The sequence below is a fragment of the Acidobacteriota bacterium genome (assembly GCA_003225175.1).
GTDB lineage: Bacteria > Acidobacteriota > Terriglobia > Terriglobales > Acidobacteriaceae > Gp1-AA112.
The window spans coordinates 174776-232446 of the sequence record QIBA01000030.1 but is presented as its reverse complement, the minus strand read 5'-3'; the positions used below and the strand labels follow the sequence as shown (position 1 = coordinate 232446).

Here is a 57671-nt window from a genome sequence, read left to right as displayed (position 1 = left end):
ATTTGAAGGCAGGAATCGGAGTGCAGCGAATAGGAACACTGCCTACACTCACATGGCACTCGACAAGAGCGTTCATTCGCAGGAGGATATATGAGCAACGCGTCTGTGATCCCGATCGATTCATTGAGTGAAAGAAGTGCAAGGATTCCGTCCCTCGATTGGGTACGAATCTCTCGGGAACTGGATGCTTACGGCAATGCTGTACTCGGCCGTCTGCTCTCTCCTGAAGAGTGCCTAGAGATTGCGGCTCTGTATTCGAAGGACGATCTATTTCGCAGCAAAGTCGTGATGTCGCGCCATGGCTTTGGGCAAGGTGAATACAAGTACTTCAAGTATCCTCTGCCCGAATTGCTTGCGGAGGTACGCACAACGATGTATCCGCATCTGGCTCCAATCGCGAATCGATGGAATCAGGCGTTGGGCATCCACGTAAATTTCCCGGAAAGGCACGCCGACTTCATCAGGCGCTGTCACGGGGCGGGACAAGAGAAACCAACTCCGCTGCTGCTGCAATACGGACCCGAGGACTACAACTGCCTGCATCAGGATCTCTATGGGGAGCATGTCTTTCCGCTTCAGCTCGCCATTCTTCTGTCCAAACCAGGACGAGACTTCGAAGGCGGCGAGTTCGTCATGACTGAGCAGCGTCCTCGCATGCAGTCTAGAGCGCAAGTAGTGCCTCTGCATCAGGGAGACGGGGTGCTGTTCGCGGTACATAATCGTCCAGTGCAGGGCACGCGGGGAGTCTATCGCGTCAACCTTCGACACGGAGTGAGCCGCGTCCGCTCCGGTCAGCGGCACACATTGGGAATCATCTTTCACGATGCCAAGTAAGCGCCAGCGCAGCAGCGGAAATCTCTTCGAGGATGCTATCGAGGAACCACGAACTGAGCCGCTGGCGACCGGCGCAACGGTTCTCCGTGGCTTTGCATTACAGCACGAAATGGCAGTCCTCTCAGCAATTCGTGAGGTGGTTGCGAAGGCTCCATTTCGGCAAATGATTACGCCCGGTGGTTATCGCATGTCGGTAGCCATGTCGAACTGCGGATCACTGGGCTGGGTCACAGACCGAAGCGGCTATCGCTATGACAGTCAGGATCCGATGAGCGGCTTGCCTTGGCCGCCGATACCGATGCCACTCTTCAGACTCGCAAGTAATGCCGCGACTGAAGCCGGATTCCCAAATTTCGTACCTGACGCCTGTCTGATCAATCGCTATGAAACCGGCGCACGCCTCTCGCTCCATCAGGACAAAGACGAGAAGGATTTCAGTCAGCCCATTGTCTCAGTGTCGCTCGGAGTTCCGGCGGTGTTTCTGTTTGGCGGCCTGAAGCGCAACGACAAAACCGTTCGAGTGAGACTCACGCATGGTGACGTTGTGGTCTGGGGTGGTCCGGCACGGCTTCGCTATCACGGAGTTCAGCCTCTGAAGGAAGATCACCATCCACTCGTCGGCGATCTCCGTGTCAATCTGACCTTCCGCAAGGCTGGATGATCAGGTGCAACAACAAGGCGCAAATAACAGGCATTTTGAAATGCAAACTAAATGTTGTTGAATTTGTCCCAAATCCTGAAAATTCCTCGGACCTCAGGGAATTCTTTGCACCTTCAGCCGAGCACTTCGGGCGCGAAGATGTAGACTTCGAGAAACTTTGCAAATTGCAGCGTTGGCCTCTCACGTGGAAAATCCAACCCAAGCGATTCGGTCATCGTATTCACGTCGAACTCTGCCTCAGCCGACTGCAGAGGCCAGGGAAGATGATGAATCTGGATGCGCTGAACCTTCCGTTTTCGCGTGGTGTAAAGGCAATAGCGCTCGGTAACGAATCGCTCTAGATCGCTTTTCTCAGCTGATACATCCCCAGTAGCCCCATAGTGGCCGACCAACTTCGCCTTTGTCGTTTGTCGTCTTGTGCTCCGGTATTGCACCTGGTCAACAGCGAAAACTTTGACATTCATGTCTGCCCAAAAATAAGGAAGTCCCGCTCCTGCTCTTGCTCCTAGTACTGCAAGTAGACTTCCAGCATCGAGGCTGAAGAAGTAGACACCAGGCTTGTCAGGCTCCTGCGGAGCTCGCACGTAGGTTCGCACATTGAGTTCAGGAAATGTGGTCGCCGTCGGAACGTAAGGCAGTGCGCGAAATCGCACATGGCTCATCCAGAAGGGAATTACGCCTATCCAAGCCTTGCCGTCGAAGGTGTCCAGATCCAACTCACGAGGAACCAGCGGGCGAACTTGTTCGGCTGGAAGGGCCCAGTGCGCAAAGAGCAAGTCATGCCAGCGCTGATACATGACCCAAGGAGCCTCAGGCAGCGGCCATGGCCGATGGGCAGTTTCCCTCAGAATTTCGTGATTTGGTGATTTCGTCATTTCCTGGTCTGCGCGCATGCGGATCAGCAATCACGAAATCACAAAATCGCTAAATCACAAAATCGCGAATCCTCGAAATGCATAGGCGCAGTTTGGCTTCTGTGCGCTATGCTGACTGCCTGATGTCTCATCCCAACGGAACTAAACCGGCCTGTAATCCGGAAGGGTCAACACAGCAGCTTTCTATTCCGTCGACGGAAGTGTTTGCCGTTCACGGTGTCGAACCCGAAGTGCAGGCTTACGCAATGGCCAAGTACTCACGCTCTGCACTCTCGATGAAGGAGTCACTGAGGGAGATCAGCGAGCAGAAGGCCGAGCAGTTCCTCAACACCTTCTACTTTCAGTACGGACATCGCTCGATCGCCGATTTGGCACACATCCCGATGGCCATCGAAAGGCTCTCGATTCTAGCTGCGATCACACTTGTGGATGAGCAGCGTTGGGACGGCCAAGAACGCTCGACGCGATACCAGAACTTCAAGAAGAGCGGCTTTTACATTCCGGAATTCACCAGCTCCGCGGATCGTGACCAATACCTTAAGACCGTAAAGTTTCTATTCGCCGAATACGAAGCGATCTCCGATGAAATGGCGCGTTATCTCGCTACACAGATTGCAAAACCTGCCGAGATGACGCAGGAAGCTTACCAGCGCATCTTGCGCGCGCGTGCCTTCGACATCTCTCGCTATCTGCTGCCGTTAGCGACGAATACCTCGCTTGGCCAAATTGTGAATGCACGGACACTGGAAACCCAGATCTCGCGCTTGCTCAGTCACACACATGCCGAGGTTCGGCAACTAGGAGAGGCGCTCAGGCAAGCAGCGCGTTCAGCTTCCTACAATGTCAACGAAGCCGTATACCGCAAGCTGGTGGATGAGATTGCGGCTGAGAATCCGGCTCTCGCCGAGCGCGCTCGGGAAGTGCTGCTCAAGGATGTGAAGGTTGCGGCCACACTCGTGAAGTATGCCGAGGCAAGTCGTTACGAGCAGGAGACTCGTCGTGAGCTCCGCCAGGCTCTTCGCGAACTCATTCCCATCGATACGGTGATCCAGGACGGTCAACTGGAGCAGTCTTTTGTTGTCGATTTGCTCGAACATGAGCCGCTCGAGATTGAGCTGGCCAGCACGCTGCTATACGGAGCCGATCACTACAGCTATCGTCAGATTCGGGAGGCGGTCTCATCGATTTCCTCGGCGCGTCGAGAAGAAATTATCGCTCTCGGTATGCGCCATCGAGGCAAGCACGACGAGCTGCTGCGTTTCTTCGCCGCCGGCCAAGCATTTCGCTTCGACATTCTCATGGACATCGGCGGATTTCGCGACATGCATCGTCACCGCCGCTGCATTCAGATCGAACAGGAGTTCACGAACCTCCACGGCTTCGCTACTCCTGAGGAACTCCGTTCTTCAGGCCTCCAGGATCGTTACGGTGAAACGATGTTGCGCGCCTCCGACACGCATGACCAGTTCTGCGGGAGTCACGATCCGAATGGAGAGCAGAACGCGCAATATGTACTGCCTTTGGCCTTCAAGAAACGCACGCTCTTCAAAATGGACTTCGCAGAAGCCGTCTATATTTCCGAGCTGCGAACTACGCCGGCGGGACATCGCTCATATCGGGAAGTGGCTTATGCGATGTATGAAGCGGTGGCTCGGCGGCATCCATCACTTGCGAAGTATTTCCGGGTGCATGACGTGCGGGAGCCTGTGGATTTGTTAAAGCGATAAAAACCGGAGTGAAGCACGAAGGGCACGAAGGAGACTCATAAGGTCACCCAGAAAATCCACCGTGACCTTAATCTCTTGAGCTCGACCTTCGTGTTTACTCGGGGCGCTTCGTTTTTTCTTCGCTAATGGGGGAATGTTCCGCTATAATGCCCTCTCGTAATTGAATCCAACTCAGCAGGAGGCATCATGGCGGACGAGAAATCACGCGCAATCGATCTCGCTCTATCGCAAATTGAAAAGCAGTTTGGCAAGGGATCGATCATGCGGCTCGGCTCGAAGGAAGCGATCGTGCCGATCTCGGTTATTTCTACTGGCGCGATTTCCTTTGATGCTGCTCTTGGTGTTGGCGGCTTTCCTCGCGGACGCGTGATTGAAGTCTTCGGTCCTGAGTCCTCCGGCAAAACCACGATTACTCTCCAGGTGATCGCCGAAGCGCAGAAGGCCGGGGGGATGGCGGCTTTTGTGGACGCAGAGCACGCGCTCGATCCGACATATGCGAAGAGACTAGGGGTCGATGTGGATAACCTGCTGGTCTCGCAGCCGGACTACGGCGAGCAGGCGCTTGAGATTACCGAAGCGTTGGTTCGATCGAATGCCATTGACGTCCTTGTCGTGGACTCAGTCGCCGCGCTCGTTCCCAAAGCGGAACTCGATGGCGAGATGGGCGACAGTCATGTTGGACTGCAGGCCCGTCTCATGTCCCAGGCTCTTCGCAAGCTCACCGGCACGGTCTCCAAGTCGCGCACTTGCCTGATCTTTATCAATCAAATCCGCGAGAAGATCGGCGTCATGTTCGGAAATCCCGAAACGACTACGGGCGGCCGCGCGTTGAAGTTCTACTCTTCCGTGCGGGTCGACATCCGGCGCATAGCTGCCATCAAAGAAGGTGATCTGGTGGTCGGCTCGCGCACCAAAGTCAAAGTCGTGAAGAACAAAGTAGCGGCTCCGTTCCGCGAAGCTGAATTCGACATCATGTACGGCGAAGGGATCTCGCGCGAAGGCGACCTGCTCGATCTGGCGGCCAATCACAACATCGTCGAGAAGTCCGGTTCATGGTTCAGCTACAAGGGCGAGCGCATCGGCCAAGGCCGCGAGAATGCAAAGGTCTTCCTGAAAGAGAACAAAGACCTCGCCGGAAAGATCGAGGTCGAAGTTCGCAAAGCGCTGGGGCTAACGGCGGCAGGCGAGAAGGCCGCTGCGGCAGCGGGGCCGAATGGAGCCGGAGCAGCAACTGCAAATCATCCGCCTGCTCCTCCACGCCCAATTCCAATGCAGCGTAAATGAACACCTGAAAGAGCGAATACCAAGGTCACGAAGACAAAGGACGAGATCACTAGAGGGAGCTTCGTGACCTTATCCTTTGCTCCTTCGTGTACTTCATGTTCGCTTCTCCCCGGAAAATGGAAAACGCCAGAACTGGTTGGTTCTGGCGTTCATCTTTTGGCCCCTCTATACGGGCCCAAAATTTCCATCGAGGCCGTTGAGCACTCCCCCAAATGCCTTCACAACCTCTCGATTTCTAGCTGTTGCAATTGCCGAGCCAAAATCTTTGAGCCCGTAAATAGCTGATTCTTCAATCTCGACGTTAAGCGGGCAAAATACTAACGCAAAAGGCAAAGTGAAAAGGTTTGCACACTGTTCTATTGGATTAGCCATTGCGAGGCTGGCACAGAGTCCATAGAATCGGGTCGAAGCTGCCTTCCAGGGCTGTAAATGAAACAAATCAGGGCTATATACCCCGGATCCTTTGATCCGCTAACGAACGGCCATCTGGACCTTATTGACCGTGGAAGCAAAATCTTCCACGAGCTGATCGTGGCCATTCTTCGAAATTCGGAGAAAGAACCCCTTTTCGACGTCGCCGAACGCAAGGAAATGCTCATAGAAGCGACGTCGCGCTGGCCCAATGTACGCATCGATACCTTCTCCGGACTGCTGGTGGATTACGTTGTTCAGCAGAGGGCGCACGCTGTCTTGCGCGGCATCCGCGCAATTAGCGATTATGAGTATGAGCTGCAGATGGCCCTCATGAACCGCAAGTTGAACGCGCAAGTGGAAACCGTGTTCATGATGCCCGCCGAGACTTATTCTTATCTGAGCTCGCGCCTGGTGAAGGAAGTGTTCCGGCTGGGCGGTTCGGTTCGTCAATTGGTTCCCCCTGAGGTAGAGAAGCGGTTGTATAACAAAGTTCACCCTGAAGTTTCGCTGGCCAGGCAGGGGAAGCACTAGATTCGGAGGCAACGATGGCAACTACTGCGATCAGCAGTCCATTTTCGGCACGGGTAAATCGGATTGAAGTCTCGGCCACAATCGCCATGACGGCCGAAGCTGCCAAGCTGCGCGCTAAAGGAATCGATCTGTGCGACATGGGTATGGGCGAGCCGCACTTCAACACGCCACGCCACATCAAGGACGCCGGCATTGCCGCCATCGAACAGAACTTTACGAAGTATACTGCCGTTGGAGGGGTCCCCGAACTCCGCAAAGCCATCGTGGAGCGACACGCTACTGATTTCGGTTCCAACTACATGCCCGACGAGGCTGTCGCCTCAACCGGAGGCAAGCAGGCGTTGTTTAATGCCCTCCAAGTGCTCGTGGATCACGGCGACGAGGTCATCATTCCAGTTCCATATTGGGTCTCCTTCAAGGACATCGTCGAGTACGCCGGCGGAAAGTGCGTGTACGTCGAAGCCGACGAAGAGCAGGATTTTCGCATTACGGCCGAGATCATCAAGCGCGCGATTACTTCTCGGACACGCGCCATCATTTTGAACAGTCCGTGCAATCCTTCCGGCGCGGTCATGTATCCCGAAGACATGCGCGAAGTGCTTCTGATGGCGCACCGACGCGGCATCTACGTTATCGCGGACGAATGCTACGTTTACCTCAATTTCACCGGCGACATTCAGTCAGCCGGATCTGTCAGCGAAGCGCGGGAACACCTGGTAATCATCGGCTCGTTGTCGAAGACCTATGCCATGACCGGGTGGCGATCGGGATACGCGCTTGGGCCGGCTCCGGTTATTGCGCAGATTAGCAAGCTGCAGAGCCAATCCACGTCGAATCCGGCATCCATGGTACAGAAGGCTGCTATCGCTGCATTGGAAGGTCCGCAGGATTGCGTCGCCGAGTTCCGCGCAGATTACATTCGCCTGCGCGACCAGGTACTCGCCGATCTGGCTCAGATCCCTGGAGTTCGTTGTGCGCGACCAGTGGGTGCCTTCTACGTTTATCCCAACATCTCGGCATATCTTGGCCGTGGGGGTCTGCAGTCGAGCATCGATGTTGCCAACCGTCTGCTGCATGAGGCGCACGTGGTTACCGTTCCTGGCGAAGGCTTCGGGACGCACGAGCATATACGTCTCTCATACGCCACGAGCGGCGCGGTCCTTAAGGAAGCGTTGCAACGCATGAAGAATTTCTTCGCATCGGTGTAGCAGATGAGGATTCGTCCTCGATCATCATGCTGGGCAACGGCGGTGCTGTTATTCACTGGCTTCACCGCTGGAAATGCTTACGATTACAAGCCGCCTGAGATTCCACCGGCGGGCCATGCGGCAAAGTTTGCGCAGCATGACACGCACAAAGGCGAAGGTGTAACGGTCGCCGTTGATCCATACGGGCCAGAGAAGGATTCCGTCTTTCACGTGAAATTTGCGGACCATCGCATCCTTCCCGTGCGCCTCATTATCAGCAATGACAGCGATGATCCGCTCTCGCTGGCAGACGCGAAGATCCAGTTCACGACGTCGCACAAAGCCAAAGGCGAGCCGCTCACCAAAGAGGATATCGAACGCGCAGTCGGGCGTTCCGTGGAGCCCCAGGACACCACATCATCGACGCGGATCCCATTACCTGTTCCCATTCCTCGCGGTAAACCCAAGCGCCTGCCCAAGGGGACGGAAGAAGAGATTGACTACTTGATGTTCAAGGCTGAAGCTGTAGAACCGCATAATACGCAAGCGGGATTTTTATTCTTCGATGTAAGCGGCGTGCAACAACCTCTCATCGGATCGCGGATTCTGTTCACTGGCATTCGGAACGGCAAAGGCCAAGAACTGTTTTACTTCGACATTCCGCTACAGTGATTGACCACTCACGCCGTACGGTAGAGACGCGGCATTCTGCGTGCACATTCCTCGCAGCATGTGGAAACCATCAACTCCGGATTACACGATCAATCCTGCTCACGCCGCATCTTTCCACCATAGCGACGCGCTTTCCACCCACTCTCCTGTGGACGCAATGTTGGAGGTTCGGACAACTTGTTCCTGTTCAGATGAAGCTGCTCGACAATCCATCACGGACCTGCTTCTCCGCCCTCAATTTCTAAATCGCGAACCGCTCTCCCTTCGCTCGGAATGCGATTTGGAGATAAATGTCCACTTTTCCAGAGCATTTACTACTGCTGCTAGAGTAGTTGTTCTTTTCTCTGATTGAAGTAAAAGCAGTAGCTGATATAAGTTTTACGCATACATTGCAGGGGGTCTCGTCATCATGTCTTCATCCGGAGTGAGCGTGGAGAACGTCGAAAAAATCAGCACTGCACCTGGTGCAGCTATGGAGCTCGTCCTGAGCCAGGCCGAATTGCTCAGGGAGCTCACGGCCACGCAAGGCGTAGTCGAGCGCAAGACGACGATCCCGATTCTTTCAAACTTTCTGTTTGAAGCCGCGGGTGATCGACTCACGATTACTGCTACGGACCTCGATCTGAGCCTTCGGACCTCCTGCGGTGCTACGGTGAAGAAAGAAGGATCCTGCACAATCCCAGCGCGAAAACTCTACGACTACGTGAAGCTGCTTCCCGAAGGATCAATCACCATCAAGCAGATGGAGAATCACTGGGTGCAGATTCGCGCTGGTCGATCGAATACGAAGATGGTTGGTATGGCGCGAGCAAATTTCCCAGCGCTGCCAACCTTTCCATCGGGCTCAACGACGAAGCTTCCGGTGCCGGCGCTGCACAATTTGATTGCGAAGACGATCTTTGCGATCTCGAACGAAGAATCGCGTTACACGTTAAACGGGGCTCTGATGGTAATCAAAGCCGAATCGATCGCGATGGTAGCAACGGATGGACATCGACTCGCGCACATCGAGACGAAGTCTTCTTTCCCGGGCGTGAATGGAGAGATGAAGACCCTGGTGCCGCGCAAGGCGATGAATGAATTGAAATCGCTGCTCGATCAGACAGATCAGGATTTCGTTGAATTTGCGAAAGATGATTCGACTCTGTTCTTCCGCATCGGAGGCAGGCTGCTTACTTCGCGCCAACTTACCGGACAATTTCCGAACTACGAAGCCGTGCTGCCGCGCGACAACAACAAAGCTGTCGTTGTGGGATGCGCAGACCTCATGGGCGCCATTCAGCGCGTTGCTCAATTCGCCGATGAACGATCAGGCGCGATTCGTATGAAGCTCGAGAAGGATGAGATTCGCATTTCGTCTTCGTCCACTGAAGCCGGCGAATCAGAGGAGTTCATTGAGACCAGCTATAAATCCGATCCACTGATCATCGGCTTCAACTCGCAGTACATGCTCGACTTCCTCAAGGTGACGAACTCCGGTGAAGTGCGGCTGGAGTTCAAAGACGCGCAATCGGCAGGGCAGATAAGGCCAGAGGGTGGAGCGGACGAGTACAAATATCGCTACATCATCATGCCCATGAGAATCTGAAGTGAGTTTTCGACGCGTCTTAAGGCTCGACGCTGACCAGCGCGATTTCTGAACCGTTGCCGTGCGGCAGGACTACGACGATCTTTTGTTCGTCGCCTGAAATCAATTTCAGCAGTGTTCCGCTCGCGGCAAAGTCTCTTGCATGGCATGCCGATGGAGCGGTGAACGCTGCGTCATTAAGCTGCACGTCCACATCGTTGTTCTTGCCTCCGGAACATTCCACGACTTGTCCTTTGGCTTTGAGGCGATCTCGATAAAACTGAAGAACCTTGTCAGGCTTGTCTTGAGAGAGGTATGCACTTGCAGCGACGCTGTGTGCGCGGGTGCCATCAGTCAGGGAGACAGTTCCTCGACCATCCGCGTGCTCGCTCAAGACGGCCTTCGGGTACACGGGCAGCCCAGGGCCATTGCCAGCATCGAATTTGTTCCCTGAGGTTTGAGCGAAGGCGAATCCGGAGGTGAGCGCTAATATGAGGTATGCCGCGGCTGTACGCATCGAGACTCCTCCATTAGAGTTGGGACCAAACGAAGCTGTTGGATGCCGCCCGCAGGTACAGGTCTGCCAGGCTGGTCACTTTGCTCCGGTCCTTGCGCCAAGAATTCGCAACTTTGCCGTACGCAGAGCGTCTAAAATATCGTAATGCGCAGGCTTTTCCAAGTCGCTGTTCTTGGTGCCGTCCTTTGCGCCGCTCCTGCAGGCTTTGCTCAACACAGCAGCATTGAATTTCATGGCATTCCCGCTTCAGTAACCTCGCCCAGGACTGATGGCACTTTCCGCGGGATTCCCGCGAGCGTCACCGATCCCAGTTTCAGACAGTCACCAGGTTTCCGCACGCACGGGCCTTGCTGCCAACGTGGGCGCCATCAATCTAGTGCTACTCCGGTGTATGCGGTTCCGTACTACGGCTACTACGGTTATCCCTACTATCACGACGCATCTCTCTATGATCAGACACAGCAGCCCGTGCAGCAGCAGGCTCCTACGCCTCAAGTGATCATCATCAAAGACGAACGTTCGTCAGCGGATGACGAGTCGCGGTATGGTGAGCACGAGTTCGACGAAGGCCAATCCAGCGCACGGCCATCTAGGCAGGACGTGGCACAAGTGCAGATTCCCCCAGGCGCACCCGCGCTGGCAGAGGAGCTCCCGCTCACCACGCTTGTGTACCGTGATGGGCACAAAGCTGAAGTGCGCAATTACGCAATCGTGGGCAGCAATCTGATCGATCTCACCAAGAGTTCACTTCTGAAGAAGATTCCTCTAGCGTCACTCGACCTGGAAGCGACTCGTCGTGAGAACGAAGAGAACGGCGTTGAGTTCCATCTGCCCTGAGAAGGCTTCGAAGCTGCTGAGCGCTCTTCCTTCGATAAGCTTCTTTCCCAAAAAGGTACGGAACGCCTAAGCTTTTCACGCCACTCATCGCAGCTGAATTCATGCTATAATCAGACCAGCGCGCCGGGCAACTAACATCCTGATAAAACAATAGCTTACGGGCGATTCGATGGGCTTCTATCGTGAAAGCTTCGAAGCCGTTGCTCCACCCACTTCTGTCTTAAAGCCCGAGTAGCTATATAAGCTCAGCGCAAAAAAGGAGCCAGCAGTTAGCCCAATAGTTAGCTGCTTTTGCCACGAATGGCTGACGAACAGAACCCCCAACTTCCCCTAACACCTCCTGGCGGTGAGCCGCCGCAAGGACCAGGCGCAGCCAACATTATTCCTATCAACGTGGAAGAGGAGATGCGCCGGTCGTATCTCGATTACTCCATGTCGGTGATCATCGGGCGCGCATTGCCCGACGTCCGCGATGGACTCAAGCCTGTGCATCGTCGTGTGCTCTATGCCATGAACGAGATGGGCCTTCAGCACAACAAGAAGTACACGAAGTGCGCCAAGGTCGTTGGACAGGCGATGGGCCAATACCATCCGCACGGCGATACCGCCATCTATGACACCCTGGTTCGTCTTGCCCAGGACTTCTCGTTGCGTTATCCACTGATAGATGGCCAGGGAAACTTTGGATCAGTCGATGGCGATCCTCCGGCGGCGATGCGTTACACCGAGTGCCGCTTGCGAAAGATCGCCGGCGAAATACTCTCCGACATCGACAAGGAGACGGTCGATTTCGTTCCTAACTACGACGAATCCACCATTGAGCCCACGGTTCTTCCTACACGCATTCCTAACCTGCTGATCAACGGTTCGAACGGAATTGCGGTGGGAATGGCGACAAACATCCCGCCGCACAATCTCACCGAGATCGTCAATGCAACGATCACTCTGGTTCAGACTCCGCAAACCACGCTGAAAGAAATTCTGAAGATCGTAAAAGGGCCAGACTTTCCCACCGGCGGTTTTATCTATGGCCGCAGCGGAATCGAGCAGGCGTACACGAATGGGCGTGGTCGCTTCACAGTTCGCGCAAAGGCAGCCATCGAGAACCTGGCCCAGGGACGTCAGGCAATCATCGTTACAGAGATTCCATACCAGGTAAATAAGGCATCGCTCATTAAGCGCATCGCCGAGCTCGTAAACAACAAAGCAATTGACGACATCTCTGACGTGCGCGACGAATCCGATCGCGACGGCATGCGCATTGTAATCGAACTCAAGCGCGGCGCAGAATCTCAAATCGTCCTCAACCAGCTCTACAAGCACACCTCGATGCAAGAGAGCTTCAGCATGATCTTCCTGGCGGTGGTCAACAACCAGCCACGCGAAATGGGCCTGGTGCAGGCGATCCAGCACTTCATCGATCACCGCGTCGATGTTGTGCGCCGCAGAACCGCGTACTTGGTGGCCCGCGCACGGGAACGCGAGCACATCCTCGAAGGCTACAAGATCGCGCTCGACGATCTCGACCAAGTCATAAAACTCATTCGCGGATCGGCATCGCGCTCCGATGCTCGCGAAGCCCTGCTTGCCGCAAACTTTAAGGTCACCGACAAGCAGATTCACTCAACTGGCAAGCTGAGCGGACGTCAGGCGGACGCCATTCTCGATCTGCAACTCTACCGGCTGACGCGGCTCTCGACGGACGAAATCTTCAACGAGCTCGCCGAAATTCGCGAGCGCATCGCTGAGTACGAGAGCATTCTGGCGTCGGAAAAGAAGCTGCGTAACGTGATCGTGAAGGAACTCGAAGAGATCAAGAAGGAATACGGCGACGAGCGCCGCACGACGATTACCGACGAGGGTGTCGAGATCACGCTTGAAGACTTGGTGGCCGATGAACAGGTGGCGGTCACCGTCTCTCACTCCGGTTATCTCAAGCGGACTGCGCTTTCAACCTATCGGCAGCAGCGCCGTGGCGGCATGGGTCGCAAAGGCATGAGCACACGGGAAGAGGACTTCGTCGAGCAATTGCTCATCGCGTCCACGCACGCTTACTTGCTTATCTTCACGAGCGCCGGCCGCGTGTACTGGCTCAAAGTATACGAGATTCCCGATGTGGGACCCGCCGGCAAGGGCAAAGCCATTGCCAGCCTGATCTCGCTGCAACCCGGCGAGAAGGTCCGCGCGATCCTTAACGTGCGCGATCTCGAAGAAGAGAACAAGTATGTGTTCTTCGCGACGGCCAAAGCCACCGTAAAGAAGACTCCTCTCAAGGACTTCTCCAATGTCATGTCACGCGGCATCATTGCCATCGGTATCGAGAAGGATGACGAGCTGGTCGCCGCCCGGATTACTGATGGCAACAGGATCGTGTTTCTCGCCTCCCATGATGGTATGGCGATTCGCTTCGAAGAGGCCGATGTGCGTTCGATGGGCCGTCCCGCGTATGGAGTTCGCGGCATGGATCTGCATAACAAGGATTACATCGTCGGCATGGCCGTTACCGATCCTGCCGAAGCCAAGAAGCCCGCGGAAAAGAAAGAAAGCGGCGCTGAGGGCGAGCATAAGCCGGCGCCATCGCTGATTTTGTCAGTGACAGAAAACGGATACGGCAAACGCACCGACGCCGAAGAGTACCGGCTGATATCGCGAGGCGGCAAAGGCGTCATCAACGTCAAGACCACGGAACGCAACGGTAAGGTGACGGCGATCATGCAGGTGGAAGAGGATTCCGAATGCATGCTCATTAGCCAATACGGCAAGATCATCCGGCTCCCGAATAGCCAGATCCGCGAAACCGGACGTAACGCGCAAGGCGTACGCCTGCTGCACCTCGATCCCGGCGATCGCGTGGCTGCTGCAGTGGTAATTCCTCCAGAAGAGAAGAACGAAAACGGGACATTGCTGCAGTAAAAGCTGGGGAGCTCTTAAGCTGCCAAGCGAAACAAAAAGGCCTCGAATTTCGAGGCTGTCACGAACCTCGAATTTCTTCTTTCGAAACCGCAACAGGTTGTGCTCCGACAACGGCGAAAAACACAACCTGTGACTTGAATTTTGAGTCTCGTAATAGCGTTATTTCGCAAGGCCTTTTGTTTTTGGCTTAAAAGCCTCCTTCAGAAATTCAACTTCAATCCTAACTGCAGCACGCGCATTGGCTCACCCACAGGATTAACCGTTTGTGCGCTTGCAACGGCTGCGGTGGCGCAGCAGGTTTGACCGAAGACCGAGCTGGTCACCGTCGGCGATCCGCTGGTCGCATTGCGAGGATTCTCGAAGTTCGGATGGTTCAGAACATTGAACGCCTCTGCGCGGAACTGCAAGTTGAAGCGCTCTGTGATTTTGAAGTCCTTCAGCAAACCCGAATCCAGATTCCAGTAGTTGGGACCTTGCACAGAATTACGTCCGCTGCCGTTCTGCCCCGCTGGTGGAATGCAGAAATAAGTTTGCGTTCCAGTGACCTGCTGGCAGTTGAGGTGTGGATCCTTGAGCGGTGCGGTAATGAATCCACCCGTCTGATACATCACCGGTCCAATCGCTCCCGGCACGTTGTACTGCAGCTCTCCGCCGACAATCTTAGGACCGACGATGAGCGCGGTGCTGTTGTGTGTTGCGTTGGAAGTACGGGCTCCACTGCTTACCGTGTAGGGCTCTCCGCTCTGGTAGAGAAAGATTCCTGTGGTGGTCCATCCACCTATGACCATATTCAGCCAGCCCGGCATTCCCGACGCAAATCGCCTGCCTCTGCCGATTGGGAGTTCGTACAACATGTTCGAGAGGAACACGTGCTTGTTGTTGAAGTCGGAAAGGGAGCGATCGAGAAGGAAATTGTGAATGTCTGTTGGCGTGCGGCTGAAGCTGGTGCTGCTCAGGCCGCCTCCAGTAGATGCTGCCGTGGGGTCCACAGACATATCGTCGATCGATTTGCTGTAGGTATAAGAGAAACCGAAATCCAGGCCCTGCTCGAATCTGCGTCGGGCAGTGATAAATAGTCCGTTGTAGTACGAGTCCCCGCCCGAGTCCTGAAAGAAGATTTGGTTGAACTGCGCGTTCGGGCGGAAATAGTTGAGCGGCAGCGCCTTCCGTGAGGTACTGGTCACGGCGAGGCTATCCATGCGTGCTGCAAGATTACCAATGTTACCGCGTGTAAAGTCAGTCTTTGACGTGCTGCTGGTGAGGAAACTATTCGAAACGAGTTGCAGCAGCAGCGTCGGAGCTTGACCACATCCTCCCGACCCATCAGCCGAGCAACCGGCCAATACATTGGCACGTGCGATGTTGAAGGAAGCCAGGAACCCAGGCTGACTGATCGAACCCTGATTCAAATCGTAAGCGCGATATAGGTGGGTTCCGCGCTTGCCGATGTAGCCGATTTCGCTAACGAAATGCATTGGGAGTTCCCGCTGCATTGTCAAACTCCACTCGTGTACTGCTGGGCTCTTCATGTTGGGATCGAATGCGCCCACATTGGGAGCCGTAGACAGGGGTTGTGCAGCAGATGTTAGTGCTACTGAGGGAGTAGCAATAGGAAGCGGGACGCCGACCGGGAAGCCTTGCGAGATTCTGTTCGAAGTTCCCGCCGGGGTGGAGCAGCCAGGAGTCGTAGCGGTCGTCGCACCATCATTTGTCGTCGTACAACCAAGCAGAAATCCAGGCACCTTACCGGCCATGGCCGTTACCTGGAAGGTCGAGAGAACGTCGAACAATAATGCATAGCCTGCGCGCACCGCGGTTTTCTGATCAGGCGACCATGCGATACCAACCCGCGGACCCAGAGCCGTCGTATTGTTGTTCTTAAACCACCGATCTCCCTTGGTGAAAGTTACAGGTCCTTGCGATCCATCGGGGAATACGTTGGGAACCAGAGTAGAAATGGCATCATATGGCGCTGGATTGAACTCCCAGCGCAGGCCGGCATTCAGAGTGAAGTCGGGCCGAAACTTCCACTCGTCCTGAATATAGGAATCGTATTGGTGGGCGCGCGTGTAAACCGTCGCGTAGCGTGGATTTCCGTACGTGTTGGTATTGAAGTTTGCGTAGTAGCTCTGCGTAATCGAGTAAGGGATACCTGCGAGCTCCATGATCGCCTGTTGAAGCCGTGTGATATCCGATGAATTTGGCGCGGTCTGCGGATCGTTCACAGGCAGTCCGGTGTTCGGATCAATCACCGTTAATGTGCCCGGAATGTTCGCGAAGCCACTTGAGCGTTGGTTAGCGTCAAAGAAGACCGCGGGCACCAGAGCATTGCTGCCGAAGAATCCGCGGCTGTCGTTGTGGATATAGAAGCGGAAATTCATTCCAGCACGGAAGGTATGCGCCCCGCGGCTCCACGTCACATTGTCGATGAACTGCGGCGCGGTAACCGCGCGCTGGGTATGCGGCGAGATGCAGTTTGGGAAGTTGATGTTGAGTGAAGTGGCGAACAGGCAAGTGTCGGACCACGGTGGAACCTTGCTCGGGTCTCCAAAGTTCTTGTTCGACTCGCCAAAAGTAAAGTTGAAGGCGAACCGATTGAATCCCATCGTGAATTCGTTTACTAGAGTGGGAGAGAATGTGTGACGATAACTGATCGCCAGGTTCTTGCCTTGACGGTTAACTTCGCCGAGCGGCGGAAATCCCGGATACACGCGGGGCCGCGCGTTCACGAAATCCCCTTCCTGCGTATTGAAATGATTTTGTAGGTAGCGCACGAAGATGTTGTTGCTCTCGTTAAACGTGTGGTCGATCCGCACCATGTAATGAGGCCCGGTGAATTTAGTAGGCGGGTTCCAGCTGAAACCTGCGAGGTTTAAGCCGTCGGCCGAGTTGCAGTTGGTACATCCTGCAGTACCTAAGCCACCAAAGGTGTTCGGCAGCGGGAGACTGTTGATAACCCCGGTTACTGCTGGATCAGCCCCTATTCCCTTTGGATCATTGCCGGCGCCGAAGATATTAAAGCTGTCGACACAGTTCCTAAAGCTGTTGGCTGAGCTGCAAGTCGGGACTCCGGGAAGCAGGTTGCCGTTGCCGTCCACTAACGCTTGATCATTTCTGCTGAAGCTTTTGCCATTAGCGGTGACGGTGCCGCGCACGAACCGGTAAGTGCCATTTCTCATCAATTGCGTGTATACGAGCGGAACTCCTACAAAAACTGAGGTAATAGGGGCACTCTGCTTGATCTCATTTCCCTGGAAGCTGCCGAAGAAGAAGGTTTTGTTCTTGATGACCGGGCCACCCACGTCAAATCCGTACTGATTGAGTTTCAAATCGGGTCTAGGCAGCTTGTTAAAGTTATTGAACCACTCGTTCGCATTGAAAGCCGCATTGCGGTTGAAGTAGTACACGGCGCCGTGCACTTCGTTGGTGCCGCCTTTGGTTGCGACCATGACATTGGCCCCGCTATTGCGTCCATTTTCGGCAGTGGCGCCGAGCGTGATGGTTCGGAACTCCTGGACGTTGTCAGGATTGAGACGTTGGATGTTGCTTTGCGGGTTCGGCACCGTGGATTCGTTTGCGTCAATTCCATCCACAGTCACATTGTGGGAACGATCGCGAGAACCGAAGACGTGCGTGCCGGAACCTGCTCCGTTGAACGTCCGCTGCACAACTCCGGGCTCCAAAGTGAGCAACGCAAGCGGATTGCGGCCATTGAGTGGCAGGTTCTTCACCTGATTTTCGGTGACCACATCGCTAATCGCGGCGCTCGCCGTTTCAATTCGCTGATAAGAGGATTCGACCTGTACGACTTGTGTCGCGCCACCAACTTCGAGAGTCGCGTTCAAGGTGAGCGGCTGTCCTACCGAGAGCACATTGTGCTGACTGCTAAAGGTGCCGAAGCCTTCATGCGCTACAGTGACTGTGTATTGCCCAGGAGTCAGATACGGAACAGCATAGTTTCCCGAACTGCTGGTCTTTACTTCATGGCTGATCCCAGTGTCTTCATTCGTGACTTTTATGGAAGCATCGGGAACCACGGCACCGGTCTTGTCCGTAATTGTTCCTTCAATGCGGGATGTGCTGACCTGTGCCCAGGAGGCGCTCAGCAGCAATACAACCAACATGCCTGATATGCGCGATCTCATTGTCTTAGCCTCGGGAATTTGCGGGACTCAACTTGTGCTATCAATACTTCCTGAGCTTCTCCGCGAAATTTGTTTTTCGGGCTGGAATTGTTTATTTACGGGATCATCGTTGTCAATGCGTTATAGCCGTGGTGGGACATTCTGCTGCTTCTCAGGGAACAATCGAGATCAACAATCGTCCAAGAGCGTGCTTCTGGTACCATCCGCACGAACGGAAGCGTCGCCGGTTTATGACAGAAGATTTCTTGCGCGTTCTCATCAGCTTGGGTGTCTTGTTCTTCGGCTCCGGGATGATGCTGACTGATGTGCCGGCCAGACCTGCGTCTCAGAACGTCGATCTACTCATCAGACATGGCAAACTGATCGACGGTTCGGGCGGTCCGCCGCGAGTCGGCGATCTTGGCATCCGTGGCGATCGAATCGTCTTCATCGGCGACGCTGCGAAGGATGGAATAACCGCCGCACGTTTCATCGATGCGTCTGGACTCGACGTCGCGCCGGGCTTCATCCATCCGCACACGCATACCTTGGACGACCTCACGAGCGCTCAACGCCACGTCAACATTGCTTATCTCATGCAGGGTGTGACCACCGTCATTACCGGCAACGACGGATCCAGTCCGCTGCCGATTGGGAGCGCTCTGCAGAGGTGGGATCAGCAAGGGATTGGAACCAACGCTGCACTTCTCGTCGGGATGTGTTCCGTTCGGCGACAGGTGATGGGCATGGCTGACGCAGTTCCAACTGCAGCGCAGCTCGAGGAGATGAAACAGCGTGTGGCGCAAGGCATGAATGGTGGAGGCTTTGGCATGTCGGCCGGGCTCTTTTATGCGCCATGCAGCTTTGCCGCTACTGAAGAGGTGATTGAACTTGCGAAGGTCGCGGCAGAGAAGCACGGATATTACGACACTCACATGCGCGACGAGAGCTCGTACTCGATCGGGCTCCTTGGTTCAATTCGGGAAACGATTCGGATCGGCCGTGAGGCGAAGCTTCCAGTTCATATATCGCATATCAAGGCTCTAGGAACCGATGTCTGGGGACAGAGCGCGGAAGCCATTCGCATCATTCGTGCAGCGAAAGCGGAAGGGATCGATGTGACCGCAGATCAGTACCCCTATAGCGCCTCGGGCACGAGCCTGGTTCCGGCGCTGGTTCCGCGCTGGGCCGAAGCTGGCGGCCGCGAGCAGATGCTCAGGCGCTTTGACGATCCCGGCACCCGCCCCCGCTTGCTCACGGAGATGGAGCAGAATCTCAAGCGCCGGGGCGGCGCCCAGTCACTCTTGATCACCGCATCGGCAGATTCGCGAGCCACAGGCAAGAACCTGCAGCAGATCGCCGATGAGCGGCATGAAGCTCCGCTTAGCGCAGCCATAGAGCTGATCGAGGCGGGCTCTAATGATGTCGCTTCATTCAACATGAGCGAGGCCGACATTGAGAACTTCATGAAGCAGGAGTTTGTGACGACCGGCTCCGATGGGTCGCCGGGACATCCACGCAAATTCGGCACATTCCCAAGAAAGATTCGCGAGTACGTACTGAAGAGAAAAGTTGTGAGTCTCCCATTTGCGATTCGCTCTAGCAGCACGCTTACTGCGGAGTCCCTCGGTATCGAAGAGCGCGGAGCTCTGCGCGTCGGCTACTTCGCGGACGTAATTGTCTTCGACGAACGCACAATCGCCGATCAGGCTACTTACGACAAGCCCGAGCTGCTCGCAACGGGCATGCGGTATGTACTCGTCAACGGAAAACTTGCAGTTGAAGATGGCAAGTACAACGGTTCTTTGGCGGGCAAGGCCCTGCGGAAAGCAAACCTAAGCTCCGAAACCCAAGAGGGGTTGGCTTCGAAACCCAGGAGCAGAGCAGCTTAGAAGCTAAAACACTTTGAAGTGAATCGTTAGATACCTCTTGGGATTCTCGCGAATCGCCTTCACCAGGTGCCGACTCTCGACGAGCATTTGGTCGGCATTGTTGTAGAGTGCAGGATCTTTGAACATCAGGCCGACGCTGCCTTCGCCGGCTTCCAGACGGGTTGAGAGTCGTTCCACGTTGGTAGTAATGCGATCGATCTTTTGGGCGTACTCGTGATCTTTAGCGAGCTTACCCAGAGTGCCTCGACCCGCGTCGATGTCGACCATTAGATCTTTCAACTTTGCCGCCGTCTCATTCAGGTTGTTATATAGCTGCTCGTCCTTGAGGATCTTGCCCAAGTTCCCCTTTCCGGAATTTACGTCGTCCACCATCTTATTCAATTTGGTCACCGAATCGTTGATCTTGTCGTAAAGCTCTTCGGAATACAGGAGCTTGCCTATGCTGCCCTTGCCTTGGCTTATCTGATTCGTCAGCCGCTGCAGCTCGGCGATTGTGGCATTGGCGCGGTTGTAGAGCTCGGGATCGTTAATGATCTTACCCACGGAGCCCCTCCCATTTTGGATCGCGGCCACAATGTCATCCACGCGGTTAAGGATTACATTCAATTTCTCGATCGTGCCTTGGCTGGCCTTGAGAACATCCTGCAGGGCGGGGGTTTCGGTGGTTCGCAGCTCATCGTTGTCCTTTACAGGTGCCCCTGTGGCGTGGGAACTGTCGATATCGACAAACGTGGCGCCGAGGACGCCTTGCGTCGCGAGCGTGCCGCGAGAGTCTTTGCGCACGTCTTCCGCCCTGTCAGCGCTCACCTTCATGATGACTTCTACAGGAGTTAACTTCCGATCCTTGGCAGTCGTGATATGGATCTCGGCCACGTTGCCGATATCAACGCCCGCCACCCTTACAGGAGCTCCCTTTACCAGGCCGGCAGCGTTCTCAAAGTAGGAGCGCAGATGCACCTTTCGACTGAAAGGGCTAACGGTACCGCTCATGAAGAAGATCAGAACGAAGAGGGTGACCGTAGCAACCAGGACCGTAACTCCGACACGTAGCTGCGACCACTTCACCTGCTGCTGGCTGGGCACCGATCCTCCCGCGGAGAGCTGGATAACTCCCTGCTGCTGTTGGGAATAGACCCTCGAATATAGCAAACCAAGCTGAGGCAGTCAGCAACTACACAGCGAGCGGCGAGGGGAGTACCTCGATGTGCTGAAGCAGAACACTGAGAAGTACGGCGGAAACCACGCTACAATGACTCTCAGCGCGCCCTTAGCTCAGTTGGATAGAGCGGCTGGCTTCGAACCAGTAGGTCGGGAGTTCGAATCTCTCAGGGCGCGCCAGTGCTTCCCCGTTCCTGCATCAAGCCACTTACGGCAGAACCTTCTCCTACTTCAGAACTCCTGCACTAGCATGCGTACCGAGCTTGATATGTTTCTGCTGACCCTGCTCTGGAACCCAAATCTTATGACTCCGGCGGTTGATAAACTGAAGACATGAACCGCGTGCCTCTGGACTCGTCGTGTATTGCGTCGATCGGCTATGATCCGAAAAGGCGTGAACTCGAGATTGAATTTCTGGAACACCGAGACGTGTATCGCTACATCGATGTGCCGCCGGAGGAATACGCCGCCTTCATGGCTTCTGAGTCCAAAGGAGCTTATCTGAATGAAGTATTCAAGCCAAGAAATTATCACTATGATGTCGTCCGCCAAGAGAAGGAAGTTATGACAAGCACAGAACGTATTACAGAACGTATTGAGGTCAATCCCGAAATCATGCTTGGCAAACCAGTGATTCGCGGGACGCGAGTCCCAGTTGAACTCATTCTCCGGAAGTTGAGCGAAGGTGCCACAGAGGCTGATCTGCTCGACGCCCATCCGAACCTTTCTCGCGCTGATATTCAAGCCGCTATTCGATATGCGGCTGACACCCTCGCACACCAAGAAGTCGTATTTCTCTCTGGATCTCGCTCAACTCGGGAATAGTGCGTGCGCTTCCTGGCTGACGAGAGCTGCGACTTCGCGGTGGTTAGAGCATTGCGTGGTGCTGGCCATGATGTAAGCGCCGTTACGGAACTTAGTCCTGCGGCAAAAGATGATGCCCTCTCAGGATTTACCACAGTATGGCGGCACGCCAGTATGGAGGCCGCCGGGAACAACGTCGTAAGCGTGAGCTCGAAGAATGAGGTCACGGGAGCTACACAGATTACGCCGTGACCCACGATCCTACGGGTAAGCTGGTGCCTGCCGCCAAAGCGAAGAACCTGAACTCGCTTTGCTGGTGTTCCCGGCTTGCATTCAGGTGATCTACATCTGGATGGTGTACAGGCCGATCACGGCATATCTGGCAGAGGCTTCCCGGCAAAAATTCATTACACATCGCTTTCCGTTCCGTATCATATCGGGAATGGGGTATCCGGAGGCTTGTTGCCACTCATCGGTCTGTGGAGCTGTGCTGCCGCCCAGAATATTTATGCCCGCCGATGCTATTCGATGACGGTGGCGGGGTACTGTTGTAGTGGGATCGTTGCTGCTGAACGAGACTAAGCATGTGCTGATTTGGGACGAGGTTGCTCTGTAGCAAGTGGCGGTAACACTCCATAGAACGTGCGAAGAGTCAAGTTGACCCAATAATTCGGAAGTTCGTCCTCTGAGGAAGGCCAGCTTTCCGAATCTTCAAAAAAGGGCTCCTCATCCAGGAAGAGCCCTGACTGGTTTCGGTTTTTAGTCTAGAAGTTCAACTTCAGTCCAAGCTGCATGATTCGGGGATCACGAGCACTCGTAACCTGTCCGAATATCGCACTGCCGAACTGAGTATTCACGGCATTAAAGTTGGTGTGGTTAAAGGCATTAAACGTTTCCCAACGGAACTGAAGATTGCCGGTTTCCCAAAGCTTGAAGTTCTTGAACAAACTCAGGTCCCAACGTTGGTAACCTGGAGCAATAATCGAACCTTTCCGAGTGTTGCCCGGTGCGCCGGGAGTCGTATTCGGCACGAACGCACTGGTGTTAAACCATTGCAGCAGTTTGTGTGGAGCACCCGCATTTGGGTCGCCGACCTGGTTAGGCACGACGATGCATGGCGAACTACCGAGACAACCCTGACCTGCGAAGTCGACACTCGCGCTGCCACCGGTTGGAATGTTATTGCGTGGTGTGATCGGAATGCCAGAGTTAGCCGAAACGATTCCCGATAGTTCCCATCCACCGAGCACGCGACCAAACAATCCTTGTTGTGTGCGCCAGAAGGGCAGGTTGTATACGAAGTCGGCAGTAAACACCTGGCGCCGATCGAGCGCAGTAGGCCCGTACTCCGCTCGTATGTTGTAGGTGTTTTGCGGAGCTGTATGTGCGACTCCCGAATTGGAACTCGTGCTGTATCCTCCCGGCGTGGTCGGATCTATGTCTCCTAAGCCATGCGACCAGGTGTAGTTTGCTCGAATGAGAGATCCTTCTTTCCAAGTTTTGGAAATGCTGGTCTGCAAGGAGTTGTAGTTCGAGTTGAAAATGTCGACAAAGTAGCTGATTGGACCATAGCCCGGAAAGGGACGAATCGCGTTCAAACGATTTGTCGCGGTTCCAGAGGTAACCGGCGGGGTTATTCCTAACTGAGCAATGTAAGCGCCCGGTTGCGGCTGATTGAGGTCGAGGAATCCGGGAAGGTGAGTGCCTTTGGAGGCGTAGTAACCAATATCCAGAAGAATATCGCCCGGATACTGATGTTGCATATCAAGGCTCCACTGGCTTACGTACGGAGTCTTGAAAGGCAGGCCGATACCTCGGAGAGTCTTAGGAACTGCGCTGATCGAGGGCGCTCCCGAAGCGGGATTGTCGAACGAAGTCGATGGAATGGTGATGCTTTGTACAAATGGCGGATTCGAGAAGATGTTCAACTCGTAATTTCCAAACGCGATGAAATCGTGGGAGATGCCGAATCCGCTACGAATCGAGGTCTTGCCATCACCCCAAGGATCCCAAGCGAAGCCAATCCGCGGCTCAAACGCGGTGTTATCGTCCCCGGCAACCTTGTCGCCAAACTGAGAATTCTTCCCTCCGATGATGATGCCGTTGAGTGGATCCCCTTTAGTGGGGTTTCCGCTTGAATCCACTAGGATGAAACCCGTGGTGGGATCAATCAGAGGCGCTTTAGTAGGATCCCAGTGGCTCGGATCGAAATTGTCCAGTTCGCCTTTAGCATCAATCGGCTGCCGGTACTGTACATAGCGTACTCCGAGGTTCACCGTAAGATTCGAGCGCAACCGATATTCATCCTGCGCGTATGCCTCAATTTGATTCGCGCGGATGTCGGGAGTGAGGTCGGCCGAGGCTTGGGTGAAATTGGAAGCTCGCCCCATCAGGAAGTTGGCCCACTGCTGCGCAGCCCGCCGATTTGCAGCCTCAGCACTAGAAGTGCCCGCTGGAATGATCGCCCCGCTGGTGTCGAAGGTGAATGTTGAGGCATTGTTGCCGCCGTTGTTCTCAGTTTTTTGATAGTGATGGTAGGTCACGCCCAACTTCAGCGTGTGGCCCCCCAGGACCTTGGTTATATTCCCGAACGCCGTGTGATTGCGGTTGTAATCGCGGTAAGGACCGAAACCGCCAACTCCAGAGAACGGCCCGGAAGTGGCGAAGGCGATCGTTGGAAGCCGCTGCAGCGTCGGCGTGAAAGGCAGCGTTGGCTTAATGTCAGGCGAGTTTGCTGGGTTGATAGTCCCAAGAATGTCGCTCTCAATTGCGCCGTAGGAGAAGCTGTAGCCAGCTTCCAGCAGCAGCGTGGGAGAGAAGGATACGTTGCCCCGACCTGCCCATGTTGTCCCTGGAGAAAGGGTTTTACTGTTCGCCACGCCCGGAATGAAACTGTTAGGGCCGAAGAGACCAAACGGCTCTTCCGTGGGAATGCTGTCGTGCATATAACGACCGAAGAGGTTTACGCGGGGACCGAACACCTGGTCAATGCGTGCGAAGTCCTGCCGATTGTTAAAAACATTGCGAAAGCCGGTTAACTGCGCTGAATGGGTCACCAAGTTCTGCGGATCGGGCGCCTTGCTCCAGATGTCCTTCACATACTCTGCTGCCAGCGGACTGATGCTCGTAACCTGGGTGCTCTGTGTTCCGGTACAGGTCCCACTGGAACTCACTGTGCCGGTGCAGACAGGGAATTGCATTTGGCCCAGTTTCTCAGCCGAAGTCGGCAGAAAAGCCTGCTGCGTCACATAAGTGATAACCCGGCGAAATTCCTCAGATACGAAGAAGAAGGTCTTGTTGTGCTCGGTGTTGTACACCTTAGGGAGGAACACTGGGCCGCCGATGGTAAAGCCAAAATCGTTGTAGCGCAGCACTGGCGGAATATTCGGGCGCCCGGAACTTACTTGTGCCATTTTGCTGAAAAAGGTATTTGCATTCAGTGCATCGTTCCGAACGAACTCATAGGCACTTGCGTGAAAGCGGCTTCCCCCTGACCGGGTGGCCACATTGACTTGTCCTCCACCAGCCCGGCCGAATTCTGCGTTATATTCGCCGCGGAGTATTTTGAATTCGGCGATTGCGTCAACGCTCGGATAGTTGAGCAAAGTCAGATTCGCCCCGCGATCTACGTTATCCGCACCATCGACCGTCCAGTTGTTCATCGTTGTGCGCGCGCCGTTGATAGAGAAGTCCGCGCGGTTCACAGTCCCAAATGGGTTCGTGGTGCCAATGTAGAGCTGATCGCCCGCTCCGTTGCTTACCCCCGGCTGAAGTACGACGAGTTGCTCAAATACTCTGTTATTGAGCGATAGTTCGCGAACCTCCGTTCCCGAAATCAGACCAGCTGCGGCCTGATTTTGCAGTTCAACCTGCTGGCCCGAAGCTTCAACCGTGACTTGTTGGGTCGTCTGGCCCACCTGCAGGGTTGGATTAAGCGTGTACCGATCATGAAGATGAAGTTCAATATCCTTTTGCGTGAAGCGTTGGAATCCAGCGGCTTCGACAGTGACGCTGTAGCGACCGATAGGGAGGTAAGTAGCCGAGAAGTCGCCGTTTGAACTTGTAGTCACCGTCTTCATGACGGCGTTTTTGTCAGTGTTGGTGACTGTAACCGTGGCGTTGGGAACAACCGCGCCGCTTTGGTCCTTCACGATACCAGAGATGTTCCCAGTGACTTCTTGCGCCATGCTGATGTCGGCCAGCAAAGTACACAGCGCAAGTAAGATTACCAAACGACATAGCATTCTCATTAGTGCCTCCCAATCGAAATAGAGCCCTCGCGCTCAACCGTCTTGCGAGATTCAAGCGTCGAATGCTATTTGCAAGCGATTGCAGTTGTCAAACCGCAATGAACTCTAAGCCTTGTGTTCTCAACGGGTAAAGCGACATCCGCGTGGAATCCACGTCTCTTGACGGCTAGACTGGCTTCCGCCGGGGTTGCATATTGCTTTGTTAGGTGACGCCACGGATGACTCGACTTGCGCGGTCGCATTACACTACTTGTAGTGAGTTGCCGGGCCAAACTGCTATTGCTGAGCGTAGTCCTTGTGGCGATTTTGTACGTCTTAATCTCCCCTCTTCCGGAACTGGCCGCCACAAAACTGCTCAAGTTTACTGTCTTCCCATTCATTCTGGTTGTCGTGATTCTCTTATCCCCAACCGATAGTTCTCGACTACTCGGATTGTTGGGTGACGCCAGTACCTCCGATTGCCACATTCTGGTGGCGCAAAGTTGCGTGATGCTCTGCTAAGCTGTCACGCATCCCAGTTCCTAACCGGTTGATTTTTCATTATATTGTTCTGCTTTGGAAGCGGACCAGAAGTTTGGGCTGAAGGTGGTTGGGAGGTCCTGATGGGGCACTGGAAAGAGATCATGCTGAGGGGAGCAGTGATTCCTCTGCAGCAGATGGCGATGTTCCGCGAGCAGGTGGCTGTCCTCCGCGGCTCGCTGAGCAGTGAAGACCGCGCGCGGCACGAGCTGGTTCGCTTCGGCGCTCTGCTGCACGAGAACAGATTCGTCGCTGCCACCGATGGCAATCTTTCGGTTCGGCTGGAGCAGGGCCGCGTCATGATCACCCCGTCCGGCTTCAGCAAGGGGATGATGCAGCCGGAGGACATGGTCGTCGTCGATCTCGCCGGAGGAAAGCTGCAGGGCACTCACAATGCCTCGAGCGAAGTTGAGATGCATTTGGCCATCTATCAGGAACGGCGCGACGTGGATGCGGTTGTTCACGCTCATCCGTGCACTGCAACCGCCTTCGCCTGCAACGGAATTTCGCTAGAAGAACCCATTTGTGCTGAGGTCGTAATGACGCTCGGCAAAGTTCCTCTCGCTCCGTATGCCACGACCGGCACGCCGGAGCTGACCCGCAGCATTCGTCCATTTATCCGCGATCATCAAGCCATTCTGCTGGCCAATCATGGGGTCGTCACGTACGGTGAAGACCTACTTACGGCGTATTTGCGCATGGAGGCGGTGGAGCACTTTGCTAAGGTAACGTTGGCAGCCCGCCAGATCGGCGCTCCGCAGGTGCTGAATCCCGTGCAGTTGGAGGCGCTGGAACATGCGCGCAGAAAGTACGTTGATCGTCGTCCCACAAAGTTTGAGCGCCCCGCCTTGGCGCTAGAGACACTTTGGCCTCAGCTCGCCAGGAGGAATTAACAGAGTGCTGGGCTGTGAAAGATCAGGCACATAGTGAGCGCCTCGTCGGAAAAAATTCACTGCTCATTCACTGTTATTCACCGTTCCTAAAACAGCGTTTTTCGAATGTTGGGCGGAATTCGATAACCTTCGCGTGATGCCAGAAAAATTCGCCGTTAACTTCACTATTCTTCGCGAACTCTCGCCCTGAGAGTAATGTCTCGCCTTGGTGAAGAAAAACGCAGCCGAACGAAATCAGGATTCTGCAAGGACAGCGATCAGCCTGTCTGACTTCCCAATATAACTCTTCCTTCGAAACCAATCCTCCATCGCATTGCGCAGAGAATCGAGTGGAACCCGCGCTCCTATTTCCATCACTCCATCAGAAACCGGCAGGGTGTCGTCAAAGGCAGCGTCATTCGTGAAATTACGCATGGAGAAGCTGTCGAGCCATTTGAGCTCGCATGGCTTTCGCTGGCCATTACTCTCGTACTCAACTCGAATTCGGCGGGAGAACATGAAATAAGAATTCCCAGTACGAATTGAAAAACCGAGCCCGCCTCGAGTTCACAATCGGCAGATCAGCAGCTCTCTCTCATAGACCATTTCGGGAGGAAGATGAGAGTGCAGCAGGATGAACAGCTCTTCGTGGCCGATCACCTCAGATTTCCATGCATTGCGATCGACCGCCTGCAGCTCTTCGAATTTTTCGCGGGGGAAATTCAGAGCGCGCCATTCGATGTCTTCGTAGCGCGGCACCCAGCCGATGGGAGTCTCGCGGCCAACCACACGTCCATGCACGCGATCGACGATCCACTTCAGCACCCGCATGTTCTCGCGGTATCCCGGCCAGAGAAAGTTTCCATTCTGGTCTTTGCGGAACCAGTTCACGTGGAAGATCCGCGGGGTCGCGCTGAGGTGCCGCTGCATCTTGAGCCAGTGGCGGAAGTAATCGCCCATGTGATATCCGCAGAACGGGAGCATAGCCATGGGATCTCGGCGAACTTTGCCGATTGTGCCGGCTGCCGCAGCCGTCATCTCCGATCCCATCGTGGCGCCGACATAGACTCCGGCGCTCCAATTGAAAGCCTGATAGACGAGCGGCATAACTGTGGCCCGACGGCCGCCGAAGATGAAGGCACTGATCGGCACGCCTTGCGGGTCTTCCCATAATGGATCGATTGTCGGACACTGCGATGCCGGCGCTGTGAAACGCGCATTCGGGTGGGCTGCCTTCGCGCCGGTTTGCTTGGCGATCTCCGGAGTCCAGCGATTCCCCTGCCAGTCCAGACACTCGGCGGGCGGCTCTTTCGTCATACCTTCCCACCAAACTCCGCCATCCGGCGTGAGCGCGACGTTGGTGAAGATGGTGTTGCGCGACAGCGTCGCCATCGCATTGGGATTCGTCTCCCAGGAAGTTCCGGGAGCTACGCCGAAGAATCCCGCTTCGGGATTGATAGCGCGCAGCTGACCTTTTTCGTCAGGGCGAATCCAGGCAATGTCATCGCCTACCGTCCAAACCTTCCAGCCCTCGAAGCCCTTAGGCGGGACCAGCATGGCGAAATTCGTCTTTCCGCAGGCGCTGGGGAAAGCCGCGGCTACGTAGGTCTTCTCTCCCTGCGGAGACTCCACGCCCAGGATGAGCATGTGCTCGGCCATCCAGCCTTCGTCGCGCGCGATGGTCGATGCGATGCGAAGAGCAAAGCACTTCTTTCCCAGCAGAGCGTTTCCGCCATATCCGGAGCCGAACGACCAAATCTCGCGGCTCTCGGGAAAATGCACGATGTATTTTTCTTTGTTGCAGGGCCAGGGAACATCTTTCTGTCCAGGCGCCAATGGCACGCCAACGCTGTGCATGCACGGAACCACGCGCTTTACGTCCTTATCGATCTCGCGGAAGACAGGCAGCCCGATGCGCGTCATGATGCGCATACTCACCACGACATAAGGCGAATCGGTAAGCTGGACACCGATCTGTGACATCGGCGAATCAATCGGTCCCATGCAGAATGGCAGGACGAACATGGTCCGCCCACGCATGCAGCCGTCGAACAAACCCTTCAGTTTTCGCCGCATGGAGAAAGGCTCTTCCCAGTTGTTAGTCGGACCGGCGCCGTCTTTTGCAAACGAGCTAATGAAGGTGCGATCCTCAACACGCGCGACATCACTGGCGTCAGACCGGGCGTAATAGCAGCCAGGCCAGAGCTTCTCGTTCAGCTTTATGAAGGTCTCATTCTCGACCAACCGCGAGCAAAGCTGTTCGTATTCCTCGTGGGAGCCATCTACCCAGTGGATGTGCATAGGGTGGGTCAGCTCCGCCATTTTCTCTACCCAGCGAACTAAATGTTTGTTGGTGGTTAAAGGCTGCGTTCGGTCGATCGTCTGAGCTATAGCCATGTCGTGATAACTTCCTGAACCTTACGATTATAAATAGATAGATGAATGTGGCATCCGAGTGGCTCCACAGGGGCGGAGCTGTGTCAAACGCAGATCGGGGAGAGCCGGGTCTGCCGGAGTCCCGCGGGCATCTAATCGGTAAACCTCGTGTTCTCTGAATATATGGGTCCCAATGCTCGACCGCGCGCGATGATGACTCCCTGTTCTCCACGGCCGTGCCGCATCGTGTTGCTGGCGTTTTTGTTGATAACCGCTTCTTTCCCTCAGACGCGGGAGCAGGAAGATGGACCTCTTGATCCGTCTTTGCCCGAGGGAGTCACGGTTCGCGACATCATCAGCCGCTTCGCAGGCAAGGAGGAGATTTATAAGCAAGCCCGCGAGCACTATACCTACCGCCAAGTCGTTAGGATGCAAACTCTCGACGACAGAGGCTTTCCCGATGGTGAGTATGATGACACCTTCGATGTGACCTTCAACGATCAGGGCGAGAGGGTGACGAAGCAGGTTTCACAGCCGCGGGACACACTCAAACGCATTCGCGTGACGTCGGAAGACATCGACGACATCCGCAATCGACTACCCTTCGTGCTGACAACCGACGAAATTCCGGATTACAACATCAGGTACCGCGGGCAACAGAACACGAGCGGCACGCACGCCTACGTCTTCGACATCTCGCCCAAAGCGATGGAGGAAAGCAGGCGCTACTTCGAGGGACGGATCTGGGTTGATTCAAACCAGTACCAAATCGTTAAAAGTGCAGGAAAGGCGGTTCCCGACATCTACAACCAGAATGGAGAGAATCTCTTTCCGAGCTTCACGACCTATCGTGAGCTAGTCGATGGTAAATACTGGTTTCCGTCTTACACGAAGTCGAACGACTATTTACACTTCAGCACGGACTCGATCCACGTGATTGAGACGGTTGATTACATCAACTACAAGCGCTTCGGCGCGGAGTCGCGCATCATTTTCGATGGAAAGCAAGTAGGTTCGGATGAGCCGCAGCAACCGCCCGATCACGGTGGAGGCACAAACCAACAACAGGCTGGGCAGCCGCAGTATCCTGAACAGAATCGTCATCCGCAGAATAGTGCTCCGTCAACGAATCCTCAACCTGCTGCTCCGGTGCAACCTTCGCGTTTGCCACAACAGCCTGTGAATCCACCTCCTCAGCCGGCGCAATATATACAGCAGTCGTTGATGTCGTTGGAGCAAGAAATTTCGGAAGTCATCAACAAGAAAGAAGTCTCAATCCTGAATCGCATCCTGACGGACGACTACCATCTCATCAGCGCTAACGGCGATTCGGAAAGCAAGTTCGATTTTCTCAGCGACGTTCAGAAGGGCCGCGCCGGAACATTTGGGAAGCCTGAGAACATGCAGATCCAGGTGAATGGTGATCGAGCCATTGTGACCGGCGAGCGCGAGGAATCGATTCCAGTTAATAGCAGCAGAGTACAAACGGCGCGCGTCCATTTCACCGACACGTTTGTTCGCCGCGCGGGCGAGTGGTTCCTGATCCAAACAAAAGAGGCGGCAGCTCGGAAATAGGGAAGCAGAAGGCGGATCCGGGCGCCGCCCTCCGGATTTTGATTTGTTTTCCCCCGCTACCTCCTTAGAATTCTCTGGGTGATTTGACCTTCAGGAAACTCAGGCAAACACCCGGGGCGGGGGCGCTGTAATTCCCGTATATCCTGCAGAGAGTCAAAGGCATTTAAGATTCCATCATGGAACGCTGGGAACAGTACGAGATTTGGAAGCCAATCCCGGGATCGGCTCGATGGGAGTTGGTTGCAGCATTCCGGGATTTCGATGTTGCGTCAGCAGTTGCCAGAGAGCGTGGCCAGAGTTTTCGGCTCGTCCATGCAGTCTACGATGGCAACAAGTTGGCTGAGCATCATGTGATAGTGGAGATCGGCCGTTCTCGACAGACCGCCTAGCGAAAAATTGGTTCGGCTCCATTCTTCCAATTGCGTCATCAGAAATTTCGCTTTACTATCGCCCCTAAATGCCCCCCGCAAAGACCACAGAGATGCGCGAGCGAGTCGTCTCAGCCGGAATGGTGGACGACGATGCATCATTTGAACTCAAGCTTCGGCCACGAAGACTTCAGGAATTCATCGGACAAAAGAAGGTCAAGGACAATCTCGCGGTTGCCATCCAAGCCGCAAAGTCGCGCGGCGAAGCCCTCGATCACGTTCTGTTGTACGGTCCTCCCGGATTAGGAAAGACCACTCTGGCGACCATCATCGCCAACGAGATGGGCGTTGATTATCAGCAGACGTCGGGTCCGGTGCTGCAGATTAAGGGTGATCTCACTGCCATTCTCACCAACGTTCGTGAAAAGCAGATTCTCTTCTTCGACGAAGTACACCGTCTGCAGCCCGCGCTGGAAGAGCTCCTGTACTCAGCGCTCGAGGACTACAAGCTCGACATCATCGTCGGCCAGGGTCCGTCGGCGCGCACGCATACACTGGACGTAAAGCCGTTCACGTTCGTCGCTGCTACTACCCGAGCCGGACTGCTGTCGGCGCCATTACGTTCACGATTCGGCATAGTACTGCGCCTCGAGTTTTATTCAGACGAGGATCTGAGAATCATCGTCACGCGGTCGGCCGAGATTCTCGATGTTTCCATAGATACTGAAGGCGCACTTGAGATCGCGAGTCGCGCACGGGGCACACCGCGTATTGCGAATCGACTCTTGCGCAGATGTCGCGATTACGCTCAAGTGCGTGGGGCGGGTCACATTGATCGACCTACCGCGCAAGCCGCGCTCCAGATGCTTGAGGTGGACAAGCATGGCTTTGACGAGATGGATCGCCGGCTGATGCTTGCAATCATTGAGAAGTATCAAGGCGGTCCCGTCGGCTTGAATACGCTCGCTGCCGCCCTGGCCGAGGAAGCTGATGCCATCGAAGACATCTACGAACCGTTCCTGATCCAAATTGGATTCCTCGATCGTACGCCGCGTGGTCGTGTCGCCACGCAATTGGCGTATGACCATTTCGGGATAGTCGCGCCGCGCAGACAAGCGGGACTGTTTTAATCACAGAGATTTCTCAATTATGTGGTTCCGCCGCCCTCGGCCGGTACAAGCCTGAAGAAACCAAGCGGTCGTGTGATTCCAACCGCCCAATCTCAAGAAACTTACAAAAAATCAGGAGATGCGGCCCATTTGCCTCACGAAAACGCATAGAGATCATCGCCCTTGTGCCGGCCGAGGGCGCCGGAACCACGTTGTGTCGACGCACGTTGCCTCTGATTTTCCTGCTAGACTTTTCATTCGTTTGAATGAGCAGAAAACTCTTTGGTACTGATGGAATTCGCGGAGTTGCGGGCGAATATCCACTCGACGGCAGCACTGTCTTCGCTATTGGTCGAGCGCTGGGAGATCATCTTTCCTACGGCCGTCGGCGACCACAGGTCGTAATTGGACAAGACACGCGAGAATCAAGCGGATGGATAGCAGATGCCGTCGCGGTAGGATTAGCCTCCGCGCCGGCCGAGATCTCTTCTGCAGGAGTGATCACTACTCCTGGCATCGCTTTTCTCACTCGTGAACTCGGTTTCGATGCCGGAGTTGTCATTTCTGCCTCACACAATCCCTGGATTGACAATGGAATCAAGGTATTCGGCAGCGATGGATACAAGCTATCTGACGAAATTGAGCTTTCCATCGAGAAGGAGATTTTCAGACTCATCGAAAACGGAGGCGCGCTGGAAACTCCTCCAGAGGTCGTTCCGACTTTGCCGGGAGATCACGAGCTGCGGGAACATTACGAGAACTGGCTGAAATCTCGCGTGCCAGCGCCAAAGGTTCGCGGAAAGATAATCATCGACTGTGCAAACGGCGCTGCAAGCGCCTGCGCCCCGGAACTGTTTGCCATGCTTGGACTCGAAACCGAGTTCATTCACTACGAGCCGAACGGCAGGAACATCAATGATCACTGCGGCGCCCTCTATCCGCAAGTGGTAGCCGAAAGGGTGAAGAAGCGCGGAGCGATCATGGGCATAACTTTCGACGGTGATGCCGACCGAGCTCTGTTTGCCGATCGTCACGGAAACGTAGTGAATGGCGACGCGGTGCTGCTGATTGCTTCTCGCGATCTTCAATGTCGTAACGAACTCGAAGCAGGTCTGATAGTGGCGACGACGATGTCCAATATGGGACTAGAAGCCGCACTCAAGCGTTCCGGCATTCGCATGGTGCGAGCGCCGGTTGGCGACAAATATGTGCTGGACGAAATGCGAAAGAACGGTGCGGTTCTCGGGGGAGAACAATCGGGACACATTATTTTTTCCCGAGTTGCTACGACTGGCGATGGACTTCTGACTGCGTTAGCCGTGCTCGACATCGTTTCGCGCACGGAAAAACAACTCGATGCGCTTGTCGCTGACCTGAAAGTTTTTCCCCAGCTCATCAAGAACGTGCGCGTTCGCGAAAAGCAGCCGCTGGAACAAATCGCCGCAGTTAAGTCGGCGATCCGCGACGCTGAGAATGACTTGAATGGCAATGGGAGAGTCGTGGTGCGCTACTCTGGAACCGAGCCGCTGGCGCGAGTGATGATCGAGGCCGAATCTGAGGAGAAGATGCACAAGCACATCGACGCAATCGCTGGCGCTATTCAAGGAGCAATCGGTGTAATTTGACGATAATCTCAGTGATTGCTCTGACGCACTGTAAGTGCAACAAAATACAATGAACATGCGGGGTTCAGAAGATTTCCACATTCCAGTTTTTTTGTGCTACCATCCCCTGAGTTTTGAATTAACGATTTAGCAACGAACGCTCAGCCTCCGACCTTCACGCTTTTCGCGAAGGATTTTTCAGGCTCAAAAAAAATTGTTGATCCCGGCGTCCATGTTCCCGTGTACAGGCGCCAATAGCCGCTGTTCCCAGACGGAATTTCCGTTCTGACCGAACTGCGGACATTTTTTGGTAAGGCATCAATGTCCCTTTCATCTTCTGCTGCAGCTCAAGTCAATCCGTGGATGCGCATCCTCGGCGCTCTGGAAAAGAAAATCAACAGACACTCATACGAAACCTGGCTCAAGCCCACGCGCTTCAGTCACGCGGTTGGCAAGGTAATGTTTGTCCGAGTACCCACTCCGGAGTTCCGCCACATCGGCGACAAGTATGGCGACCTGATCTTTGAAGCAGTCGATAACCTCAAGCTCGAGTTTGAAGATTTTCAGTTTGTTACCGTCGACGAAGATCCATCCGTCGTGGCTCAGCGTCCTCCTTCACAGCCAATTCCGGTTCAATCTGCGGGTCATGTAGGCAACGGAGCAGCCGCAGTCAGGTCCGGAGTCGGAGCGTCACAATCGCGCTTTGATTGGGAAACTGCAGCGCAGCTAAATCCGAAGTACACCTTTGAGGCCTTCGTGATCGGCAGCGGCAATCAGTTCGCACATGCCGCATCGCGCGCTGTTGCTGAGCGTCCGTCGAAGGCCTACAACCCACTCTTCCTGTACGGCGGGGTAGGAATGGGCAAGACCCACTTGATGCAGGCGATCGGGCACGAAGTGAAGAAGCGCATGCCAGAGGCCTCGATCTGCTACGTGTCGAGCGAGAAGTTCACGAACGAGATGATCAACTCGTTGCGCTACGACAAGATGACCAGTTTTCGGGACAAGTTCCGCAATGTCGACCTGCTGCTCATCGACGACATTCAGTTTCTCGCTCAAAAGGAGCGAACGCAGGAAGAGTTCTTCCACACTTTTAACGCGCTGCATGAATCAATGAAGCAGATTGTGATCGCCAGCGATCGTCCGCCGAAGGAGCTGCCCGAGATCGAGGATCGGCTGCGCAGCCGCTTCGAATGGGGCTTGATCGCGGACATTCAGCCGCCCGACCTCGAAACAAAAGTCGCAATTCTGCAGAAGAAGAGCGAGACGGAGCGTGTGCCTCTGCCAACCGACTTGGCACTTTACATCGCTTCCAACGTGCGCACGAATGTGCGCGAGCTCGAAGGCGCGCTGATTCGGCTGATTGCTTATTGCTCTCTTACTGGCGCGGAAGTTACTTTGAGCACTGCGCAGCAAGTGCTGAAGAATTTTATTGATTCGCAGGCGCGCAAGATCAGCATTGATTCTATTCAGAAGGCAGTTGCCGAGCAATTTGGATTGCGCACACCGGAGATCAAGCAGAAAAACAACTCGCGCTCAATCGTCGTACCCCGGCAGATCGCGATGTATCTCGCCAAGCAAATGACCGAAGCCTCGTTGCCGGAGATCGGACGGCAGTTCGGTGGGAAGCATCACACGACGGTGATGCACTCGATCGCCAAAATCGATGAACAGCGGCGAAATGACAAGGATCTGAACCGGCTCATCAACAAGCTCACCGAGACGCTGAACGGTTAATTCGTGGAGACGCAGCATGCTGCGTCTCACCTTTCAAATTCCCAATCCATAACGATCCTTCAAGATCGCCTTATGGTGGAGCTCGTGTCCCGCGATGATGTAAGCGAGTGCGCGCACGCTGACTTCGACGTTGTTGGCAATTCCGGTTCGCTCCCAGGCTTCTGGTTCCAGATTGCGGAAGAACGAAATCGTCGCGCGACGCACTTGCTCGAATTCGCGACCTAGATTGCCCACAGTTCGTTGGTCGAAGCTCCCGTTTTTCACGTAGTCGTCCTGTTCAAATCCAGCCAGCGGCGTGCGGTCGTTACGCGCGATGCGCAGGGCGCGATATGCCATGATGCGTTCGGTGTCGATGAGGTGCCCCAGCACTTCCTTGACGCTCCATTTACCCGGCTCGTACCGAAACATCCCGTGCTGCTCAGAGAGAGTGCGCAGCAGGATCAGAGTCTCAGAGAGTTGCTGATCTAGCGAGACGAGGACGTCTTCTTCTGGGACCAGGGAAATGTATCGCTGGTAGTAAGGATCGTATTCCGATTTCGGCGGACGCACGGCACTGGCAGACATTAGAACCTCCAGATCACTTTCGACTCCGGCTCTGTACTGATGGTATCAAGCCGGGATGAGGCGACATCAGGCATCTATAATCTTCGGCAATGGCTACCGTAGTCTCACCGGACGTTCGCACGAAGTACGAGGCGGTAATCGGGCTGGAAGTGCACGTCCAGCTGCTCACCGTCACGAAAGCATTCTGCGGATGCTCGGCTAAGTTTGGTGCGCCTCCGAATACAAACGTCTGTCCGGTGTGCTTGGGACTACCTGGGGCTTTACCAGTATTGAATCGCAAGGCTGTCGAGTACGCGGTTCGCGCAGCCATGGCGCTGAATTGCGAGATCCGCGAGGTCTCGATCTTCGCGCGCAAGAACTATTTTTATCCTGATCTTCCCAAGGGATACCAGATTTCGCAGTACGACAAGCCGGTGGCTGAGCACGGTTACATCGAGATATCTGCCGGCAATGGAACCGCTAAGCGAATTGGAATCACTCGCCTGCACCTCGAAGAAGATGCCGGCAAAAGCCTGCATGACGGACTTCCCGATTCGGAACATTACACCTATGTCGATCTGAATCGCTCAGGCGTGCCCCTGATCGAGATTGTCAGCGAGCCTGAGATGCGCTCTCCTGACGAAGCCTACGAGTACCTCACGCGCCTGAAGGAGATCATTCTCTATACCGGTGTGAGCGATGGCAACATGGAGGAAGGCTCGCTGCGCTGCGACGCGAACGTCAGTGTGCGTCCACGAGGCGAGCAGATGTTCGGGACCAAGGCTGAGGTGAAGAACGTAAACTCCTTCCGCTTCATCCGTGAGGCGCTCGAGTACGAGATAGAGCGCCAGATCGAGATTGTGGTCTGCGGGGAGAGAGTCCTTCAGGAAACCCGGCTCTACAACCCGGGCGAAGGCAAAACCTACAGCATGCGCTCGAAAGAAGAAGCGCACGACTACCGCTATTTCCCTGAACCAGACCTGATGCCGCTGGTTGTCCATGCGAAGTGGCAGGCACAAATTCGATCAATGCTTCCCGAACTTCCTGAAGCTCGACGTCAGAGGATGATCGCCGAATACGGCATCACCCTTTACGACGCCGGAGTCCTGACGGCAACGCGATCATTGGCCGATCAGTTTGAAGAAGCCGCGCGCTCGGCCAAGAATGCGAAGCGAGTGGCCAATCTCGTACAGAGCGAAATCATGGGCAGGTTGAAGGTACGCGGGCTTGCGATCGAACAGTCGCCCATCACCATGAAAGGTATTGCGATGTCCGCCGATCTGGTGGAGAGCGGCGCAATATCCGGCAAGATGCTGAAGGATTTGTACGACTTGGCCTTCGAGCGCAATCATGATTTTCCTGCCGTCTACGAAACAGAGAAGCCGCAACAGATTACCGATACGGCAGCGATCGAGAAGATGATCGACGAGGTAATCATGGCCAATCCCAAGCAGGTGGAGCAGTATCGTGCCGGAAAGAAGACCGTTGCGGGGTTTTTCGTCGGTCAAGTGATGAAGGCCTCCAAGGGCCAGGCCAATCCCGCGCTGGTGAACGAGATCCTCTCCCGCAAGCTCGAGTAGATTCTTCTGTTGTATTCCGAAGCGAAGCGAGGAATTCCTATCGGCTACTACCATCTTCGTGACTATAGGGATTCCTCACCACAACTTCAGCGGTTCGGGATGACAAAAAGAAAAATCCGAACGATCTCCTAAACGCTCCATTCTTCATTCATGAGACGTAGCATGGGTGGTTTTGAGCGATACATGTCCCGTCCGATGGTCTTGGAACTCACTCAGAGTGAGCCTCGCTGCATGACGGCGAATGCGGTCGCTCAGGAGATCGAAGCCCTGGTGCGCGAGCATTCGCGACTAGTCTTTCGCATCGCCTATTCCGTAGTTCGCAACCATGCCGATGCGGAGGATGTGGTGCAGGAGGTCTTCTTGCGCGTAGCGAAGCACGGAGGAGCCGGTATCACGGACCCGAAGGCCTGGATCTCGCGTATTGCGTGGCGAGCCTCAGTGGACCGCTTTCGCAGACTTGGCCGCCCGGATCAGGAAGAATTCGACGAACGGCTGCACGCGCCGCAAGTCGCTCCACCGGGAACGGAGCAGGGAGCGATCTCGCGACAGACGCTTCAGCTGCTCGATCGAATGATCGCTGCATTGCCCAAAAAGGAACGAGATGCATTGCTGCTCATATCGCTGGAGGAGATGAGCAGCGCTGAAGCGGCCAAGATATTAGGTACGACCGAGACCTCGATCCGAGCGCGGGTATTTCGCGCCCGCCGGCGCCTCGCAGAGAAATTGCAGAGACTAATAGGAACGAAGTATGGACGTTGAGAAGCAAAAGTCTGGATTCGAAGATTTCGATCGCTGGCTCGATATTGCTCTGCGGCAGCGGGTGACTGCGGAGCCTCGAAGCGGTCTCGAAGAACGTGTGCTAGCGAGGCTCGCGGCCCAGCCGACGCAGCGCTTTGGATGGTGGCCAGTATGGGCCACGGCTGCGGGAATCTTTGTGATAGCTATTATTCTCGCGCTGATGTATCCGTACCGGCAGGAGCGGATCACAAATGGGCAGCATCCCGCGGCCGGTTCATCCGGCTCTGGAACTCAGGCTGCACAGTCAATATTTTCTCAATCACGCGACACAACAGCATCATCGGTCCGAAAAAGAATGCTGGCCAAGACTGCGCCGCGATTAGCAGCCGCGCAGCGCCCAAATCTACCTGAACCTGAGCGATTGCCAAAGCTAGCAACATTTCCCGCACCTCGTCCCGAGACCACGCAGGAGCGTCTGCTGGCGCGACTTGCCGCGCAGCCCAACGTTGTCAAGGTCGCAAGCGTTTCGGATGATGGCATGCCGCTGAAGGAGCTCTCGATTCCTGAATTAAAAATCGATCCGATAGAAGGAACTCCGCCGGACAATGTTCGCCGAGATGAACTTGGGAGGAAAGATGCATTACAAGAACGCAAATAAATGCTTGGTTTGCCTGATTATTCTCTTTGCTGCGGACCGGGTTTGCGCACAAGAAACCAAACCGCAACCGTCGACCAACACATACAAGGTCGAGTACGTATTCTCAGAGAACCAGGATGGCAAGCGGGTCAACGCTCGCAGCTATAGCACCCTTGTTCGTGTTCGCGAACGGGGCAGCATCCGCCTGGGAAGCCGGGTACCAGTGGCAGTCGGCACGTTAAAGGAGGGCAGCAGCAGTCAATTTCAGTATATGGATATCGGCGTCAACATCGATTGCCGTATAGGGGACGAATTCGATTCAGGAATCGCTCTGTTCACAAATGCCGAGATAAGCAGTCTTACCGACGCGAATCGTGTCGGCAACCCCGTCGTGCGACAGTCGAAAATTCAAGTGGAGAGTATCGTACCCCTGGGGAAACAGGTTCTTCTCACCAGCGCCGACGAAGTGGAAGGGACCAGGCGCATCCAACTTGAAGTGACAACGACGAAGGTGAAATAGCGCATTCTCGCAGAGACGCAGCATGCTGCGTCTCTAACCGCACTTCTTGGCCCCGACGATTCCTAGTTCGCCCGCTCTGGCTCGCCTACCATCGCCTTCAGCAGCATGTTTACCAACGTCAGCAAAATGGCTCCAATCAGTGCCGAGAAGAAGGATCGAATGAAGAATCCGGGCACTATAGCCGAGGTGATCTCGAGAATGATGGCGTTGATGATGAACCAGAAGAGCCCAAGCGTAAGGATTGTGAACGGAAAAGTGAGGATCTTGAGCACTAGACCAAGGGTTGCATTCAGAAAGCCAAAAATCAGCGCGCCAAGCAAGGCTGCGCCTAGTCCAGTGACGAAAAATCCAGGCACAACATAGGACACGATCAGCAGGCTCAGGGACATCAATAGCCAGCGAACAAGTGCAGGGATCATAGCAAGCGCAGGGCTCGCTCGCGCTAGTAGATTTCTGCTTCGAGGAGATGCAGATCGACGAGCAGCCCGTAGGTTCTCAGCAGGTTATATACCATGAAGCCCTGTAAGAACAGGGGCAGCAGCATCATAAACATGCCATCGCCCATGATGGCGTTCACAGCTATGAAGATAGTTCTGCAAGCGTAGAGTCCGATCGCGAAGAGTAGTGCCTTCAAGTTCAACTTAAACGTGTAGAACCCAAGAATGGAGAACGCCACAAAGACAACCCCGGAGCTGATCGCGATCGGCAAATTGTCTCTGCTGAAATACATTTCGAAAAGCGAGAGAGCGGCAACCGCGAAGAAACGCGCTGAGGCCCGTTGAACCATTCGCGTTACCAGGCTTCGCGAAGCCGATGTATCTACTTTTTTCGCTATGAAGGTTGTTTCGTTGAATACGGTTTCCTTAACCGGCTCTTCAGCCTTAACTCCCTGCACACTCTTACCGAGATAGGTGACATCTTCGACTTGCTTGATTCTGAGTTCGGGCCCCTGATAGATGGTCTCCCGGTCCGGCATGATGAGGTCATGCGCAATTCGGCCGAGCTTAGCAAACATCTCCGGGATCGCCCCTTCGTGAACGGTTACGGTTTGTGGCTTTGGGAGCTGTGCAAGTTCTGCGCTCGTGTAGCGCCGCGTGATGTGTTCGGGAACCTCGCCCACGTGAACGGTTTCTCTGGAAGCGGAGCTCGCCGGCTGCTTCGGCTTGAAGAGCTCTATATCGGGACCGTCGTAGACGGTTTCCTTGACCGGCGCGGAGGTGGAATCGCTGCTCATGGATAGACCAGGGGTCGACCTTCAATAACTTGGTCAGGCCTCTATTTTGAGGGCAAGTGCCGCCGCGATCATCACTAGTAAGGAGCCCAGAGATTACCTTAGTAAGTTCGTGCTAACTTGCGAATTCGCTCCGGTGGCGACTGTAAAAGAAGTAGATTGCCAAACCTACGATTAGCCACGCAAAGAAGCGCAGCCAGGTAAGAATTGGAAGTCCAGCCATGAGCAGGAGACAGAACGCCACGCTGAGGATCGGGGCCACAAGTCCACCTGGAGAGCGAAATCCGCGATGCCGCTCAGGTTCGCGGTAACGCAGAATCAATACTCCAATCGACACTAGAACGAACGCAAAGAGTGTTCCGATATTGGAAAGGTCGGAAGCTGTGCCGATATCCAGTAATCCAGCCGGAAGCCCAACGACAAATCCCGCCACCCAGGTCGAAAATGCTGGCGTCCGAAAGCGAGGATGGACGTTGCTGAAGAGCTTGGGCAGTAACCCGTCGCGGGACATGGAAAACCATACACGGGCTTGCCCCAGCTGAAATACGAGGATGGAAGAGATCATTCCCATCATGGCACCAAACAGCACGACCAATCGAATCCAACGCAGCATGCCACCGCCAGGAATCCAGGAAAGCTTCTTGAGTGCGTTCACTACCGGCGCGGCGTCGTCAATCATTGACTGCCATGGCACAAGTCCGGTAAGCGTGACGGCAACGCCGACATAAAGCAGCGTGCAGATTACGAGTGTAGCGATGATCCCGAACGGTACGTCGCGCTGAGGATTTTTTGCTTCTTCAGCAGCCGTCGAGACAGAATCGAATCCGATGTATGTAAAGAAGATGATCGAGCCGCCGGTCAAGACTCCGGACCATGCATTGGGAAAGAAGGGGTGATAGTGGGACCGATTGACGAAATGCGCGCCGGCGATAATGAATGCCAGGATCGCGGAAATCTTTAGCAGAACCATGACGTTGTTCGTCTCCGCCGACTCGCGGATGCCCCGCACCAAGACAACGGTGATCAGCATCACGATCAGAAACGCCGGGATATTGAACCCCAGGTGCCAGCCCGGGGCATAGATCATGTTGCCCGCTAGGTCGGTTAGACCTCCGGGAAGATACGCTGGACTAATCCATTTCGCGGTGGGATGAATGCCGAACCAGTCGAATAGATCGACGAAATGCGCCGAGAATCCAATGCATACAGCGATGTTGCTGACCGCGTACTCAAGGATCAAGTCCCAGCCGATGATCCAGGCAATCAGCTCTCCGATCGTTGCATACGTATAGGTGTAAGCGCTTCCCGCAATGGGAATCATGGACGCCAGTTCGGCATAGCACAGCGCTGTGAAGGCGCAGACGGTTGCTACCAGAACCAGCGAGAGCGCCAATGCCGGCCCAGCTCCAGGGCGGCCGAACGTGGCGGAGTGTCGGATCAAGTAATCCAGCAACGGAGCGTTCAGGATGGAGGAGGTGTCGAATTTCTGTCCCGCGATCGCAGTGCCGATCACAGTAAAGATGCCGGAACCGATAACCGCGCCGATGCCGAGCGCAGTTAAAGACCAAGGGCCAAGCGTCTTTTTTAGCCGATGCTCCGGCTCCTCGGAGTTTGCGATTAATTTGTCGATGGACTTCTTGGCGAAAAGTTGGCTTGCCAGAGCTAGGCTCCCGGTTTCGGGATAGGAATGCGCTGCATCGATTTCAATGGAAGTTGCTGGATAGGTCAAGGAGAAAGCCCACAGTAATCGCGTGAGCTTTCTTAGAATTTCGACTTGCCAAATCACGCCCAATTCACAGATGTTTTTCGAGCGCCACGAATGTGCCAGATCGGCAAAAACTTCCGCGCGGGGCTCTTCACTGTGAAATCGAAGCAAGATTCAGCGAAAAGCCCGATTATTTCCGAAATAATCACAGAAAATCCGCGAAAAATGCGGTTTTTCCTCTTGACACGGAGAAGCAATTAGTCGCATGGTAACGAGCGGATGTTGCAAAAACCCGCATGGATACAGGCGAAAACGCTTTTCTTCTCCGCTCGTGTGCGATAAGATAACGCTCGATTCGCAATCCAATTTCCCGACTCAACCCCGCTAAGGAGGATTCATGGCATCAGGCATGACCAAGACAGCCCTCGTCCGCAACATGGCCGAGAAACTTGAAATCAACAACAAGCAGGCAGCAGCGTTCCTTCAGCATCTCGCTGATACCGCTATTAAGGAAACCAAGAAGAACGGCGTGTTCGTGATCCCCGGACTTGGCCGCTTGGTGAAGGCCGAGCGCAAGGCACGCATGGGCCGCAACCCCCAGACGGGCGAACCAATCAAGATCAAGGCCAAGACCGTCGTGAAGTTCCGCGTCGCCAAGGCTGCGAAGGACTCCATCGCTCCGAAGAAGGGCTAGTTCGAGTCTAGGAAAATGCGAAGGCCGGCATCATGCCGGCCTTTTCGTTTGTGTGTTGTTGTCATTCCGAGCCGCTGTTTTTGCGGTTGGGAATCCCTACAATCGCCCGTGCTGGCGCATCATCGATTCAGACAGCCGGGAATCAACACCTATTCGTGGCCGCTCAAGTATCATGGATCTATAGGGATTCCTTTCTCCGCGAATGTCCGCGGCGGCGGACATTACGCTCCGTTCGGAATGGCAAAGAAGGCTAATGGATCGTCAGTACATCCGAAATTTCGCAATCATCGCGCATATTGACCACGGAAAATCCACGCTCTCCGACCGCCTGCTTGAGCTCACCGGTGCGCTCAGCGAGCGTGAAATGCAGGCCCAGGTGCTGGACGCGATGGACCTTGAGCGCGAGCGTGGAATCACCATCAAGGCGCATGCCGTCCGCATGATGTACACCGCCACAGACGGCCAGCAGTATCAGCTCAATCTGATCGATACTCCTGGCCACGTAGATTTCAGCTATGAAGTTTCGCGCTCACTCGCTTCGTGCGAGGGAGCTCTGCTGATTGTCGATGCCTCGCAGGGGGTGGAGGCGCAGACTTTGGCCAATGCATATTTGGCCATTCACAACGGCCTCGACATCATTCCTGTCATTAACAAGATCGATCTTCCAAGCGCGGATATCCCGCGCGCCAAGGAGATGATTGAACATGCCGTCGGGCTTGACGCCACGGAGGCGCTGCTGGTCAGCGCGAAGACCGGCGAAGGTGTTCCCGATGTTCTCGAAGCCATTGTGAAGCGACTGCCGCCGCCGAAAGGACCGGCCGATGCTCCTCTCCAAGGACTGATCTTCGATTCGTGGTTCGATCCGTATCGCGGCGTCATCGTTCTCACGCGAATTGTGGCGGGCACATTGCGTAAAGGCATGAAGATCCGTCTCTGGTCAAACGGCGAAGTCTTCGATGTGGAGCAGTTGGGCGTGCTCACGCCTAAGCCAGTTGAGATCGAGCAGCTCGAAGCTGGGGAAGTCGGTTTCCTGATGGCAAATATCAAGAATGTGTCACACGCGAAGATCGGTGACACCATCACCGAGGATGCCCATCCGGCAATCGAGGCTTTGCCTGGATTCGAAGAGCTCAAGCCGATGGTTTTCGCAGGTCTTTATACGGTCGATGCTCACGAACACACGCTGCTCCGCGATGCGCTTGAAAAGCTACGGCTGAATGATTCTTCATTCTTCTTCGAGCCCGAGAGCTCTGCCGCGCTCGGCTTCGGATTCCGCTGCGGATTTCTTGGCTTGCTCCATATGGAAATTATCCAGGAGCGCCTCGAGCGCGAATTCAATCTGAATCTTATTACCACTGCTCCGAGTGTGCGCTATCGCGTCACCAAAAGCGATGGGACCGTGATTGACGTTGATAATCCATCGAAGTGGATTTCCCAAAGTGAGATTGGCAAAGTCGAAGAGCCGGTGATCACCGCCATGATTATGACCAACGAAGAGTACGTTGGCGGAATTCTCAAGCTCGTCGAGGAGAAGCGCGGGAAGCAAAAGAACTTCGAGTATGTAAGCTCGAATCGCGTAATGCTGACGTATGAGCTGCCGCTGAACGAGATCGTGCTCGATTTCTATGATCGTCTGAAGTCGGTTTCTCGCGGGTATGCCTCTCTCGATTACCATCTCTCCGGTCTCTGGGAGTCGCCGATGGTGAAGCTGGACATTCTGGTTTCCGGCGATCCTGTCGATGCGCTCTCGATCATCGTGCATCGGGATAGTGCATACGAGCGAGGACGGACCCTCGCGGCGAAGATGAAAGAGCTGATCCCCAGGCAGATGTTTGAAGTCGCGATTCAAGCGGCGATCGGCGGCAAGGTCATTGCGCGCGAAACCGTTCCTGCGATGCGCAAGAACGTACTGGCCAAATGCTACGGTGGCGACATCACGCGAAAACGGAAACTGCTCGAGAAACAAAAAGAAGGCAAGAAGCGCATGAAGCGGATCGGTCGGGTGGACATTCCTCAGGAAGCGTTTTTGGCTGTGTTGAAGGTTGGAGAGTAGTGGCAAATATGGATCTTGTGGCACAGGCGCCCTCGCCTGTGTTGAGTTTGAGCAGAGCCACAGCCGAGGGCGGCTGTGCCACGGTGCTATCAGGGGCTGTAAAGAGAATGGTTCGTCTCCTCCTGTTCTGCGCCGTTTCGTTGCCACTTACCGGCCAAACACAAAGCACAGCTTTCCTCAGCTGCTGGGAAGGCAAGGACCGCGGCAATTTCCAATCGCGTCGTGCCAAGACAGGGACCGCGAAATCGAGCGGAGGCTTTGCTTACGCTGAGACGATCGCCGAAGCCACCAAAGACATGGGTGATGCGCAGTTCTGCAAGAACAAAGTGCAGCTCTTCTATTCCAAAGACGGAAAAGACTACAGAGTCATATATGAAAAAACCGGGCTCGAAGATCAAGGCGTGGGCATACGAGTCGTTGGCTGGTCGCACGCGGGGAGTCAGCTCCTGGCTGAGGTTGGCGTCTGGGGATACGACCGGGACATGGACGTCGTAAAGTCAGCCCTCGCGCTTGATTCCGCAACCGGCCAAGTACGCGAGCTGCCATTAAGCGATGCATTCGAGCGTGTTCTGGGAAAAGACTGCGAGTACGATTCTTCGGTAGTTGGATGGTCAAGCGATGATAGCGTTCTTGTTCGTGTCGCCAAGACGCCCGCAACCACCCGCTACAATCAAACTTTTTGCGTCGACAAGCCAACGGTGTACGCGTTTAACCTGCAGAGCGGAAATCTGCAGCGTAGCGGACCGTAGCCACCGTCGCCGATCAGGGTTCGCCGTCACTCTCAATCCAGATCTGACTGCCCTGCTCCCCAACGCTTAAGATATCCTCAACATCTGTTTTTCTATGAGCGCGGAACCTCTCCTTGTTGTGATACTCGGCTCAACAGCGAGCGGCAAGACAGCCCTGTCGCTTAAGCTGGCCGAGCAATTCGGAGGTGAGATCGTAAGCTGCGATTCAGTCGCGGTATATCGCGAGCTGGAGATCGGCACGGCGAAGCCAACGCAGGCGGAGCGGTCGCGGGTTCGTCATCATTTGATCGATGTTGCCTCACCCGCTGAAGAGTTCAGTGCCGGTGACTACTCACGTCTGGCGCGGAAAGCGGTCACCGCGATCCGCGATCGTGGGTGCTTGCCCATTGTCGTTGGCGGTACCGGGCTGTACTTGCGCGCGCTGCTCGAAGGTCTTTTTGAAGGCCCTACTCGCTCCGAGCAGCTCCGCATTCGCCTACGTCGGAGCGCCGATCAGCGGACGATCGAACATTTGCACCGCATTCTTTCTCGGTTAGATCCCGAAGCTGCGGCCAGAATTCATCCGAACGATACGCCCAAACTCATTCGTGCCATCGAAGTTTGTCTGCTGGCAGGCGAGCGACTCACTGTAATGTGGGACAAGGGACGCGACCCGCTAACAGGTTTCCGCATCCTGCGCATAGGACTGGAACCCGACCGCAATGCTCTCTACGAACACATCAATGCCCGTTGCACAGCGATGTTCGAAGCCGGCCTTATCGACGAAACGCGACGTTTGCTGACGGCCTACCGGACAGTGGACACTGCAAATGATTCTGATCCGCGACCGATTGCGCGTCCGCTCAGATCACTCGGCTATCGCCAGGCAATGCAGCATCTCCGGGGCGAGATTTCAGCAGAGCTGGCTCTACTCGCCGCTCAACAGGCTCATCGCAATTATGCCAAGCGCCAGCTCACCTGGTTCAGCCGGGAGCCGGATGTGAGTTGGTTTCCCTCGTTTGGAGACGATCCAGAAGTCCAGCGCGAAGTAGGAAAGATAGTGGCACGTGAGATGGAGCTATCGAGTGAGCAGCCGCCGAGAGTCACTTCGGAATCAACTATAACTTCGCTAACGAGCACCAGCTCCACCGAGAAGCTAAAGATCTTCTAGGTTCCGTCCGGCGAGCTCCGAAACGCTTCCATTCCGACTTTTTTTCGAGAATTTCTCTGTTATCTTCCCTGCATGCTGAATTTCAGGCCTTTAGCAGTTGTCCTCCTTCTCTTACTCGTCATTCCTGCTTTTGCAAAGGACGAGAAGTTTTCTAAAGCTGGTCCGGTTCAACTTACGTCTGACGGCAATAAGTGGGCGGAAAAGACCCTCAAAAAGATGTCGCTCGAAGAAAAGATCGGGCAGATGATCCAGATCCGCGCGTACGCGGATTTTCTCAATGTGGAAAGCGATGCATATCGGCAAGTCAGTGATGCGATCAAGAAATATCACCTAGGCTCGATCATTCTGACGGTGCGTGTTTCTGACGGGCTCCTCATAAAGGACTTGCCTTACGAAGCCGGGGCCGTGACGAACCTTTTTCAGAAGGAATCGAAGCTGCCACTGCTCGTCGCAGCAGATTTTGAACGTGGCCTTTCGATGCGACTGAATGAAACTCCCGCGTTTCCTCATGCGATGGCTTTTGGAGCCACGCAAAATCCGTCCCTGGAGGAAAAGTTTGCCGCCATTACTGCCCAGGAGTCGCGAGCCATCGGTGTGCACTGGAATTTCTTTCCTGTCGCCGATGTAAATATCAATCCGAAGAACCCGATCATCAACACGCGTTCGTTTGGCGAAGATCCGCAGGCCGTCGCAGCGATGGTAGCGGCCTACATCAAGGGATCGCGTCAGAATGGAATGCTGAGCACGGCCAAGCACTTTCCGGGACACGGGGACACTGCTACCGATTCCCATCTCGGGGTGGCTATGGTCTCGGGAGACACCCGGCGGCTTGAGTCTGTCGAGCTGCCGCCGTTCCAGAAAGCAGTGGAGGCCGGCGTGGACTCGATCATGGTAGCGCACGTCACTATTCCCGCTTTGGAGCCCGATGCAGACAAGGTGGCAACGACTTCAGGGAAAATTGTGACTGACCTGCTCAAGAACAAGATGCACTTTCGAGGCCTAGTCGTTACCGATGCCCTCGAAATGCATGGTTTGACTCGCCTTTATCCTGAGGACGGTCCCAATCCCGCAGGACGCGCCGCAGTGGATGCTGTGAGGGCGGGCAACGATATGGTTCTGCTGCCGTCGGATCTCGATGGCGCCTTCAACGGGCTTGTCGAAGCGGTCAAGAATAAAGAAATTTCGCAACAGCAAATTGATGCATCGGTGCTCAAGATTTTGCGTGCCAAAGCATCGCTCGGCCTGCATAAGGCACGCCTCGTCGATTTGGAGAATGTCTCGCGTCTCGTGAGCCGACCGGAGAGCATCGATTTCGCGCAGCAGGTCGCCGACTCGGCCGCAACTCTCGTCCGCGACAATGGACAGGTTCTCCCTTTACCTCTCTCAGCACAGCGTCTTACCGGAACCTACACCTCATCGAATGCGTATCGCTCTTCGGGTACCGGAGCGCCGGTAGTGGCAGTGATTATGACTGATGATGTTCGCAGTGAATACGGCCGCGTCTTTGAACTCGAGCTGCGTCGTCGAGCGAAGGCCAAGGTTTATCTCATAGATGGTGCCATCGCAGCAGGCATGACGCCGGAAATTCTCGATGCCGTCAAGCAAGCAGAGAAGGTCGTGGTTGCGGCTTACGTCGTTCCAACAGCAGCTAAGCAGACGGTCGTCAACGGACTACTGACAAACACCGTCGGTCTGAGCGATGCAACAGGAAATCTCATGCGGCAGTTACTTCAAGCAGCAGCGCCAAAGACTGCGGTGATTGCGATGGGAAATCCGTACCTGGCATCGAACTTTCCCGATGTGCAGACGTATATATGCACGTACTCGAACGCGCCTACTTCGGAACGAAGTGCAGTGAAGCTGCTGTTCGGCGAGATGCAACTCAAGGGCAAGCTCCCGGTCAGTCTGCCCGGCATCGCTGATCGCGGTTTCGGTTTGGAACTCAAGCCGCAGGAACTGCGCGTTGCTTCGGTGCCAGTGAAACCTACATCAGGAGCAGCTCAAATCGAATGAAATCGCGCATACTTCCATTCGCAAGTTTTGCGCTGTTAGGCGCCGCTCTGGCGCTAACGGCTTGTGTAAACGTAAAGAAGAGCGATAACGGCGACAACGTTGATGTCAAGACGCCTTTCGGCTCTGTTAGCGTCCGCACCGATCAGGTGAAGCCGGAGGAGACTGGGCTGAGCGTCTACCCAGGCTCTCATCTCGTTCCGAAGCGCGGCCATGACCACGATCAGGCGAACGTGAACATCGCAAGTCCCTGGGGACAGCTGAAGGTCATCGCGCTCAACTATCACTCCGATGATTCACCCGATAAGGTGCTCGACTGGTACCGCAAAGATCTGCAGCAGAAATACGGAAAGTTCCTCGAGTGCAAGGGCGGAGACGTTTCCCTGCACGGCCGCCACGAAGGTGACGGTAACCAGCTCACCTGTGGTAGTAGCGAACGCAGCAACGGCAAAGACTTCACGTACTCTTCGGGCGACAGAAATACTCTCGAGCTGAAAACCGGAACCAACGACAAGCAGCACATCGTCGCAGTGAAACCTGAAGAGGGAGGAAGCAACATCGCGCTCGTATACGTGCAGAAGCACGGGGAGAGGGATTCGATCTAATGTAGAGGCGCAGCATGCTATGTCTTTGCTATACCCTCCACCCCCAGGAGTATGGATTTCCTAGCCGTATAGGTAAGACGCAGCAGGCTACGTTCTCTACCGGAGCTCCGCTTGCGCAGTCCCAACTTACTGATTTAAGTTCGACAGGTGGAACAAACCTGCCATCGCTGCCACGCCGTGCTGAGTCCTGACACCGCTTTTTGCAGCCAATGCGGCGCCCCTCAGGTTCGTGTTCCGGAAACGGCGACTCCCTCTTCTACAGCCAATAATCCTGGTTTGACAACTCCCGATTTGCTCGCCCAGGGTCCCAGTTCTTTGGTTAACTGGAGACATGCTCTACCGTCTGCCAGTACTGCCGGACTGGTGATGGCAATAGCCTCGACGCTGCCGGTGGTGAGTGTGCTGTTCCCGTTATGGATGCTCGGCGGCGGATGGCTGGCCGTCACCCTCTACCGACGACGCTCGCCAATGCTTTCGCTGTCTTCGGGCATCGGCGGAAAGATCGGCGCTCTCGCCGGACTTCTGGGATTTCTCTTCTTCGCGGTATTTACCTCGTCTTATCTCGCTATCGAAACCTTAGTCATGCATCAGGGAGAGCAGATTCGGTCGGCGTTGCGCAGCGCGCTCGACCAGGCGGCGGCAAATAATCCTCAGACGCAGGCGATCTCCCAGTGGATGCAGACTCCCGAAGGACTCGCCGTGCTGGTGGTGTTCGGAATGTTTCTGTTTCTGATCGCATTCCTGTTGCTCTCAACTGCGGGTGGCATATTTGCCGCATCTCTCGGTCGGCGGCGGCTTCGGTAATTCCTGTCCTTGGGTTTTAGGGAGGGGCACGGATTTCACCCGTGCCGTTCGGGTGAAACTCGTTTTTATTCCGGATAGCTCCGTGCCTTTCCCTCAAGCGGTGGACTTCAGGTTCGTAGTCAGGTAGCGCAATTGGTCGGAACGATGTTAGAAATGTTCTTTCTAATTCGCGAAGGTGACTATCCCCCAAGCCATGCCGATCCAAGATCGAGTTGCCGCCGCCCGACGTGTTGATGAAGTCCTGCGCAACACCATTCAGCAGGCTGGATTTCGCTTGAAGTACCGCATTAGCGCAAATCCTCCTGTCAACACAGAGCTTGGGGAGAGCCCGGAGATTGTGGTTGAGTTTGCTGGTCCTGATAGCCCGTTGCTCTTGGAACGTAACGGAGAACTCTTGCGCGCGCTCGAACATGTTTCATTAAAGGTCCTGCGGCTAGAATCGGAGGAGCACGACAAGCTCAGCTTTGACTGCATGAGTTTCAAGACGCTGCGAGCGCAGGAGTTGAAGCTGGCAGCCGAAGTCGCAGCCGAACGCGTACGCAAGACCGGCCAGCCGTATCAATTTGCGCCAATGTCTGCTCGCGAACGCCGCATGCTCCACCTCGCCATGCGGGACCACGCCGACCTGCGCACTGAAAGCTCCGGAGTGGCTGAAAGACGCTTCGTTGTGGTTTATCCGCGAGATTACAAAGGCGCCGTTCCGGCTCCGATGCAGACCGGCAGACGAAGATAGGATAAAGTTGTACGGCGGCAGTGGAGGTCTTCATGCTGCGATCAATCATCATCCTTGCTTTGTCTCTTTCCTCATGCCTCATTGCCGCGGGGCAAATACAGGTTTCCGACCCAAACCCGGTTGTTCACAAGCTTAGTCTTAGCAACGTCTACAGTGTGTCTCCAGCGGAGCAGCAGCGCATTGTTGGCGTGGTTTTAAATGGAATTGGAACTGTGTTTCATCAGAAAGACAGTGAGTTCTTCGATGAGATTGCCGAACGAATCCGTTTTGAATTTCAAACCCTCGGTTATTTCAAAGTGTTCGTGAACAAACCCTTGGTTAAGGCTATTGGCAAAGATGGCGAGCGGGAGGTTGTGGACGTCGACGTAAGAGTTGACGAGGGCGCGCAATACAGGTTGAAAAAGATTCAATTGAAGAATGGCTCGGCATTTCCTTTAACGGAATTGCGAGCGGCATTTCCAATTGCTGACGCGGATATTTTCGATCGAGCAAAGATTGCAAGAGGTCTTGAAACCTTGCGTCAGCTGTATGCAGGCAAAGGTTTCGTGAATTTTTCAGCAGTACCGGAAACAATGGTTGATGAAGATGCTCACACAATTTCGCTGTCCCTCGACTTGGACGAAGGCGAGATCTTCTACCTGGGTACGCTAACAGTTCTTGGCGTCGAATCAGAGCCGGGAGCGCGTGCCAAGCTGCTGACGATGTGGAACTCCTATCAGGGGAAAATCTACGATTACAGGCTGCTGCCGCTGTTTTTAAAGGATGTCGGTGCTCGTCCAGAGGTGAAACCGGAGCAGATATTTAAGATTTCTCCAGACGCCAAGGCCAAAGTCGTAAACGTTTCTATGACGCTGGCAAAACCGCCAGTCTTTTAAAGAGCTTACGCTCTCTAATCCCACAGAACTACTCTTAACCGAAAACCGGGCCGCCGAGTGCCGAAGGCCGGCTTTGTTTTACACTTAAAGTATAGGAGAAGCACAAGAAGTGGCGATTTACCTCCCTGGAACTCAGGAAGAGCAGGAACTCGCGCTCGACGAACTCACGCCGCGCGAGATCGTTTCCGAACTCGATAAGTACGTTGTGGGCCAGAACGCCGCCAAGCGCGCCGTGGCCATTGCGCTGCGCAACCGCATGCGCCGGCAGAAGCTCTCGCCCGAACTGGCGGAAGAGATCATGCCGAAGAACATCATCATGATTGGCCCCACGGGAGTGGGCAAGACTGAGATCGCCCGCCGCCTCGCGCGTCTCGCGAACTCTCCATTCCTGAAAGTCGAGGCTTCGAAATTCACCGAAGTTGGATACGTCGGCCGTGACGTGGAATCCATCGTCCGCGACCTGGCTGAAATTGCAATCGACATGGTTCGCGAAGAGCGCCTCGAGGAAGTCGAGGATAAGGCTGAGGTCAATGCTGAGGAGCGTCTTTTGGATCTGCTGTTACCGCCTACAGCATCCTCCCCAGCGACTGCCGGTCTTGCCTTGGGAACAGGCGACGGCGACTCTCAATCGCGTACCCGCGAGAAACTTCGCCAGCAGCTTCGCGAAGGCAAGCTCGACGATCGGACAGTCGAGCTTGATGTCCGCGAACGCTCAATGCCCGCCTTTGAGATCATCTCCAACCAGGGCGTGGAGGAGATGGACATCAACATCAAAGACATGCTGCCCAACATCTTCGGCCAACGCACCAAGAAGCGGAAGATGAAGGTCAGCGAAGCCTTCGAATACCTGATTCAGGAAGAAGAACAGCGCCTGATCGATATGGATCTGGTCACCCGCACTGCGGTCGAGCGCGTGGAGCAGTCGGGCATTGTCTTTCTTGATGAGATCGATAAAATCGCAGGCCGCGAAGGCGGCCATGGCCCTGATGTTTCGCGCGAAGGCGTGCAGCGTGACATCCTTCCGATCGTGGAAGGCACCACAGTCAACACTCGGTATGGCATGGTACGCACCGACCATATTCTTTTCATCGCAGCTGGAGCCTTCCACGTTTCCAAGCCGAGCGATCTGATTCCGGAGCTGCAAGGGCGTTTCCCGATTCGGGTCGAGCTGCAGTCCCTGACGATTGAAGATTTCATTAAGATTCTGACCGAGCCGAAGTCGTCGCTGGTGAAGCAGTACACAGCGCTACTGGAAACCGAAGGCCTGAAGCTGGAGTTCACGCGCGACGCCCTTGACGAAGTTGCCCACTTTGCCTTCAGGGTCAACGAATCCACGGAAAACATCGGCGCCCGTCGGCTGCATACCATTATGGAACGCGTGCTCGATGAGATCAGCTTCGCCGCGCCGGAGATGGCAAAGGAAAAGAAAGACAAAGTTCTGGTAGACGCAGATTACGTGAAGAAGATGGTGGCCGACATCGCCAAGGATCAGGATCTCTCGCGCTACATTCTGTAGGCGCTACAGTACGAACCGCTTCGTCTCAGATACTCTCATTCCGAAGCGCGTGGTTTTACCGTGAGGAATCTGCTGTTTCTCTGGCGTCGCGGCGATACGAACCGAGGCTTCGTTACTTCGGTCAGCCGTGATTCTCTTCGGCCGCAACGGCGTGTTGTAAGCTTGAAATATGGACATGACCTGGGTGACTGACCGCATTGCGGTTGGGGGAGGTATCTGGAACGAACTGAAGATGATCGAGGTGGCTGAGGCTGGCGTCACGCACGTCATCAACATGCAAATCGAGTTCGACGATCGCCATTTGGGCGTACCCCACGGCATCCATATTCTCTGGAATCCCACTGACGACGACTTTCAACTCAAGCCCCGGGAACTGCTTCAATGTGGAGTGGACTTCGCCCTCGAAGCGCTTGAGCACTCTAAGACTAAGATCTTCATCCACTGTGCTGCCGGAGTTCACCGCGCTCCCATGATGACGTTGGCCCTCCTGCGTGCCATGGGATGGGAGCTCAAGGAAGCCATGAAGCTCATCCAGAAGCGACGACCAGTGGTCGATTTCGCCGCCGTGTACGTGCGCAGCGTGGAAGATTTCATCAAAGGCTATGCGCCGGAGCTTGCCGGCGCCGAATAGACGCGGATTTCGCGGTATCATCCTCCTCCGGTGATCCAGGTCAAACAACATCTGCGCCCGATGCGCGGGGGCGCCCAAAGCCATCTCATGTTTGCCGACGATGGGCACTACTACGTCGTCAAGTTTCAAAATAACCCCCAGCATATTCGAGTCTTGGCGAATGAACTGATAGCTACGCGGATTGCCGAGCGCGTAGGGTTGCCAGTTCCCATAATGGAAGTGGTCGAGGTAAGCTCATGGCTTATCGAGAACACCCCAGACCTGCGGATCCGCATAGGCTCATCCAGTATTCCCTGCCAGCATGGGCTCGCCTTGGGCGGGCGTTTCGTACTGGGACCTCTCGAAGGCCAGGTCTTTGACTATCTTCCTGCTTCGGCTCTCGACCGCGTTCGTAATCTCGACGCCTTCGCCGGCATGCTGGCGCTGGATAAATGGACCTGCAATTCTAATGGCCGCCAAGCTGTATTCTGGAAGAAGACTCGAGATAAGAAATACACGGCAACATTTGTCGATCAAGGTTATTGCTTCAATGCCGGCGAGTGGAGCTATCCAGATTCGCCTTTGCGTGGCGTCTATCCGCGCAATGAGGTCTATGCCGACGTGCGCGGATGGGAATCGTTCGAGCCCTGGCTTTCCCGAATTGAGAACATCGATCCCGCAATCCTTTGGGAAATCGCAGAAAGCGTTCCGCCCGAATGGTACGGATCGGCTGTCGACGACCTTGAGCACTTAATCGAAGGATTGATCAAACGCCGCACAATGGTTCGGGATCTGATTGATATGTTTCGTACCTCCAGTCGCGAGCCTTTTCAGAATTGGGAAGCCAGGACTTCCCAGATGGCGTCGCATTCTCCAGCAGGAAGCTAAATCTAAGGAAACTGCGACGGACACGCAGGTCTGGAAAAGAGATGATCCCGGAACCTATGTTTACTAAGTAGTAATATTCAGCTAGCAAAACGAGATATAACTAACCTGACTTTAAGCTCAGAGTCGCGGAATCTAAAGGAGTTAGTGCATTCAAACCCCGGGGTAACCCCAGATTTTCGCGGGGTAACCCCGGCGATTTTGTTTGGGGTAACGCCGAATGTGGCGGGGTAACCCCGGGGTTGGGGGCTAACTTGTTGGTTAACCACCGCGCATAAGTTGCTGCCATCGGGGAGTTGAGCGGAGAGGCGCGCGACTGACGATGAGCAACGTTGCACTCCAAGTACCGATTTGGTATTGATGCCCAGCATCTCTCTCCTTGATACCGCAGAACGTCAGCAAATAGCAACGTTCATCCGTTGCTCTAGCTTGCAAGTCCATCAATCAGATCAGTGCCTTGCGGACCATGCCAAAAATATTTTCGCAATCCGTTGTTCTAAAGCATTTTCATTTGAGGGTTCATCGTGGGCTCGTTGTCCGCACAGGCGAGACGGGTTGCAGAAGACAATAAATGCGGTTCTCCTCACAGTTCCGCACTGCCGCACGCGGTGGTGATGTGCCGCCCTTTCAGGGCTCAATTGTGTTTGTAATGCCAACCCACGGCTTACGCCAATGGGCTACCAAAATGTCGGGCTTCGCCCTGTGTCATTGGATCTGTTCTAAGACGTTTGGACCCTATCCCGCCTTGGCAACTTCGCCATGTTGAGCTGGAGCTTTCTGCTTAAGAATGCGCACGAACTCGCGCATCCATGCAGGATGATCGGGCCAGGCGCGGGCGGAAACCATGTTTCCATCGACAACCGCTTCACTGTCGACGAAATAGGCTCCGGCGGCTTTTACGTCAGGCTCCAGCGCCGGATAGGCTGCTGTTCGTCTGCCCTTGAGCGCACCTGCCGCGGCTAGAACGAGCGAAGCATGGCAGAGCTGGGCTACCGGTTTCTCGCGATCGAAGAAGTGCCTGACAATGCGTTGGCAGTGAGGGTTGTTGCGGATGTACTCGGGCGCGCGCCCGCCGGGTATCACCAGAGCCACGTAGTTGGCTGGATCGACCTCGGCAAAGGAGATGTCTGCGTTCCAGCTGTACCCTGGCTTTTCTGTGTAGGTGTCATAGCCCGGCTCAAAATCGTGCACCACGAAGTGCAGCTTCTTCTTCGTGGGAGCTGCGATGTGAACCTCGTATCCTTCTTCCTTCAATCTCTGATAGGGATACATCACTTCCAGCGACTCTGCGGCATCTCCGGTGAGAATTAGAACTTGGGGAGTGGACATGGAGCAACCTCCTTTGCTAATTCTTCCACATTTCCGGGCGCAGGATGTCGCACAGTCGCCGTCGCTTCTGCAGGCATACTCGTAAATCGCTCGGAGGCAAAAGGCGAACACAAAGGTGACGAAGGCGAAATAAGAGTCTCACAACGGTTAGAGGCGTTCATCTTCGTGACTTTGATGTTCCCTTATGACCTTCGTGTTCGGCGTGCGGAGTTCTCTCAATTTGCCCTATGAACGTCAACATTCCCGGCTGGTTGCAGCCGGGCGATTACTGGCTGGCGCGATTCGCGCTTGAAAAAG

General features: G+C 54.8%; 47 protein-coding genes, 1 tRNA gene and 1 pseudogene (1 of these 49 cut by a window edge). 37 read left to right on the top strand and 12 right to left on the bottom strand.

Translation table 11 applies throughout. The features are described 5' to 3' along the window. Positions 1-90: 90 nt before the first annotated feature. Both DMG62_03215 and DMG62_03210 read left to right on the top strand, forming a co-directional pair. Positions 91-834, top strand: a complete 744-nt coding sequence (locus tag DMG62_03215) for a proline hydroxylase (GenBank protein ID PYY24580.1) — start codon at positions 91-93, stop codon at positions 832-834. Next, on the top strand, positions 824-1495 hold the full coding sequence (locus DMG62_03210; protein PYY24579.1) for a DNA oxidative demethylase AlkB: 672 nt from the start codon (positions 824-826) through the stop codon (positions 1493-1495). The genes DMG62_03215 and DMG62_03210 overlap by 11 nt, the downstream gene beginning before the upstream one ends. Before the next feature lie 113 nt (positions 1496-1608). On the opposite strand, the gene DMG62_03205 is transcribed toward DMG62_03210, so the two are convergent. Then, a complete protein-coding gene (locus DMG62_03205) occupies positions 1609-2370 on the bottom strand; it encodes a hypothetical protein (GenBank protein ID PYY24611.1) in 762 nt (253 codons plus the stop codon). A gap of 122 nt (positions 2371-2492) precedes the next feature. On the opposite strand from DMG62_03205, the gene DMG62_03200 reads away from it, so the two are divergent. The 6 genes from DMG62_03200 to DMG62_03175 all read left to right on the top strand — a co-directional run bounded on the left by DMG62_03200 (position 2493) and on the right by DMG62_03175 (position 9773). Beyond that, positions 2493-4097 (top strand): alternative thymidylate synthase, encoded by a 1605-nt coding sequence (locus DMG62_03200; protein PYY24578.1) that lies wholly within the window; start codon positions 2493-2495, stop codon positions 4095-4097. A gap of 186 nt (positions 4098-4283) precedes the next feature. Then, positions 4284-5381 (top strand): recombinase RecA, encoded by a 1098-nt coding sequence (gene recA / locus DMG62_03195; GenBank protein PYY24577.1) that lies wholly within the window; start codon positions 4284-4286, stop codon positions 5379-5381. Positions 5382-5810: 429 nt separating this feature from the next. Further along, on the top strand, positions 5811-6326 hold the full coding sequence (locus DMG62_03190) for a pantetheine-phosphate adenylyltransferase (GenBank protein PYY24576.1): 516 nt from the start codon (positions 5811-5813) through the stop codon (positions 6324-6326). A 14-nt stretch (positions 6327-6340) separates the two neighbouring features. Then, positions 6341-7534, top strand: a complete 1194-nt coding sequence (locus DMG62_03185; protein ID PYY24575.1) for a pyridoxal phosphate-dependent aminotransferase — start codon at positions 6341-6343, stop codon at positions 7532-7534. Between the two features lie 42 nt (positions 7535-7576). Further along, on the top strand, positions 7577-8185 hold the full coding sequence (locus DMG62_03180; GenBank protein PYY24574.1) for a hypothetical protein: 609 nt from the start codon (positions 7577-7579) through the stop codon (positions 8183-8185). Between the two features lie 472 nt (positions 8186-8657). After that, entirely contained in the window at positions 8658-9773 is a 1116-nt protein-coding gene (locus tag DMG62_03175) for a DNA polymerase III subunit beta (GenBank protein PYY24610.1), read from the top strand. A 19-nt stretch (positions 9774-9792) separates the two neighbouring features. Here DMG62_03175 and DMG62_03170 read toward each other — a convergent pair whose 3' ends face one another. Then, complete coding sequence (locus tag DMG62_03170) at positions 9793-10269, bottom strand: hypothetical protein (GenBank protein PYY24573.1); 477 nt, start codon at positions 10267-10269, stop codon at positions 9793-9795. A gap of 387 nt (positions 10270-10656) precedes the next feature. Between DMG62_03170 and DMG62_03165 the strand changes: the two genes are divergently transcribed. Continuing rightward, entirely contained in the window at positions 10657-11106 is a 450-nt protein-coding gene (locus tag DMG62_03165; protein ID PYY24572.1) for a hypothetical protein, read from the top strand. A gap of 300 nt (positions 11107-11406) precedes the next feature. Continuing rightward, on the top strand, positions 11407-14019 hold the full coding sequence (locus DMG62_03160; GenBank protein ID PYY24571.1) for a DNA gyrase subunit A: 2613 nt from the start codon (positions 11407-11409) through the stop codon (positions 14017-14019). A 200-nt stretch (positions 14020-14219) separates the two neighbouring features. On the opposite strand, the gene DMG62_03155 is transcribed toward DMG62_03160, so the two are convergent. Further along, on the bottom strand, positions 14220-18164 hold the full coding sequence (locus DMG62_03155; GenBank protein ID PYY24570.1) for a TonB-dependent receptor: 3945 nt from the start codon (positions 18162-18164) through the stop codon (positions 14220-14222). 230 nt (positions 18165-18394) lie between these two features. On the opposite strand from DMG62_03155, the gene DMG62_03150 reads away from it, so the two are divergent. Beyond that, positions 18395-20035 (top strand): amidohydrolase, encoded by a 1641-nt coding sequence (locus tag DMG62_03150; protein PYY24569.1) that lies wholly within the window; start codon positions 18395-18397, stop codon positions 20033-20035. Between the two features lie 3 nt (positions 20036-20038). On the opposite strand, the gene DMG62_03145 is transcribed toward DMG62_03150, so the two are convergent. Continuing rightward, entirely contained in the window at positions 20039-21118 is a 1080-nt protein-coding gene (locus tag DMG62_03145; GenBank protein PYY24609.1) for an MCE family protein, read from the bottom strand. A gap of 178 nt (positions 21119-21296) precedes the next feature. On the opposite strand from DMG62_03145, the gene DMG62_03140 reads away from it, so the two are divergent. The 3 genes and pseudogenes from DMG62_03140 (at position 21297) to DMG62_03130 (ending at position 22018) form a co-directional block, all read left to right on the top strand. After that, positions 21297-21373, top strand: a tRNA-Arg gene (locus tag DMG62_03140). A 153-nt stretch (positions 21374-21526) separates the two neighbouring features. After that, positions 21527-21730, top strand: a pseudogene (locus DMG62_03135) (imidazoleglycerol-phosphate synthase). A gap of 27 nt (positions 21731-21757) precedes the next feature. Further along, positions 21758-22018, top strand: a complete 261-nt coding sequence (locus DMG62_03130) for an antitoxin (protein ID PYY24608.1) — start codon at positions 21758-21760, stop codon at positions 22016-22018. A gap of 743 nt (positions 22019-22761) precedes the next feature. Here DMG62_03130 and DMG62_03125 read toward each other — a convergent pair. Then, positions 22762-26247 carry an adenylyl cyclase gene (locus DMG62_03125; GenBank protein ID PYY24568.1) on the bottom strand — a complete coding sequence of 1162 codons (3486 nt, stop codon included), beginning with the start codon at positions 26245-26247 and terminating at the stop codon, positions 22762-22764. Between the two features lie 662 nt (positions 26248-26909). Between DMG62_03125 and DMG62_03120 the strand changes: the two genes are divergently transcribed. Beyond that, the gene (locus DMG62_03120) at positions 26910-27659 is read left to right on the top strand and encodes a class II aldolase family protein (GenBank protein ID PYY24607.1); all 750 of its coding nucleotides are present in this window, start codon (positions 26910-26912) and stop codon (positions 27657-27659) included. 234 nt (positions 27660-27893) lie between these two features. On the opposite strand, the gene DMG62_03115 is transcribed toward DMG62_03120, so the two are convergent. Both DMG62_03115 and DMG62_03110 read right to left on the bottom strand, forming a co-directional pair. After that, positions 27894-28157, bottom strand: coding sequence for a hypothetical protein (locus DMG62_03115; protein PYY24567.1), 264 nt, complete (start codon positions 28155-28157; stop codon positions 27894-27896). Positions 28158-28205: 48 nt separating this feature from the next. Beyond that, a complete protein-coding gene (locus DMG62_03110; GenBank protein PYY24566.1) occupies positions 28206-30035 on the bottom strand; it encodes a phosphoenolpyruvate carboxykinase (GTP) in 1830 nt (609 codons plus the stop codon). A 162-nt stretch (positions 30036-30197) separates the two neighbouring features. On the opposite strand from DMG62_03110, the gene DMG62_03105 reads away from it, so the two are divergent. From DMG62_03105 to DMG62_03085, 5 genes are all read left to right on the top strand, one after another. Then, positions 30198-31589: a hypothetical protein gene (locus DMG62_03105; protein ID PYY24565.1), complete on the top strand. Its 1392-nt coding sequence runs from the start codon at positions 30198-30200 to the stop codon at positions 31587-31589. A 176-nt stretch (positions 31590-31765) separates the two neighbouring features. Further along, positions 31766-31978, top strand: a complete 213-nt coding sequence (locus DMG62_03100; GenBank protein ID PYY24564.1) for a hypothetical protein — start codon at positions 31766-31768, stop codon at positions 31976-31978. Positions 31979-32070: 92 nt separating this feature from the next. Then, on the top strand, positions 32071-33087 hold the full coding sequence (locus DMG62_03095; GenBank protein ID PYY24606.1) for a Holliday junction branch migration DNA helicase RuvB: 1017 nt from the start codon (positions 32071-32073) through the stop codon (positions 33085-33087). 245 nt (positions 33088-33332) lie between these two features. Next, positions 33333-34691, top strand: a complete 1359-nt coding sequence (glmM, locus tag DMG62_03090) for a phosphoglucosamine mutase (protein PYY24563.1) — start codon at positions 33333-33335, stop codon at positions 34689-34691. Positions 34692-34991: 300 nt separating this feature from the next. After that, the gene (locus DMG62_03085; GenBank protein PYY24562.1) at positions 34992-36407 is read left to right on the top strand and encodes a chromosomal replication initiator protein DnaA; all 1416 of its coding nucleotides are present in this window, start codon (positions 34992-34994) and stop codon (positions 36405-36407) included. Between the two features lie 33 nt (positions 36408-36440). On the opposite strand, the gene DMG62_03080 is transcribed toward DMG62_03085, so the two are convergent. Then, positions 36441-36971, bottom strand: a complete 531-nt coding sequence (locus tag DMG62_03080; GenBank protein PYY24561.1) for a DinB family protein — start codon at positions 36969-36971, stop codon at positions 36441-36443. Positions 36972-37060: 89 nt separating this feature from the next. Between DMG62_03080 and DMG62_03075 the strand changes: the two genes are divergently transcribed. The 4 genes from DMG62_03075 (at position 37061) to DMG62_03060 (ending at position 40425) form a co-directional block, all read left to right on the top strand. After that, positions 37061-38530, top strand: a complete 1470-nt coding sequence (locus tag DMG62_03075) for an Asp-tRNA(Asn)/Glu-tRNA(Gln) amidotransferase GatCAB subunit B (GenBank protein PYY24560.1) — start codon at positions 37061-37063, stop codon at positions 38528-38530. A gap of 150 nt (positions 38531-38680) precedes the next feature. Continuing rightward, positions 38681-39289, top strand: coding sequence for a sigma-70 family RNA polymerase sigma factor (locus DMG62_03070; GenBank protein PYY24559.1), 609 nt, complete (start codon positions 38681-38683; stop codon positions 39287-39289). Continuing rightward, positions 39279-39926 (top strand): hypothetical protein, encoded by a 648-nt coding sequence (locus tag DMG62_03065; protein ID PYY24558.1) that lies wholly within the window; start codon positions 39279-39281, stop codon positions 39924-39926. The genes DMG62_03070 and DMG62_03065 overlap by 11 nt, the downstream gene beginning before the upstream one ends. Continuing rightward, positions 39904-40425, top strand: coding sequence for a hypothetical protein (locus DMG62_03060; protein PYY24557.1), 522 nt, complete (start codon positions 39904-39906; stop codon positions 40423-40425). Before DMG62_03065 ends, DMG62_03060 begins: the two co-directional genes overlap by 23 nt. 62 nt (positions 40426-40487) lie before the next feature. Here DMG62_03060 and DMG62_03055 read toward each other — a convergent pair whose 3' ends face one another. The 3 genes from DMG62_03055 to DMG62_03045 all read right to left on the bottom strand — a co-directional run bounded on the left by DMG62_03055 (position 40488) and on the right by DMG62_03045 (position 43316). Continuing rightward, positions 40488-40844, bottom strand: a complete 357-nt coding sequence (locus DMG62_03055) for a hypothetical protein (GenBank protein PYY24556.1) — start codon at positions 40842-40844, stop codon at positions 40488-40490. Between the two features lie 23 nt (positions 40845-40867). Further along, positions 40868-41659, bottom strand: coding sequence for a hypothetical protein (locus DMG62_03050; protein PYY24555.1), 792 nt, complete (start codon positions 41657-41659; stop codon positions 40868-40870). A 112-nt stretch (positions 41660-41771) separates the two neighbouring features. Next, positions 41772-43316 (bottom strand): amino acid permease, encoded by a 1545-nt coding sequence (locus tag DMG62_03045; GenBank protein ID PYY24605.1) that lies wholly within the window; start codon positions 43314-43316, stop codon positions 41772-41774. A gap of 442 nt (positions 43317-43758) precedes the next feature. Here DMG62_03045 and DMG62_03040 point away from each other — a divergent pair, with 442 nt between their 5' ends. The 12 genes from DMG62_03040 to DMG62_02985 all read left to right on the top strand — a co-directional run bounded on the left by DMG62_03040 (position 43759) and on the right by DMG62_02985 (position 56048). Then, positions 43759-44055: a DNA-binding protein gene (locus DMG62_03040; protein PYY24554.1), complete on the top strand. Its 297-nt coding sequence runs from the start codon at positions 43759-43761 to the stop codon at positions 44053-44055. Positions 44056-44308: 253 nt separating this feature from the next. Beyond that, positions 44309-46108, top strand: coding sequence for an elongation factor 4 (locus DMG62_03035; protein ID PYY24553.1), 1800 nt, complete (start codon positions 44309-44311; stop codon positions 46106-46108). A gap of 8 nt (positions 46109-46116) precedes the next feature. After that, positions 46117-46857, top strand: coding sequence for a hypothetical protein (locus DMG62_03030; GenBank protein ID PYY24552.1), 741 nt, complete (start codon positions 46117-46119; stop codon positions 46855-46857). Between the two features lie 94 nt (positions 46858-46951). Beyond that, the gene (locus DMG62_03025; GenBank protein PYY24551.1) at positions 46952-48007 is read left to right on the top strand and encodes a tRNA (adenosine(37)-N6)-dimethylallyltransferase MiaA; all 1056 of its coding nucleotides are present in this window, start codon (positions 46952-46954) and stop codon (positions 48005-48007) included. A 72-nt stretch (positions 48008-48079) separates the two neighbouring features. Next, on the top strand, positions 48080-50020 hold the full coding sequence (locus tag DMG62_03020) for a hypothetical protein (protein PYY24550.1): 1941 nt from the start codon (positions 48080-48082) through the stop codon (positions 50018-50020). Continuing rightward, the gene (locus DMG62_03015) at positions 50017-50622 is read left to right on the top strand and encodes a hypothetical protein (protein ID PYY24549.1); all 606 of its coding nucleotides are present in this window, start codon (positions 50017-50019) and stop codon (positions 50620-50622) included. Before DMG62_03020 ends, DMG62_03015 begins: the two co-directional genes overlap by 4 nt. Positions 50623-50985: 363 nt before the next feature. Continuing rightward, positions 50986-51426: a hypothetical protein gene (locus DMG62_03010; GenBank protein PYY24548.1), complete on the top strand. Its 441-nt coding sequence runs from the start codon at positions 50986-50988 to the stop codon at positions 51424-51426. Between the two features lie 193 nt (positions 51427-51619). Beyond that, on the top strand, positions 51620-52159 hold the full coding sequence (locus DMG62_03005; GenBank protein ID PYY24547.1) for a single-stranded DNA-binding protein: 540 nt from the start codon (positions 51620-51622) through the stop codon (positions 52157-52159). Positions 52160-52191: 32 nt separating this feature from the next. Beyond that, entirely contained in the window at positions 52192-53034 is an 843-nt protein-coding gene (locus tag DMG62_03000) for a hypothetical protein (protein PYY24546.1), read from the top strand. A gap of 109 nt (positions 53035-53143) precedes the next feature. After that, the gene (locus DMG62_02995; GenBank protein ID PYY24545.1) at positions 53144-54550 is read left to right on the top strand and encodes an HslU--HslV peptidase ATPase subunit; all 1407 of its coding nucleotides are present in this window, start codon (positions 53144-53146) and stop codon (positions 54548-54550) included. 169 nt (positions 54551-54719) lie between these two features. Further along, positions 54720-55181 (top strand): hypothetical protein, encoded by a 462-nt coding sequence (locus DMG62_02990; protein PYY24544.1) that lies wholly within the window; start codon positions 54720-54722, stop codon positions 55179-55181. Between the two features lie 6 nt (positions 55182-55187). Beyond that, positions 55188-56048 carry a phosphatidylinositol kinase gene (locus DMG62_02985; protein PYY24543.1) on the top strand — a complete coding sequence of 287 codons (861 nt, stop codon included), beginning with the start codon at positions 55188-55190 and terminating at the stop codon, positions 56046-56048. 732 nt (positions 56049-56780) lie between these two features. Here the strand turns inward: DMG62_02985 and DMG62_02980 are convergent. Next, positions 56781-57374: a peptidase gene (locus tag DMG62_02980; protein PYY24542.1), complete on the bottom strand. Its 594-nt coding sequence runs from the start codon at positions 57372-57374 to the stop codon at positions 56781-56783. Positions 57375-57601: 227 nt separating this feature from the next. On the opposite strand from DMG62_02980, the gene DMG62_02975 reads away from it, so the two are divergent. Then, on the top strand, positions 57602-57671 hold the beginning of the coding sequence (locus DMG62_02975) for a hypothetical protein (protein PYY24541.1). It continues 1412 nt past the right edge of the window; the window shows 70 of its 1482 coding nt (coding positions 1-70); the start codon lies at positions 57602-57604; the stop codon falls past the right edge of the window.

Coding starts and splice junctions, on each gene's coding strand:
- DMG62_03190 (PYY24576.1), top strand. CDS start 5,811: ATGAAACAAATCAGGGCTATATACCCCGGATCCTTTGATCCGCTAACG.
- DMG62_03095 (PYY24606.1), top strand. CDS start 32,071: ATGCGCGAGCGAGTCGTCTCAGCCGGAATGGTGGACGACGATGCATCA.
- DMG62_03150 (PYY24569.1), top strand. CDS start 18,395: ATGACAGAAGATTTCTTGCGCGTTCTCATCAGCTTGGGTGTCTTGTTC.
- DMG62_02980 (PYY24542.1), bottom strand. CDS start 57,374: ATGTCCACTCCCCAAGTTCTAATTCTCACCGGAGATGCCGCAGAGTCG.
- DMG62_03210 (PYY24579.1), top strand. CDS start 824: ATGCCAAGTAAGCGCCAGCGCAGCAGCGGAAATCTCTTCGAGGATGCT.
- DMG62_03055 (PYY24556.1), bottom strand. CDS start 40,844: ATGATCCCTGCACTTGTTCGCTGGCTATTGATGTCCCTGAGCCTGCTG.
- DMG62_03030 (PYY24552.1), top strand. CDS start 46,117: ATGGATCTTGTGGCACAGGCGCCCTCGCCTGTGTTGAGTTTGAGCAGA.
- DMG62_03185 (PYY24575.1), top strand. CDS start 6,341: ATGGCAACTACTGCGATCAGCAGTCCATTTTCGGCACGGGTAAATCGG.
- DMG62_03105 (PYY24565.1), top strand. CDS start 30,198: ATGGGTCCCAATGCTCGACCGCGCGCGATGATGACTCCCTGTTCTCCA.
- DMG62_03205 (PYY24611.1), bottom strand. CDS start 2,370: ATGACGAAATCACCAAATCACGAAATTCTGAGGGAAACTGCCCATCGG.
- DMG62_03070 (PYY24559.1), top strand. CDS start 38,681: ATGAGACGTAGCATGGGTGGTTTTGAGCGATACATGTCCCGTCCGATG.
- DMG62_03085 (PYY24562.1), top strand. CDS start 34,992: ATGTCCCTTTCATCTTCTGCTGCAGCTCAAGTCAATCCGTGGATGCGC.
- DMG62_03025 (PYY24551.1), top strand. CDS start 46,952: ATGAGCGCGGAACCTCTCCTTGTTGTGATACTCGGCTCAACAGCGAGC.
- DMG62_03200 (PYY24578.1), top strand. CDS start 2,493: ATGTCTCATCCCAACGGAACTAAACCGGCCTGTAATCCGGAAGGGTCA.
- recA (PYY24577.1), top strand. CDS start 4,284: ATGGCGGACGAGAAATCACGCGCAATCGATCTCGCTCTATCGCAAATT.
- DMG62_02990 (PYY24544.1), top strand. CDS start 54,720: ATGGACATGACCTGGGTGACTGACCGCATTGCGGTTGGGGGAGGTATC.
- DMG62_03065 (PYY24558.1), top strand. CDS start 39,279: ATGGACGTTGAGAAGCAAAAGTCTGGATTCGAAGATTTCGATCGCTGG.
- DMG62_03015 (PYY24549.1), top strand. CDS start 50,017: ATGAAATCGCGCATACTTCCATTCGCAAGTTTTGCGCTGTTAGGCGCC.
- DMG62_03170 (PYY24573.1), bottom strand. CDS start 10,269: ATGCGTACAGCCGCGGCATACCTCATATTAGCGCTCACCTCCGGATTC.
- DMG62_03115 (PYY24567.1), bottom strand. CDS start 28,157: ATGTTCTCCCGCCGAATTCGAGTTGAGTACGAGAGTAATGGCCAGCGA.
- DMG62_03155 (PYY24570.1), bottom strand. CDS start 18,164: ATGAGATCGCGCATATCAGGCATGTTGGTTGTATTGCTGCTGAGCGCC.
- DMG62_03060 (PYY24557.1), top strand. CDS start 39,904: ATGCATTACAAGAACGCAAATAAATGCTTGGTTTGCCTGATTATTCTC.
- DMG62_03035 (PYY24553.1), top strand. CDS start 44,309: ATGGATCGTCAGTACATCCGAAATTTCGCAATCATCGCGCATATTGAC.
- DMG62_03110 (PYY24566.1), bottom strand. CDS start 30,035: ATGGCTATAGCTCAGACGATCGACCGAACGCAGCCTTTAACCACCAAC.
- DMG62_03050 (PYY24555.1), bottom strand. CDS start 41,659: ATGAGCAGCGATTCCACCTCCGCGCCGGTCAAGGAAACCGTCTACGAC.
- DMG62_03040 (PYY24554.1), top strand. CDS start 43,759: ATGGCATCAGGCATGACCAAGACAGCCCTCGTCCGCAACATGGCCGAG.
- DMG62_03100 (PYY24564.1), top strand. CDS start 31,766: ATGGAACGCTGGGAACAGTACGAGATTTGGAAGCCAATCCCGGGATCG.
- DMG62_03020 (PYY24550.1), top strand. CDS start 48,080: ATGCTGAATTTCAGGCCTTTAGCAGTTGTCCTCCTTCTCTTACTCGTC.
- DMG62_03000 (PYY24546.1), top strand. CDS start 52,192: ATGCTGCGATCAATCATCATCCTTGCTTTGTCTCTTTCCTCATGCCTC.
- DMG62_03160 (PYY24571.1), top strand. CDS start 11,407: ATGGCTGACGAACAGAACCCCCAACTTCCCCTAACACCTCCTGGCGGT.
- DMG62_03075 (PYY24560.1), top strand. CDS start 37,061: ATGGCTACCGTAGTCTCACCGGACGTTCGCACGAAGTACGAGGCGGTA.
- DMG62_03125 (PYY24568.1), bottom strand. CDS start 26,247: ATGAGAATGCTATGTCGTTTGGTAATCTTACTTGCGCTGTGTACTTTG.
- DMG62_03175 (PYY24610.1), top strand. CDS start 8,658: ATGGAGCTCGTCCTGAGCCAGGCCGAATTGCTCAGGGAGCTCACGGCC.
- DMG62_03215 (PYY24580.1), top strand. CDS start 91: ATGAGCAACGCGTCTGTGATCCCGATCGATTCATTGAGTGAAAGAAGT.
- glmM (PYY24563.1), top strand. CDS start 33,333: ATGAGCAGAAAACTCTTTGGTACTGATGGAATTCGCGGAGTTGCGGGC.
- DMG62_03005 (PYY24547.1), top strand. CDS start 51,620: ATGCCGATCCAAGATCGAGTTGCCGCCGCCCGACGTGTTGATGAAGTC.
- DMG62_03120 (PYY24607.1), top strand. CDS start 26,910: ATGTTCCGCGAGCAGGTGGCTGTCCTCCGCGGCTCGCTGAGCAGTGAA.
- DMG62_03080 (PYY24561.1), bottom strand. CDS start 36,971: ATGTCTGCCAGTGCCGTGCGTCCGCCGAAATCGGAATACGATCCTTAC.
- DMG62_03130 (PYY24608.1), top strand. CDS start 21,758: ATGACAAGCACAGAACGTATTACAGAACGTATTGAGGTCAATCCCGAA.